This is a genomic window from Olsenella sp. oral taxon 807, assembly GCF_001189515.2.
Classification (GTDB): Bacteria; Actinomycetota; Coriobacteriia; order Coriobacteriales; family Atopobiaceae; genus Olsenella_F.
Genome location: NZ_CP012069.2, coordinates 634,387 through 692,057 on the forward strand (window position 1 = coordinate 634,387; position 57,671 = coordinate 692,057).

50 protein-coding genes (2 of these 50 only partly in view) are annotated in these 57,671 nt (G+C 60.2%); 38 read left to right on the forward strand and 12 right to left on the reverse strand.

Annotated features, from left to right (window positions below; all coding sequences use genetic code 11):
• Window positions 1-402 carry the start of a VWA-like domain-containing protein gene (locus tag ADJ70_RS02690; RefSeq protein ID WP_157051370.1) on the reverse strand. Its footprint begins 2,493 nt before the window's first position, so 402 of the gene's 2,895 nt are visible here — the first part of the coding sequence; the start codon lies at window positions 400-402; its stop codon lies off the left edge, out of view.
• Window positions 403-755: 353 nt separating this feature from the next.
• On the opposite strand from ADJ70_RS02690, the gene ADJ70_RS02695 reads away from it, so the two are divergent.
• The 7 genes from ADJ70_RS02695 (at window position 756) to ADJ70_RS02725 (ending at window position 7,646) form a co-directional block, all read left to right on the forward strand.
• Window positions 756-1,766, forward strand: coding sequence for a hypothetical protein (locus ADJ70_RS02695; protein ID WP_050343266.1), 1,011 nt, complete (start codon window positions 756-758; stop codon window positions 1,764-1,766).
• The gene (locus ADJ70_RS02700; RefSeq protein WP_050343268.1) at window positions 1,763-2,374 is read left to right on the forward strand and encodes a very short patch repair endonuclease; all 612 of its coding nucleotides are present in this window, start codon (window positions 1,763-1,765) and stop codon (window positions 2,372-2,374) included. The genes ADJ70_RS02695 and ADJ70_RS02700 overlap by 4 nt, the downstream gene beginning before the upstream one ends.
• A gap of 143 nt (window positions 2,375-2,517) precedes the next feature.
• The gene (locus tag ADJ70_RS02705) at window positions 2,518-3,318 is read left to right on the forward strand and encodes a metallophosphoesterase family protein (RefSeq protein ID WP_050343270.1); all 801 of its coding nucleotides are present in this window, start codon (window positions 2,518-2,520) and stop codon (window positions 3,316-3,318) included.
• Between the two features lies 1 nt (window position 3,319).
• A complete protein-coding gene (locus tag ADJ70_RS02710; RefSeq protein ID WP_050343272.1) occupies window positions 3,320-3,907 on the forward strand; it encodes a DNA-deoxyinosine glycosylase in 588 nt (195 codons plus the stop codon).
• Window positions 3,904-5,808: a GNAT family N-acetyltransferase gene (locus ADJ70_RS02715; RefSeq protein ID WP_050343274.1), complete on the forward strand. Its 1,905-nt coding sequence runs from the start codon at window positions 3,904-3,906 to the stop codon at window positions 5,806-5,808. Before ADJ70_RS02710 ends, ADJ70_RS02715 begins: the two co-directional genes overlap by 4 nt.
• Before the next feature lie 34 nt (window positions 5,809-5,842).
• Window positions 5,843-7,084: a deoxyguanosinetriphosphate triphosphohydrolase family protein gene (locus ADJ70_RS02720; protein WP_050343276.1), complete on the forward strand. Its 1,242-nt coding sequence runs from the start codon at window positions 5,843-5,845 to the stop codon at window positions 7,082-7,084.
• A 40-nt stretch (window positions 7,085-7,124) separates the two neighbouring features.
• Window positions 7,125-7,646 (forward strand): hypothetical protein, encoded by a 522-nt coding sequence (locus tag ADJ70_RS02725; RefSeq protein ID WP_050343277.1) that lies wholly within the window; start codon window positions 7,125-7,127, stop codon window positions 7,644-7,646.
• A gap of 721 nt (window positions 7,647-8,367) precedes the next feature.
• Here the strand turns inward: ADJ70_RS02725 and ADJ70_RS02730 are convergent.
• Window positions 8,368-9,069 carry a response regulator transcription factor gene (locus tag ADJ70_RS02730; RefSeq protein WP_050343279.1) on the reverse strand — a complete coding sequence of 234 codons (702 nt, stop codon included), beginning with the start codon at window positions 9,067-9,069 and terminating at the stop codon, window positions 8,368-8,370.
• The gene (locus ADJ70_RS02735) at window positions 9,066-10,169 is read right to left on the reverse strand and encodes a sensor histidine kinase (RefSeq protein ID WP_172674430.1); all 1,104 of its coding nucleotides are present in this window, start codon (window positions 10,167-10,169) and stop codon (window positions 9,066-9,068) included. Before ADJ70_RS02735 ends, ADJ70_RS02730 begins: the two co-directional genes overlap by 4 nt.
• A 167-nt stretch (window positions 10,170-10,336) precedes the next feature.
• Here ADJ70_RS02735 and ADJ70_RS02740 point away from each other — a divergent pair, with 167 nt between their 5' ends.
• The 3 genes from ADJ70_RS02740 to ADJ70_RS02750 are packed head-to-tail and all read left to right on the forward strand — an operon-like array spanning window position 10,337 to window position 13,631.
• On the forward strand, window positions 10,337-11,287 hold the full coding sequence (locus ADJ70_RS02740) for an ABC transporter ATP-binding protein (RefSeq protein WP_050343281.1): 951 nt from the start codon (window positions 10,337-10,339) through the stop codon (window positions 11,285-11,287).
• Between the two features lie 9 nt (window positions 11,288-11,296).
• Complete coding sequence (locus ADJ70_RS02745; RefSeq protein WP_050343283.1) at window positions 11,297-12,460, forward strand: ABC transporter permease; 1,164 nt, start codon at window positions 11,297-11,299, stop codon at window positions 12,458-12,460.
• Window positions 12,447-13,631: an ABC transporter permease gene (locus tag ADJ70_RS02750; protein ID WP_157051371.1), complete on the forward strand. Its 1,185-nt coding sequence runs from the start codon at window positions 12,447-12,449 to the stop codon at window positions 13,629-13,631. The genes ADJ70_RS02745 and ADJ70_RS02750 overlap by 14 nt, the downstream gene beginning before the upstream one ends.
• Window positions 13,632-13,687: 56 nt before the next feature.
• Here the strand turns inward: ADJ70_RS02750 and ADJ70_RS02755 are convergent, their stop codons facing one another.
• Together ADJ70_RS02755 and ADJ70_RS02760 are read right to left on the reverse strand one after the other, a co-directional pair.
• Window positions 13,688-14,119: a DUF3592 domain-containing protein gene (locus ADJ70_RS02755; RefSeq protein WP_050343288.1), complete on the reverse strand. Its 432-nt coding sequence runs from the start codon at window positions 14,117-14,119 to the stop codon at window positions 13,688-13,690.
• A gap of 128 nt (window positions 14,120-14,247) precedes the next feature.
• Complete coding sequence (locus tag ADJ70_RS02760) at window positions 14,248-14,691, reverse strand: DUF3592 domain-containing protein (protein ID WP_050343289.1); 444 nt, start codon at window positions 14,689-14,691, stop codon at window positions 14,248-14,250.
• A 203-nt stretch (window positions 14,692-14,894) separates the two neighbouring features.
• On the opposite strand from ADJ70_RS02760, the gene ADJ70_RS02765 reads away from it, so the two are divergent.
• The 14 genes from ADJ70_RS02765 to ADJ70_RS02830 all read left to right on the forward strand — a co-directional run bounded on the left by ADJ70_RS02765 (window position 14,895) and on the right by ADJ70_RS02830 (window position 29,360).
• The gene (locus ADJ70_RS02765; protein ID WP_050343291.1) at window positions 14,895-16,277 is read left to right on the forward strand and encodes a replication-associated recombination protein A; all 1,383 of its coding nucleotides are present in this window, start codon (window positions 14,895-14,897) and stop codon (window positions 16,275-16,277) included.
• A gap of 127 nt (window positions 16,278-16,404) precedes the next feature.
• Complete coding sequence (locus tag ADJ70_RS02770; RefSeq protein ID WP_050343294.1) at window positions 16,405-16,995, forward strand: DUF948 domain-containing protein; 591 nt, start codon at window positions 16,405-16,407, stop codon at window positions 16,993-16,995.
• Between the two features lie 11 nt (window positions 16,996-17,006).
• Window positions 17,007-17,393 (forward strand): hypothetical protein, encoded by a 387-nt coding sequence (locus ADJ70_RS02775; RefSeq protein ID WP_050343297.1) that lies wholly within the window; start codon window positions 17,007-17,009, stop codon window positions 17,391-17,393.
• A complete protein-coding gene (locus tag ADJ70_RS02780; protein ID WP_083443765.1) occupies window positions 17,386-18,219 on the forward strand; it encodes a SigB/SigF/SigG family RNA polymerase sigma factor in 834 nt (277 codons plus the stop codon). Before ADJ70_RS02775 ends, ADJ70_RS02780 begins: the two co-directional genes overlap by 8 nt.
• Before the next feature lie 200 nt (window positions 18,220-18,419).
• On the forward strand, window positions 18,420-21,074 hold the full coding sequence (alaS, locus tag ADJ70_RS02785) for an alanine--tRNA ligase (RefSeq protein ID WP_050343299.1): 2,655 nt from the start codon (window positions 18,420-18,422) through the stop codon (window positions 21,072-21,074).
• 23 nt (window positions 21,075-21,097) lie between these two features.
• Entirely contained in the window at window positions 21,098-21,529 is a 432-nt protein-coding gene (gene ruvX / locus ADJ70_RS02790) for a Holliday junction resolvase RuvX (RefSeq protein ID WP_050343301.1), read from the forward strand.
• 250 nt (window positions 21,530-21,779) lie between these two features.
• Window positions 21,780-22,910 (forward strand): endolytic transglycosylase MltG, encoded by a 1,131-nt coding sequence (gene mltG, locus ADJ70_RS02795; protein ID WP_253273216.1) that lies wholly within the window; start codon window positions 21,780-21,782, stop codon window positions 22,908-22,910.
• A gap of 11 nt (window positions 22,911-22,921) precedes the next feature.
• Window positions 22,922-23,422 carry a YqeG family HAD IIIA-type phosphatase gene (locus ADJ70_RS02800; RefSeq protein WP_050343306.1) on the forward strand — a complete coding sequence of 167 codons (501 nt, stop codon included), beginning with the start codon at window positions 22,922-22,924 and terminating at the stop codon, window positions 23,420-23,422.
• Window positions 23,423-23,504: 82 nt separating this feature from the next.
• Window positions 23,505-24,053: a shikimate kinase gene (locus ADJ70_RS02805; RefSeq protein ID WP_050343308.1), complete on the forward strand. Its 549-nt coding sequence runs from the start codon at window positions 23,505-23,507 to the stop codon at window positions 24,051-24,053.
• Window positions 24,050-25,153 (forward strand): hypothetical protein, encoded by a 1,104-nt coding sequence (locus ADJ70_RS02810; RefSeq protein ID WP_050343310.1) that lies wholly within the window; start codon window positions 24,050-24,052, stop codon window positions 25,151-25,153. The genes ADJ70_RS02805 and ADJ70_RS02810 overlap by 4 nt, the downstream gene beginning before the upstream one ends.
• A 93-nt stretch (window positions 25,154-25,246) precedes the next feature.
• The gene (locus ADJ70_RS02815; protein ID WP_050343312.1) at window positions 25,247-26,368 is read left to right on the forward strand and encodes a Xaa-Pro peptidase family protein; all 1,122 of its coding nucleotides are present in this window, start codon (window positions 25,247-25,249) and stop codon (window positions 26,366-26,368) included.
• Between the two features lie 210 nt (window positions 26,369-26,578).
• Complete coding sequence (locus ADJ70_RS02820) at window positions 26,579-27,580, forward strand: PTS sugar transporter subunit IIB (protein WP_050343314.1); 1,002 nt, start codon at window positions 26,579-26,581, stop codon at window positions 27,578-27,580.
• Between the two features lie 15 nt (window positions 27,581-27,595).
• Entirely contained in the window at window positions 27,596-28,420 is an 825-nt protein-coding gene (locus ADJ70_RS02825; protein ID WP_050343316.1) for a PTS mannose/fructose/sorbose transporter subunit IIC, read from the forward strand.
• A 22-nt stretch (window positions 28,421-28,442) separates the two neighbouring features.
• The gene (locus ADJ70_RS02830) at window positions 28,443-29,360 is read left to right on the forward strand and encodes a PTS system mannose/fructose/sorbose family transporter subunit IID (protein ID WP_050343317.1); all 918 of its coding nucleotides are present in this window, start codon (window positions 28,443-28,445) and stop codon (window positions 29,358-29,360) included.
• A gap of 161 nt (window positions 29,361-29,521) precedes the next feature.
• Here ADJ70_RS02830 and ADJ70_RS02835 read toward each other — a convergent pair whose 3' ends face one another.
• Window positions 29,522-30,517, reverse strand: coding sequence for a type I phosphomannose isomerase catalytic subunit (locus ADJ70_RS02835; protein ID WP_050343319.1), 996 nt, complete (start codon window positions 30,515-30,517; stop codon window positions 29,522-29,524).
• A gap of 1,622 nt (window positions 30,518-32,139) precedes the next feature.
• Between ADJ70_RS02835 and ADJ70_RS02840 the strand changes: the two genes are divergently transcribed.
• From ADJ70_RS02840 to ADJ70_RS02900, 13 genes are all read left to right on the forward strand, one after another.
• A complete protein-coding gene (locus tag ADJ70_RS02840; RefSeq protein WP_253273217.1) occupies window positions 32,140-32,595 on the forward strand; it encodes a DUF956 family protein in 456 nt (151 codons plus the stop codon).
• Between the two features lie 293 nt (window positions 32,596-32,888).
• Complete coding sequence (locus tag ADJ70_RS02845; RefSeq protein ID WP_050343321.1) at window positions 32,889-34,235, forward strand: butyryl-CoA:acetate CoA-transferase; 1,347 nt, start codon at window positions 32,889-32,891, stop codon at window positions 34,233-34,235.
• Window positions 34,236-34,306: 71 nt separating this feature from the next.
• The gene (locus tag ADJ70_RS02850) at window positions 34,307-35,497 is read left to right on the forward strand and encodes an acetyl-CoA C-acetyltransferase (protein WP_050344714.1); all 1,191 of its coding nucleotides are present in this window, start codon (window positions 34,307-34,309) and stop codon (window positions 35,495-35,497) included.
• 9 nt (window positions 35,498-35,506) lie between these two features.
• Window positions 35,507-36,292 (forward strand): enoyl-CoA hydratase-related protein, encoded by a 786-nt coding sequence (locus ADJ70_RS02855; RefSeq protein WP_050343323.1) that lies wholly within the window; start codon window positions 35,507-35,509, stop codon window positions 36,290-36,292.
• A 75-nt stretch (window positions 36,293-36,367) separates the two neighbouring features.
• Window positions 36,368-37,237 (forward strand): 3-hydroxyacyl-CoA dehydrogenase family protein, encoded by an 870-nt coding sequence (locus ADJ70_RS02860; RefSeq protein WP_050343325.1) that lies wholly within the window; start codon window positions 36,368-36,370, stop codon window positions 37,235-37,237.
• A 245-nt stretch (window positions 37,238-37,482) separates the two neighbouring features.
• The gene (locus ADJ70_RS02865) at window positions 37,483-38,283 is read left to right on the forward strand and encodes an electron transfer flavoprotein subunit beta/FixA family protein (protein WP_050343328.1); all 801 of its coding nucleotides are present in this window, start codon (window positions 37,483-37,485) and stop codon (window positions 38,281-38,283) included.
• Window positions 38,284-38,364: 81 nt separating this feature from the next.
• Window positions 38,365-39,372 (forward strand): electron transfer flavoprotein subunit alpha/FixB family protein, encoded by a 1,008-nt coding sequence (locus tag ADJ70_RS02870; RefSeq protein ID WP_050343329.1) that lies wholly within the window; start codon window positions 38,365-38,367, stop codon window positions 39,370-39,372.
• Window positions 39,373-39,680: 308 nt separating this feature from the next.
• Complete coding sequence (locus tag ADJ70_RS02875; RefSeq protein ID WP_050343330.1) at window positions 39,681-41,126, forward strand: FAD-binding oxidoreductase; 1,446 nt, start codon at window positions 39,681-39,683, stop codon at window positions 41,124-41,126.
• Window positions 41,127-41,207: 81 nt separating this feature from the next.
• Window positions 41,208-42,347, forward strand: coding sequence for an acyl-CoA dehydrogenase family protein (locus ADJ70_RS02880; protein ID WP_050343332.1), 1,140 nt, complete (start codon window positions 41,208-41,210; stop codon window positions 42,345-42,347).
• A 75-nt stretch (window positions 42,348-42,422) separates the two neighbouring features.
• Window positions 42,423-43,214 carry an electron transfer flavoprotein subunit beta/FixA family protein gene (locus ADJ70_RS02885; protein ID WP_050343334.1) on the forward strand — a complete coding sequence of 264 codons (792 nt, stop codon included), beginning with the start codon at window positions 42,423-42,425 and terminating at the stop codon, window positions 43,212-43,214.
• Window positions 43,215-43,224: 10 nt separating this feature from the next.
• On the forward strand, window positions 43,225-44,217 hold the full coding sequence (locus ADJ70_RS02890; RefSeq protein WP_050343335.1) for an electron transfer flavoprotein subunit alpha/FixB family protein: 993 nt from the start codon (window positions 43,225-43,227) through the stop codon (window positions 44,215-44,217).
• A gap of 288 nt (window positions 44,218-44,505) precedes the next feature.
• Window positions 44,506-46,077: an L-lactate permease gene (locus tag ADJ70_RS02895; RefSeq protein ID WP_216597304.1), complete on the forward strand. Its 1,572-nt coding sequence runs from the start codon at window positions 44,506-44,508 to the stop codon at window positions 46,075-46,077.
• 204 nt (window positions 46,078-46,281) lie between these two features.
• Entirely contained in the window at window positions 46,282-48,465 is a 2,184-nt protein-coding gene (locus ADJ70_RS02900; RefSeq protein WP_157051372.1) for a hypothetical protein, read from the forward strand.
• Window positions 48,466-48,539: 74 nt separating this feature from the next.
• On the opposite strand, the gene ADJ70_RS02905 is transcribed toward ADJ70_RS02900, so the two are convergent.
• A complete protein-coding gene (locus tag ADJ70_RS02905) occupies window positions 48,540-49,280 on the reverse strand; it encodes a prepilin peptidase (RefSeq protein WP_050343339.1) in 741 nt (246 codons plus the stop codon).
• 416 nt (window positions 49,281-49,696) lie between these two features.
• Here ADJ70_RS02905 and ADJ70_RS02910 point away from each other — a divergent pair, with 416 nt between their 5' ends.
• Window positions 49,697-50,875: an ATP-binding protein gene (locus tag ADJ70_RS02910; RefSeq protein ID WP_253273218.1), complete on the forward strand. Its 1,179-nt coding sequence runs from the start codon at window positions 49,697-49,699 to the stop codon at window positions 50,873-50,875.
• A 522-nt stretch (window positions 50,876-51,397) separates the two neighbouring features.
• On the opposite strand, the gene ADJ70_RS15055 is transcribed toward ADJ70_RS02910, so the two are convergent.
• The 5 genes from ADJ70_RS15055 to ADJ70_RS02930 all read right to left on the reverse strand — a co-directional run.
• Window positions 51,398-51,949: a hypothetical protein gene (locus ADJ70_RS15055; protein WP_216597305.1), complete on the reverse strand. Its 552-nt coding sequence runs from the start codon at window positions 51,947-51,949 to the stop codon at window positions 51,398-51,400.
• Between the two features lie 99 nt (window positions 51,950-52,048).
• A complete protein-coding gene (locus tag ADJ70_RS15060) occupies window positions 52,049-52,549 on the reverse strand; it encodes a hypothetical protein (protein ID WP_216597306.1) in 501 nt (166 codons plus the stop codon).
• Window positions 52,550-53,861: 1,312 nt separating this feature from the next.
• The gene (gene pflB, locus ADJ70_RS02920; protein WP_050343341.1) at window positions 53,862-56,126 is read right to left on the reverse strand and encodes a formate C-acetyltransferase; all 2,265 of its coding nucleotides are present in this window, start codon (window positions 56,124-56,126) and stop codon (window positions 53,862-53,864) included.
• Between the two features lie 24 nt (window positions 56,127-56,150).
• Window positions 56,151-56,894, reverse strand: coding sequence for a pyruvate formate-lyase-activating protein (gene pflA / locus ADJ70_RS02925; RefSeq protein WP_050343343.1), 744 nt, complete (start codon window positions 56,892-56,894; stop codon window positions 56,151-56,153).
• A gap of 154 nt (window positions 56,895-57,048) precedes the next feature.
• Window positions 57,049-57,671 carry the 3' portion of a Crp/Fnr family transcriptional regulator gene (locus ADJ70_RS02930; RefSeq protein ID WP_050343345.1) on the reverse strand. Its footprint extends 79 nt past the window's final position, so 623 of the gene's 702 nt are visible here — the last part of the coding sequence; its start codon lies beyond the right edge, outside the window — the gene reads right to left on this strand; its stop codon occupies window positions 57,049-57,051.

Sequence of the window (57,671 nt, forward strand, 5' to 3'; positions counted from 1 at the left end):
CTCGCGGACAAGATCGAAACGGGTGAAGCTGCCTTCGTGAGGAAGGAGCGCCCGGAGTGCCTTGGGTTGGCGCACGGCTCCCAGAAGGTCAACGCCCAAGCCAAGAAGCCAGCGAGCTACGTCCTCATTGGCACAACGTAGGGCCAGCGCGAGCGCCCAACCCGTGTAGACGAAGTCTCCCTGAAAGTACTCCCATACCGCCTGTGCGCTCGCGCGAGGACCGTACGTGCAGGCCCGCTCGAGGAGGTCCACGGCCTCAAGAGGCGTGACCTTACTTGTCGACCGCCCGTCGCCTGCCTTCGCGAGAACATCCAGACCATGCCTCACGAGACTGGGCTCACGCGTTGAGATAGCTTCGCGGAGGGCCGCAAGCGCTCGGTCTTTCTCGTCAGGCTCTCTCACATACAGCTCCTCATTCTTATCACGATGGCATGATGCGCCCGGTCACGCCGTGCCATCGTGAGTCTGTCTTGCTGGGTCCAGTCGGTCCTGCGAGTTGGCAAACGCACACCCGCGCCTGCCAACTGTACACCCACCTGTTCAAGTGTACCTTTCAGCTCTTGTACATGGGTTGGTCAAGTCGTATGCCAGTCAGTATCTGGCTGTAGGCGCAGGTTCTTCAAAGGCTTAGATGGATGATGAAAATATCTCTTGCATCGAGCGGCCGAAAACTCGACCATAGGAGTATGCGCGACCAGTAAGGTGCGCGCCCAACGAGGGCGTATGAAGTAGATACGCAAGGGAGGACGGTTCGTATGCCGGCGATTCTCACACATGAGTTCTTTGGCAGGGATACCTACGAGGGCGTCGCTGCCGATCTTGGATTTCTATCCTCGTCCGAGCGCGATGCCTTCTTCTTAGGTAACCAAGGGCCTGATCCATTATTTTACCTTGAGCTTGACCCACGCACCAAGGAGCAGGACGTTGTGGGACGCCTCATGCACCGTCAGCGCCCGGCTGCGCTCCTGGCGTCTTTACATGACGCGCTGAGTATGCTCCCGCAGGCGGAGAGGCCTGTTGCCAAGGCGTACGCGGCGGGATTCCTCTGCCACTACCTGCTCGATAGCGCGGTTCACCCGCTCGTCTTCTCTGAGCAGTACGGTATCTGCGACGCAGGCGTGGAGGGCCTTGACCGCACAGATGGGCGAGCGGTGCATGCGGAGATAGAGCGTGACCTCGACGAGATGGTGCTCTACGTCAAGAGCGGCACAACGATCGAGGACTTTCTTCCCTTCAGGGAGGTGCTCATCGCGAGCGACGAGACGCTCAAGGTGATCGATAAGCTCTTCTTCTACATGAACCTCTGGAGCTTTAGCCGCACCGTGACCCTAGACTGCTACACGCGTGCGGTCAAGTTCTTTCGGCTCGCGCAGCGTGCGCTCTACACGCCAGCTGGCATCAAGGGCAGGGTGATCGCGCCCATCGAGAGGTTGGTGGATCACGCTCGCTACTCGCAGTATCGTGCCATGGCGCACAGAGTGCGTCCTGAGGCTCGGTCTGACTTCGAGAACGCGGAGCACCTGCCATGGGTGAACCCCTTTACTGCCGCCGTGTCGCATGAGAGTTTCTGGGACCTCTATGAGCGTGCCCGTGCGAGCGTACCTACCGCAGTGGGTAGCTTTTTTGCGGAGGACTTCGACGAAGAGAGCGCACAAAGACTCACAGGAAACCTGAACTTCTCTGGCCAGCCAGTGGATCCCGAGGCGCTCGAGGACCCGCCCGTGCCAGCGATCGGCGTGACGCTCGGCGCTGACGCCGACGCATGAGCAAAAGGAACGTCGCAGCGCGCGGGGAGTCGCCTGCCGCAGGGGCAAGGGGAGCCACCGCGCGTGAGGTGAGCTTGGCCACGCACCATGTCATGCAGGCCAACAAGAGCAAGGACACCAGGCCCGAGCTTAAGGTGAGGGCAGCTCTGTGTGCGGCGGGTCTTCGGGGCTATCGCCTGCACTGGAAGAAGGCTCCGGGAAAGCCCGATATCTGCTACCCGGGACGCCGCACGGCGATCTTTGTGAATGGCTGCTTCTGGCATCACTGTCCCTACTGCGACCTCCCTCTTCCACGGTCAAATGCCGCGTTCTGGGAGGCCAAGTTCTCGCGTAACCGGATCCGGGATGAGCGCAGCTGCGCGCAGCTCCTCGCAAGCGGCTGGACCGTGGCTGTCGTCTGGGAGTGTCGGCTCAAAAAAGATCGCTTCGAGTCCACGATGAGCGAGCTGGTTGATGTGGTGCAAGGTGCTGGCCGAGACGGTCGTGCCGTAGGAGCTGGCGGTCGTCTCGTCGTGGTGGGGTCAATGGCTCCGTGGAAGCTCCGTGTGAGTCGCGAGTACCTCTCGGCTACGAGGGCGCGTATCCGCCATCGTTCCTCCATGCAGTGAGTCCCTCGTGTTGAGGTTGGCAAGAATGAATGGCGCGCGCGTGCAGTCGAGTCCAAAGCTTGCTATCCTTACGACATGATGATGGTACGCTAGCAGCTGGGCAGTACGTTCTTGGTTCGTACAGATATGAAGGAGATGCAATCATGGCAACATATGCGTTCTCGGACGTGCATGGCCATAGGGTCCCGCTTGAGAGGCTGCTCGAGCGTGTCTCTCCTGCAGACGAGGACACCCTCTTCATGCTCGGTGACATGGTGGACAGGGGCCCGGATCCGGTGGGCGTGCTGAGGATCTGCCATGACCTCAAGAATGTCCGTGTCATCATGGGCAACCATGAGGACCTTATGGTTGCGTACTTTCAGGCTACAGATGATCCCATGGTGAAGATGAACTGGGAGATCAACGGATCGTACACGACATTGAGCGGCCTTGAGGCCTTGGATGAGCAGACGAGGATCGAGCTGGTCGATTGGGTCATTAACCTGCCTTTTGGTGCGGTGACCAAGGTGAATGATCGCTTTTATATAATGGTGCATGCGGGCATTCGCCCCACAGGCTCCCTGCCCCAGGACCAGCTTACGTCCCAAGGCGTCAAGGACCTTCTCCTTAGCCAGGATCCCGAGGACCTGCTCTGGATCAGGGAGGAGTTCTGGAGCGTGCCGACGGGGCTCATTGACGAGAATGGCGTTGGTCCCATCGTGATCGCTGGGCATACGCCCACAGCCTATCTGGAGGGCATGGCAAACTACCTCGAGCGCTCGCCGCAGGGTGAGGACGGGCTCTGCCGTCAGGTTAAGGTTGGGGCCTGTGAGGCGACCGGTGGTGTTGCCGATCGCTGGGACATTGATTCGGGTGCTGCGGGCGGTGCCGGATTCGGGCAGGTTTCCATGGTGCGGCTCGATGATGGCGAGGAATTCTACGAGCCAATCGCCGAAGGGGAGTAGTGTGTCTGACCGGGCGAGCGCGGCTGTCAGGGTTGGTCAGGCACCGGAACTCGTGACATCGCCTCTGCCGGCCGTCTTTGACGGGCAGAGTCGCGTGCTCCTGCTCGGTACGCTGCCGAGTCCCGCGTCACGGGCGAGGGGCTTTCACTACGCAAACCCCCAGAATCGCTTCTGGCGGGTCATGGCTGCTCTGTGGGACGAGCCTGTGCCACAGGATAACGTCGCCCGGCGAAGCCTGCTGCACCGACATCGGCTGGCGCTGCACGACGTGCTGAGAAGCGCCGAGATTTGCGGCGCTTCGGATGCGTCGATCACACGGCCTGTCGCCAACGATCTCTCGGCCATACTTGAGGCCGCGCCCATCTGTCGTATCTTCTGCACGGGCACTACGGCAGCGCGTCTCTATCGCAGGCATATAGAGCCAACGCTCGGAATCGGCTGCGTGGTGTTGCCGTCGACGAGTCCCGCCAATGCGCGCTGGTCGCTCGATGACCTCGTCGAGGCATATGGGGTCGTTCGCGACGCCGTGGAAGTCGCAGTCGACGCAGTCGTACCCACGGAGACCGACGGGGTGGTGACGGCAGGATGAGCGTTGCCCCGCAACCGGGCGACCTCACGGCATCCGCGACGCTCGTTCGTCGGCCTGCCCAGGAGCTACTCCATGGCTGTGTGGCTATCCAAGAGAGTGGGGGCGGCTGGGTGAGGCCGCAGCGGTTCTCTGATGTGCAGATCAGGGCCTTGGGAAGCGTCAGTGCCTGGCACCCGGGGCTCTACAGGGCCATGGCCCGCGCGACGGCAGGCATCTCGCTCGAGCTCGAGACGGATTCCTCTGAACTGGCGCTCGAGCTGCAACTGGATCCGGAGCCTACAGGAACGCGAGCCGTGTTGGATCACGTGTCCAAACCAGTCACTGTCGGGGTGGGCGGGAAGATGAGCGTGGGCGACACGACGCCCTTGCCTCACGATGGCTTTGGCATTGAGGTTGACGGTCGTCTTCGGATGCCTGTCATGCCCCAGCTCGGAACGAGGACCCTCAGCCTGTGCGTGGACGACCCCGAGAAATCGCCAGCTGCTGGCGTGACGCAGCTACCAGGCTTGGGAGCTGCGCACCGCGTGCGTATCTGGCTTCCTTGTCTGCGTGGCTGTGCGCTGCGCTCCGTCGTGGGAAATGGTACGAAGATCGAGGCACTCCCCATGCGTCGGCAACTGCTTGTCCTCGGTGACTCCATAGCGCAGGGCTTTGTCTGTGGGGACCCGGGGCAGAGCTGGCCCGCACTCCTTGCACGGGACCTCGACCTTGATCTCGTGAACCAGGGGATCGGTGGACAGGTCTTCCAACCGGGGACGCTTGTGGGGTTGAGGCCAGAGGCCGACGTGGCCCTCATCGTGGTGGCCTTGGGGGCCAACTATCGCTATGAACCCTGTCAAGGACCCCTTATCGCACGTGATATCCGACTGTACCTGGACGAGCTCTCACGGCTGTGGCCCAAGGTCCCGACCTACGTCGCAGACCCGCTCTGGCACGACGAGGGGGCGTGGCCGTCTCACCCCAAGAGCTGCTGGAAGGGCGTCAAACGGCTCATCTCCCAGGAGGTGGCGCGCCACAAGCAGATGAGGCTCGTGAAGGGCTCATGGCTGCTCGACCACAAGCGCTCGCTTCTGGCCGACGGCTTCGAGCATCCGAACGCCGAGGGTATGCACCAGATTGCCGAGCGTCTCGGCGTGGTCATAGTCTCGTGCGAGACGAGTTCGGCTGAGCTGCGAGCGCGTGGTCTCGCGACGCTGCGCGACGCCCCCCGGCGTACCTTCCCGCTTACCGAGATGCTGCGGCGAGACATCGGCAAAGTCGAGTTCGCGAGGGAGGGCTGTGTGCTCGTGCGAACGCCTGACGGCATCCAGACGCTCTGGGCGGGTGACGCCACGCTTGGACGCTCTGTGATCAGGATGCTGGTCCACGCGTCCGTGGTGGTCGTCCTCGAGCCGGCGCTCGTGCGCGACGTCAAGCTGTGCTGCGGGCTCATGAGGGTTGATCCCTATCGCCTTGCGATCCTTACGGACAAAAGACTTCCCAAGACGGATGTCAAGCGCGAGGTGAGACAGCTTGACGAGAGTTACTTCGATACGATATGGGCATCCTATGGTCCTACAGGCTATGCGAGCGAACGAGAGCTGCACACGCTTCTACAGTCGGGTGGCATCCTCGGTGGTTTTAAGGGCGACGAGCTCGTGGGCTTTGTCGGTGAGCACCCCTGTGGTTCGATCGGCATGCTGACGGTGTTTGATGGGCACAGGCGCCATGGCTGGGCACAGGCGCTCCTCTTAGCCAAGATACGTGAGCACATGGACAGAGGATGGACACCGTGGGCAGAGGTCTATCCGGACAACAGGGCGTCGGTGTCGCTCATGCGACGAGTGGGCATGAGCATTACGTCGGCAAACGAGCAGTGCTACCTGAGCGCTGATGACGAGGGTGCCGATATGGATCTCTAGCTGTGAGTTCAGCTGCCTACATGGAGGAAACGCAATGACCACATTGACGAACAGGTTAGCGCCGGGGCTTTCTGGCGAACTCTCGCCCGCTGCGACACAACGCGTCGCAAAGATCCGCGCGGCGGGTGGCATCTCTCCCTTTGCCACGGCAGACTCGTCGGTCATACGACGAGATACCTCCCATGATCAGGCGTCGCTTCTGCGTCCTGCCTTTGTCCGCGACAGCGAGAAGGTCATTCATACGCCGGCGTACAATCGCCTGAACGGCAAGACGCAGGTCTTCTCCTTTGCGGCAAACGACGATATCACCCGACGCAACCTCCACGAGCAGCTCGTTGGCCGTGTGGCTCGCGATATCGGGCGTGCCCTCGGTCTTAACCTCGACCTCATCGAGGCCATAGCACTTGGTCACGACATCGGGCACACGCCCTTCGGACACGCGGGAGAGCGCTTTTTGAATGACGCCTATCACCGCCGCACAGGGCGCTGGTTCTTTCACAACGTCCAGAGCGTGCGTGTGCTGGACGTCCTCTATGGTCGCAACCTCTCCCTCCAGACGCTCGATGGTGTCATCTGCCACAACGGGGAGTTCGAACGGCAGGTCTTTGAGACGAGCGGCCTTTCGGACTTCGACAGCTTCGATCGCGTGGTCGAGTCTTGCTGGCAGGACGGTGAAAAGACCATCGACAAGCTGCGGCCCATGACGCTCGAGGGCTGTGTGGTGCGCATCTCTGACATCATTGCCTATGTGGGCAAGGATCGCCAGGATGCGATACGTGCCGGCCTCGTGGGTGAGGACAGCTTCGATGATGGGCTCGGCGGGGCCTACAACGCCTGGGCGCTCTTGGCGCTCTGTGCGGACGTGGTCGAGAACAGCGTGGGCAAGGACCGCATCGAGATGAGCGAGGCGGGTTTTGCAGAGCTCAGACGTGCCAAGCGCGAGAACTACGAGAAGATCTATGGCTCGGCCGAGGTGGATGGGGACCTGCCCCGCGCGGTGGGGGAGCTCTTCGACAAGCTCTTCGAGCACGAGCTTGAGGCGCTGCACAGAGGCGACGAGCGTGACGCCATCTTTGCCCACCACATCCTTCCGTTGGAGCGCCAGCTTGGCCACTATGGGAGGAGCTATGACTGGCAGGGTGACGTAGACCAGACTGTGTGCGACTTCATCAGTTCCATGACGGATGACTACTTTGTGGCTATCTGCGTGTGGCTCTTTGAGGAGGCGCGAGACCTCTTCCCTACGCGAGGCTACTTCGATGGGATGGGATCGTGAGCCGCAACGTACGTGCGGGGAGGAAAGGAATTGATGCACCATGAATGTGACGGCGTGGCTTTTCGCAGCTGCCCTCGCAGCCCGTTCCATGGATACGAAGACGTTTCTCATCGGGTTGGCCGTTATGAGCGTACTCATGTATGTGGCATATCGCTGGGACGAGAAACGGAAGAAGAAGCTGATCGGCGAGGGGAAGTTGATCGAGCGCGACAGTGGGTTCGAGGAAAACACTGAGGACTTCACCATCGCCTCCCAATGTGACCCCATGGTTGCGCCCGCCGTGCGCTCCATCTCCTTTGACTCATGCCGCGCGAAGCTCGTTGAGGATGATGGGGTGACCTTTGTCATCGCGAGGCCCAAGGACTGGAAGGCGGTGCTCACCCGAACCCTGCAAGACCACAGGACCTGTACCTACAACTTCAGGTTCATCCAATGGGAGGACAATGCGAACAGGCTCCACATGAACATGCTGCTCACGGCGGTTGAGAAGCTGTTCTTGTCACTCGACCCAAACGTCAAGGTGCACGTGCGTAAGATGAACGTCAAGACGACGTATCGCTGAGCCCGCCTTTCGCAAATCCGTGGCGCGTGGTGTCATTCATAAGGTTCTTCGGGGGTTCGTGTGGGTTGACGTCTTGGCGAAGATGCCAACCTAGCAACGGCGCCACTCGCTCAGAGCCTGGTTTTCCGACCAAGCGAGAGGGACCAGCGAGGAGGCGCCGCCGGCACGCCATGGTGGCTGGGGCGCTCGTGCCACCTGACGCAGCTCGCGTCGCGATTCGTATCGCGACTCGCGACTCAACAGTGTACACAAATGCCCCAAAACGACGCGGAGAGGCCATTTTGGCCGATCTGTGTACACTCCTGCGTCCCCACGGTTGTCCACAACAGCGCAACAGTGTACACAAATGCCTCAAAACGGCACTGATAGGCCATTTTCGGCGATTTGTGTACACTATTGCGTTCTCGCGTCTGTCCGCAACAGCGCAACAGCCCAACAGTGTACACAAACGCCCCAAAACGACGCTGAGAGGCCATTTTGGCCAATCTGTGTACACTCCTGCGTCCCCACGGTTGTCCGCAACAGCCCAACAGTGTACACAAATGCCCCAAAACGGCACCGAGAGGTCATTCTAGCCAATTTGTGTACACTCTTGCGTTGTCGCCCTGGCGGTGACGCAACCACCCACCCACACGAACTCACGAAGCTTCATTCATAAGGTCCATCGACGTTGGATGGCTGCGCGTCTGCCCTTGAGTGTCGGACGCTACGACTGTACCCCTCAGCAGCAGTTCCTATAGAAGAACACGGCGATCTGCGTGCGGTTTTTAAGGCCGAGCTTCGCGAGGATGGATGAGATGTGGTTGCGGACGGTGCCTGCGCTCAGACAGAGGGTGTCTGCGATCTCGCGATTGTCAAGACCATCTGCCACGGCGCGCACCACCTCCCGCTCGCGCTCTGTGAGGGGTGCGAGGGCGCCCTCGACCGACAGGGTCTCAGGCTGTGGCGCGCCACCATGTTTTGGTGCCCCAGCGTTATGCCTGGGTGCCTGAGTGTCACCTGTACCCGCTCGCCTCGCACCGAGCGTCGTCGCGCGCTCGAGCACCTCTCCCTCAAGCACGACCTGCCCCGCCATGACCGATCTGAGCGCGGGCGCTATGGTCGAGATGTCCTGCTTGATGAGGTAGCCACGGGTTCCCAGCCTGAGCGCCCGTACGATGTACTCGTCGTCCGAGAAGGTCGTGAGGAAGACGATGCGTGCGCCGGGGTGTCTGGACAGGATCTCTTCCGCTGCCGAGAGGCCGTCGCATCCCGGCATCTGGATGTCCATGAGCAGAACATCGGGCAGGCACTCCTCAAAGAGCGCGATGGCATCGTCCCCGCGCGTACCTGTGGCAATGGGCTCGATGTCGGCCTCTATCGAGAGTATCAGGCTCAGTGACTTTGCGACGATGGGATCGTCGTCCACGATTATGACTCTCATGCGGCCGACGCTCCTCTTGGAATGGAGGCAAAGATCCTGAACCGTCCCTTTCCTGAGCTCACACGCAGCGTTCCGTCCAGAGCTTTCACGCGCTCTTCCATCGAGCGAAGGCCCATACCCCTCTCGAAGAGCGCGGGGATGTCCCCTTGGATGTCTGTAGGAACCCCGTCATTTGTGATGACGAGCTGCCAGAGTGCGGGAAACTCGCTCACGCGCAGCAGTATCCATGTTGCCTGCGCATGGCGCTCTGCGTTCGTGACGGCCTCGCGCGCAACCGCCACGAGGCAGCGCGTCTCGGTGGGCGTGGGCTCATGGTCCAAGGCGCAGTCGACCTGGGTGTCTCTCACCGAGCTCGAGGCAACCAGCCCGTTGAGCTCGCAGGAGAGGTCCATGCCCGCATCCTCCAGGGCATGCACGCTCGCACGCAGGGTGTCGAGGGCGTCGTCGAGGCCTGCCTGTATCTCGGTGAGTTCCTGCAAGATGGCCTCGTCGTTGCCGTGCACCACCTTGTATGCCGCCACCTGGTAGATGAGGCGCGTGAGCTTGTGTCCCACACCGTCATGGACCTGGCGGGCCAGGCGGGTACGCTCCGCGAGCGTCGCCGCGTGCGCCTCGGCCTCGCGGGTATCTGCGAGAGCGTGGTTTCTCGTCTGCAGGTCGATGATCGTGTCGGAAAGCCTGTCCTCGACCTCATGAAGCTGTCCTGTGACGGTGTCCAGGCGTCGCTGCCTCTCTGCAAGCAGGAAGGCGAAAGACGCCGTCGCAAGCACGGCTGCCACGAGCGTCGGCGTGCCCGCTCGCCCCATGAGTGCCGCCGCGATAAGGGTGAGGGCCCACGGCAGCCGCATCGCACGACTACCGATGCGCGCGAGCTCGAAGACAAGCAGAGGCAGGCAGTACATCCCTCCCGGGACGAGGGCAAGTGTCACGCCAAGGACCACCAGCGCACGCTCCGTCGCGAGCCTGAGTCGCCGTTGCGTAAGATCGCAGGCAAAGGTCACCCCGACGCTCACGACGAGGCAGGCGACCGGTACCGTGCCTGTCGCCTTTCCCAGCATGCTCAGGCAGACGCACAGCGTGAGGATGCAGCTTCTGTCCATGGTCTTCTCCATGTCTACCATTGTAGGGGCAGTCCAGGGCTCGTGTCTCGGCAAGACGGGTGACATTTGTCATGGCTGTCGCCGGGCTGGTCGTGACGGTGCTCACTTCCTCATTCGTCGACCCTTTGCGAGAATGGACGCATAAGAACGAGACGAGGGGGATCTGTATGGCAGCCGAAGAGGTCGTGCGTGTCGACAAGCTCGTGAAGCGCTATGGGGAGCTGTGCGCCGTAGACCATCTGGATATGAGCGTCAGGCAAGGTGAGATCTTTGGCCTCCTTGGTCCCAATGGATCAGGCAAGACCACTGCCATCAACTGCATCCTACAGCTGCTTCGCTATGACCACGGCAGCATCTCCGTCTTCGGCCAGAGCATGACGCCGACGTCCTATGGGCTCAAGCGTCGCATCGGCGTGGTGCCTCAGGAGGTGGCCGTGTACAAGGAGCTCACGGTGCGTGAGAACATCGACAGCTTCTGTGCCCTGTACGTGCGCGATCGCGCTCGTCGTCGAACCTTGGTCGACGAGGCGATCGCGTTTGTCGGACTCGAGAGGTTCGAGAGGTTCAGGCCCAAGAAGCTTTCGGGAGGCCTCCTCCGCCGTCTGAACATCGCCTGCGGCATCGCTCATAGGCCCGAGCTCATCATCTTGGACGAGCCCACGGTCGCGGTGGACCCCCAGAGCAGGAATGCCATCTTGGAAGGCATCCGCAGGCTTAACGAGGCGGGCTCGACGGTCATCTACACCTCCCACTACATGGAGGAGATCGAGGAACTCTGCAGTCTCATCATGATCATGGACCACGGACGCAAGATCGCCTCTGGCACGGTTGAGGAGCTCAAGGCCTTGATAGGCACTGGTGAGAAGGTCGTGGTGGAGCTGGACGGGGCGCCGGGTGAGCTCGTGGAGCGCGTGCGCCGGCTCGATCACGTGCGTGCGGCTACCCTGGAGGACGGCGTGCTCCATGTGGAGTGCCTCGCCGGAAGGCACAACCTCGCGGACGTCCTTGCGACCATCACCGCAGCTGGAGCCTCCTATGGACGCGTGCTCTCTGAACCGCCGACGCTCAACGAGGTCTTCCTCGAGATCACCGGGCGCGAGCTTCGCGACGAGGCGTGAGGAGAGGCCATGCTGTCCAGTTGCAAGACCTGCATCATCTCGCTTGTGCGAGAGAGGGCGCTCCTGTGGGGGACCCTCCTGTTTCCGCTGGTGCTCTGCCTTCTCTTCATAGCGGTATTCTCGGGCCTGAACGGGGCCTATGCCGACGTCACCACACGCCTTGGCATCGTCGAGGATGACCACTACGCGGCTGCCCCCGGTCTTTCCAAGACCATGGACGCCATAAGCGAGGAGAACGCGGATCCCCGCATTGCCACGATCACGAGCTTTGAGGACGAGGACGCGGCAATCGAGGCGGCGAACTCGAATGCCATTGACGCCTACCTGCGTGTGGATGCAGACGGCACACCCGAGCTTTACGTGGCCTCCCGCATGAACGGTGAGCTGCAGCCGGCGGTGCTCGAGGCGGTGCTTGACAGCTACCTTCACGCGCGGGGTGTGCAGGCGCGCCTCGCCGCCAGAGAGTCTGAGGCGGCTGCGGAGGGGGGCGCTCGCGTTACCCTTCGCGCCGATGCCGTGAAAACGAGACAGCTCAAGGTGACGGAGAGCTCACCCGACCCGTCCGTGCGCTACTACTTTGCCCTTTTGGGTATGGCCGCAGGTATGGGCATGGTGTTTGCCTGCCATGCCGTCAAGAGCACGCAGGCGGGCTCGACGCCGGTGGGTGGGCGCGTCTCGCTTGCCGGCATCGCACGGTGGAAGGTCCTTTTGGGCGTGCTCGTGGGCGCGTGGGTCTGTGAGCTTGTGTCACTGCTTCTCTTGGCGGCATTTATGCGCTGGGTCTGTGGTGTGGACTTTGGTCCTCGCGGGCCCCTTGTCGTGGCTGCACTCGCTGTCTGTGCGCTTGCCGCCTGCGCCACAGGCTCGCTCTTCGGGACGCTCGGCCGCCTGGGCAGAGGTTCCCTCCTTTCGGCACTCGTGGCCCTGCTCTCGCTCTTCACGGGCCTGTACGGCACGGCAAGCCAGCGCCTTGCCGATACGATCGAGGCAAGACTTCCGCTCGCCTGCCACGTAAACCCCCTGTGGCAGATGACCCACGCCTTCTTCTCGCTTCTGTACTACGACGCGCTCGAGCCCTTTGCCATGAGCTGCCTTGCACTTCTGGGGACGTCCGTGGCCTTCTTTGTCCTTGCGCTGCTGCGAATGAGGAGGATTGCCCGTGTCAAGCTTTAAGACCTGCCTTATGATCGCGTGGAGGCACAGGGCAATGCTCTTCGCGTACGTAGTCATCTTTTCGGTGACGGGAGTCCTCATCGGCTTCGGGTCAGCTGAGAGCACTGTGGGTAGCTGGCATCACGAGAGGGCGCGCGTCGCAGTCATCGACCGTGACGCCTCACCCCTCTCGTCTGCCCTCAAGGAGCAGGTGCTCTCAGACAATGATGCGCAGGAGCTTGCGGATGACAGACGCGCGATTCAGGACGCAGTCGCAAAGGACAGCTGCTCGTACGTCCTCGTGATCCCCCAGGGGTGGGGAGGGGGCCTGATGTCTGCTGCCGCTCGTGGCGCAGATGCACCTGACCTCGAGACCTACGTCTCGTATCGCTCCGGTACGGGGTCGCTCGTCGACATCTCTGCGAAAGGCTACGCAAACGACCTCTATGGGCTGGCGGCCACGCTGGGCGAAAGCCAGGAGGATATCGTTGCCATGGCGCGGGAGGCGGCAAAGGACAACGTGCGCATGAGCATCGTGCGGCAGCAGGCGACGCCCCTGCCAGAGTCACTCTCCCTGTCCTGTGCCTTTGCGACCTATCCCATCTTCGAGGGTCCCGTCGCCTGCATCGCCATGCTCATGGCGAGCCTTAACGAGGATGGTGTCCGCGCGAGGCGGCTCGTCTCTGCCTTGAGCCCCCGGCGCATGAGCGTCGCCCTCCTCGCGCTGTGCCTGCTCGTCGGCCTTATCGCGTGGGCCTGGGTCTTCGGCCTCAACGTGCTGGCGTTTGCGAGCGGCGCGCTCGTGACGTCATCCGTCCAGCTCTCTATAGTCGCTGCGGCGCTCGGTGCCTATACCCTCTTCGCAGTGGCCGTCGGCTTTCTCTTGGGACAGCTGGAAATTCCCAAAAACGCCATCAATGGCCTGACGAACCTGCTAGGCATGACGCTGTCCTTCTTGGGTGGCGCGTGGGTTTCGATGAGCTACCTGCCTGACGAGCTTGTGGCCGTCGCGCACTTCACGCCGGCGTTCTGGGCAACCGAGGCCATCAGGGGCGCTGCCAGCATGGTGGACGTGACGCCTGAGCGCGTGCTGCCCCTCCTTGCCAATGTGGGCGTCGTGCTCCTGTTCGCGGCTGCCCTCCTTGTCGTGGCCCTTGCGGTGGGAAAGGACAGGGCCCGCACAAAGCTGTGAGGGCACGTGCCACGAGGCTGGCATGTCAGCGGCACGCCATGGACCATGAGCCCCCCTCATTTCCGTTGGGGCCTGGCATGTACAATGAAGAGGAGGCCACGCACGATAAAGAAGGAGCAAATGATCATGAAGAGGGCGAAGAGGAAGGGCATGCCCCAGGTCGTGTCGACCCTTCGTGGGTTAGCGGGATTTATCAGTAGCTCAATGGAATCTCCCTCCCGCATGGACGCGGAGTAGCTGTACAGGGGTATGTGGTCGTACGTCACGCCCTCGTAGGTGTAGCGCACGTAGACCACATGATGATCCTCGCCGTCGCCGGTCGTCTCTCTCCGTATCTGCTCAATCTCGGCTGTCACCGTGGCGCCTGAAGAGAATTCCACTGAACTCTGGATACATGCAAAAAGTGCGGCTATAAGAAGGATGGTCCCCGTGATGAGGAAGATGAGTCCCTCCTGAAGCGGGGTGAGTTGGATGGCTTCGACTCTCATGGGATACCTCCGTCGCATCTGATCGAATGGGTCACGTAGGCTGGTCGCGCCCGACGCTAACCAGCCTGCCCGCCGCGTTTCATGCACGCAATGGTACACCAGGACGTCCTGTGGCCATGTGAGCCCCCTCATTTCCGTTGGGGCCTGGCATGTACAATGAAGAGGAGGCCACGCACGATGGAGAAGGAGCACATGATTATGGCGAGGGCGAAGATGAAGGGCATGCCCCACCAGCTCGTGTCGACCCTTCGTGGGTTAGCGGGATTTATCAGCAGCTCGACGGAATCTCCCTCCCGCATGGACGAGGAGAAGTTGTACAGGGGTATGTGGTCGTACGTCACGCCCTCGTAGGTGTAGCGCACGTAGGCCACATAATGATACTCGTCGTCGATGGTCGCACTCCTCTCTCTCCGTATCTGCTCGATCTCGGCTGTCACCGTGGCGCCTGAAGAGAAGTTAGCTGACCACTGGACACATGCAAAAAGTGCGACTATAAGAAGGATGGTCCCCGTGATGAGGAAGATGAGCCCTCCCTCCTGAAGCGGGGTGAGTTGGATGGCTTTGATTCTCATGGGATACCCCCGTCGCATCTGATCGAATGGGTCACGTAGGCTGGTCGCGCCCGACGCTAACCAGCCTGCCCGCCGCGTTTCATGCACGCAATGGTACACCAGGACGTCCTGTGGCCATGCTGTCGCCGCAGCCGCAGCCGCAGCGCCCAAGGGGGCTCTCCCTGCTGACTCGCTCTGACTGCCCATGCTATAGAATGGCTGCCATGGACACGTTATTCTTGGACATCGAGCGAAGCAGACGCAAGGCGAACGCGCCTCTGGCCGCTCGCGTGAGGCCGCATACCCTGGATGGCTACGTGGGCCAGGCGCAGGCCGTGGGAGAGGGCTCGTGGCTGCGTCGCGCAATCGAGCACGATACGCTCTTTTCGCTGATCCTGTACGGTCCTGCCGGTACGGGCAAGACGACGCTTGCCCACATCATCGCCAACACGACCCACGCAACGTTCGTGGAGGTGTCAGCCATCACGGGTACGGTCAAGGACCTCCGCCGCGAGGTGGATGCGGCGAAGAGCCGTCTGCTCATGCAGGGTCGGCGTACCATCCTCTTCGTGGACGAGATCCATCGCTTCAACCGCTCCCAACAGGACGCGCTTCTGCATGCCGTCGAGGACCGCACCGTTATCCTTATCGGCGCCACGACCGAGAACCCCTATTTTGAGGTTAACTCCGCCCTCATCAGCCGCTCGCGCATCATCGAGCTTACGCCTCTGGACGACGTCTCCCTGCGTGAGCTCCTGTATCGTGCGCTCGCAGATGAGGATGGCCTGAAGGGTGCTTTCACGATCAAAGACGAGGCCTTGGACGAAATCATCACGCTCGCGGGCGGCGACGCCCGCGCTGCCCTCACCTCGCTCGAGCTGGCGAGCCAGATGGCTGCCCCAGAGGGTGACATGGACCTCGCCTCACCAGAGCATCCCGTCTCGATCGAACTCGATCATGTGCGCGAGGCAAACCCACGCCGCGGCCTTGCCTATGACAAGGCCGCAGACATGCACTACGATATCATCTCGGCGTTCATCAAGTCCATGCGGGGCAGCGATCCCGACGCGGCGCTCTACTGGCTCGCCCGCATGATCGATGCGGGTGAGGACCCCAAGTTCATCGCTAGGCGCATCCTCATCCTCGCCTCGGAGGACATCGGCAACGCCGACCCCCAGGCCCTGCTCATCGCGTCGGCAGCCTTTAGGGCGGCGGAGGTCATAGGTTACCCGGAGTGCCGCATCAACCTGGCGCAGGCCGCGATCTACATGGCGCTTGCGCCTAAGTCGAATGCCGCCGAGGCGGGCATCGATGCGGCCCTTTTGGAGGTGCGAGAGGGTCCTCGTCGGGAGGTGCCCAGCCACCTGCGCGATCGGCATCGCCCTGGCTCAGAGGCCTATGGCAGCTACCTCTATCCCCACGACTACCCTGCCGGATGGGTGGAGCAGCGCTATCTGCCCGAGGGGCTTGAGCGCGGCTCGCTCTATCATCCGGGTCCGCGTGGTTGGGAGGCATGGCGCATCGATGCGAGTGCTCGCGACCGTTCGGAGTCGCCCTCAGGTGAGCTCTCTGCCTCGCAGGATGACGATGGCATGCACAAGAGGTGAAGCAAAGATACTGGTGGCGCGGCTATGATGCGCCAACGGTCGGGGGACTCTGCTTCTGCTAAAATGAGTCGCAGCTGTGCCAAGGATTGCCCCGCGCAGACAGAGACGAGAAGAGAAAGGCGTGGCCATGCAAGTCGATCCTATGAGCATCCTGTTACTCGTTCTGATCGCTGCGGGAATCTGGGTGCTCGTTGAGCTCGCCCTCACTGCCCGCAGGACTCGCAGCTCTGTAATCCAACTTACGCGCTCTGCGAACGAGACGTTCGAGCAGACGCAACCCGTTATCTCTAAGCTTGACGGGGTGCTGGATGATCTGCAGCCCTCTGCCAAGCGTGTGGATCCCCTTCTCACGCGCGCCAATGTCCTGATGGATGAGGTGACGATTGGCCTCGACAAGGTAAATGACATACTGGGAGACGTCTCTGAGGTGTCGGGTACCGCCGCAGGCGTCAGTCTTGCCGTGGGGCACGTTGCCAACAACGCGGCCTCAAGCGTGAACGGGGTCATCGATCGCATTAAGAGCAAGGCTGCCCCCGAGGCGTCTCGCATAAGAGGGACAGCCGAGGGGGTTCCTGCGCTGGGCGAGGCGTCTGGTCAGGCAAAGTCGCAGGCGTCCAAGACAGCCAAGGACTCGGGCTACATCACCTATGGTGAGACTTCCGCAGGCGAAGGCACAGCTACCGCAAACCATGCTAGCGGCGAGGACACAGCAGAGTAAGGAGTACGTTCATGCAAGATTCGGTCGTTCGCCTCTGCGTCCCCGCTGAGGCACGCTACGCTAGGTCCGTCCGCATGATGGCCTCGAGCTTGGCCGTCGTCAGCGGCATGGGCATCGATGACGTCGAGGACGTACGCATGGTTGCCGAGGAGGGATTCGTCTACAGCTGTGCTACTAAGCCTGCTGCCTGTGACATGACATTCGCACTTGGTGACGGATCGGTATCCATAGACTTCTCGCTCGGTGATGTCCATGACGAGCAGATAGAGGCCGCAGGTGTTGACCTCAGTCTCGTCGAGCTGCTGCTCTCCGCCATCTGCGACGACTTTACCGTGACGGATGACAATACGCTTCATGTGGTCAAGCGAATGATGGAATCGGACGGTGTCAATGCCTAGGGTAGACGAGAGGACAGAGCCGATCCCGGCGTCGCGGCGTCGGCTCTCGCGACGGGTCCCCAAAGGCAAGCTCGCGTGGGATAAGGACAGGACCCGCGAACTCTTCCGTCGCTATAAGGAGGAGGGTGATGATGACGCGCGCGAGCAGCTCGTGATGAGCCACCTCAACCTCGTGCGCTTTCTCGCCTCCAAGTTCAAGAGCAGGGGAGAGCCCCTCGATGACCTCATCCAGGTGGGTACCATTGGGCTCATCAAGGCGGTGGATCGCTTCGACCCGACGCGTGGGCTTGAGTTTACGACCTTCGCGACGCCCACCATCCTCGGCGAGATACGTCGCCACTTTCGCGACAAGGGCTGGTCGGTTCGCGTCCCACGGCGCTTGCAGGAGCTTTCGAGTAAGGTTAACCAGACCAAGGAGGAACTCACAAAAGGGCTGCAGCGGGAACCCTCTGTCGAGGAGGTGGCGACTGCGCTCAACACCACGGTAGACGAGGTGCTCGAGGCCATGGAGTCGTCGAGTGCCTATAGCTCGGTGCCGCTTGAAGGCGGTCCGTCCGGTGAGGACGATGCGCCGTCGGTTATCGATCGCTACGTCTCGGAGGACGAAGAGCTGGCTCTGTCGGATGACCGCTTGGCTATAGAGGAGGCCATTCGCGACTTCTCCCCCCGCGAGCAGGAGATCATCTGCATGCGTTTTATCGAGGGGCTCACGCAGGTCGAGATCGCAAAGAAGCTTGGTATCTCGCAGGTGCAGGTTTCGCGGCTGCTGCGGAGGACCTTGAGGAAGCTCCAGGAGAAGATAGACCCGGAGGGAAGGGGCATGTAGCTCCGCGTGGGGCGGGTGCTCAGGGCCGTCTGCCAAGACGAACATTTCACGTTATACACATGCGGCTTCACGAAGCTAACGCATTGACAGGTCGTCTTGAGAAGAGGGGCACGTTTGCGCGTATCATTGTCGGCTGGACCTGAGCGCTTGGGCGGTGACTGTCATGTGACGGTCCTGCTGGGTATGACATGAGGAGCGATATGAGCGGTGACGACTACAAGACAATGACGACTGCGGATATCCGTGATGACTTCCTGAGATTCTTTGCGAACAAGGGTTGCGCGCTCTATCCTTCGTCTCCGTTGATCCCCGAGGATCCCTCACTGCTCTTGACGAATGCCGGAATGAACCAGTTCAAGGAGTACTACCAGGGTCTTAAGACCATGAGGGAGATCGGTGCCTGCTCCTGTCAGAAGTGCCTGCGTACCAACGACATCGAGAACATCGGTGACTCCAGTCACCTCTCCTTCTTTGAGATGCTCGGCAACTTCTCCTTCGGCGGCTACACCAAGGCCGATGCCATCGCTTGGGCCTTCGAGTTCATCACGGACGCCAGGCATCTGGGGCTTCCAAAGGATCGCCTCTACATGACGGTCTTCGAGGATGATGACGAGGCAGCCGAGCTCTGGGAGGCTCAGGGCGTGAGTCCCGATCATATCTCTCGCCTGGGCGTCGAGGACAACTTCTGGGCAGCGGGCCCCACGGGCCCCTGTGGCCCTTGCTCCGAGATTTACTTTGATCAGGGACCTGAGTTTGCGGGTGTGAAGCCGGGCGATGACGGCGATCGATACCTTGAGTTCTGGAACCTCGTTTTCACGCAGTATGACCGCCAGGAGGACGGTTCGATGCCGGAGCTGCCGCATCGCAACATCGACACGGGCATGGGCCTCGAGCGCATTGCCGCGATCATGCAGCACAAGGGATCGAACTACGATGGTGATGTGTTGCGGGACCTGATCGGCGTGGGGGAGGCCCTCGCCAAGCTGCGCTACCACCAGAACGTGGCCACCGATAGGAGCCTGCGCATCCTAGCTGATCACTCCCGTGCCGTGACCTTCATGATCGCTGACGGCATCCTACCCTCCAATGAGGGTCGTGGCTACGTCCTGCGCCGTCTGCTGCGTCGTGCGGTCTATCACGGCAGGCTCATGGGCATTCGAGGTAGCTTCCTTGCCCGCTACAGTCATGAGGTCATACGCCTCATGGCCGACGTCTATCCCGAGCTGACGGATAACCAACCCCTGATAGACGGCATCATCTTGGCCGAGGAGGAGCGCTTTGGCGCGACGCTCGACGCGGGCGAGGCAAGCCTGGGGTCTGAGCTCACGAGACTTGCTGCGGGTGCTGATCTGCCTGGCGAGCTTGCCTTCAAGCTACATGATACCTATGGCTTTCCGATCGACCTCACGCGCGAGATCTGCGAGGGCGCAGGACACGGTGTCGACATGGAGACCTTTGACCGCGAGATGGCGGCGCAGCGAGAGCGTGCTCGGGCGAGCGCGAACAGGGACGCGTGGGGTAAGGCTGCGAGCGTCTGGGTGGGCCTTTCGGACAAGCTTCCCGAGACGCTCTTCGAGGGCTACGACTCGGATATCTGCCGCAGCGCCAAGGTGCTCGCCATGGTGGATACGGACGGCAGAGAGATCACTCATGTGGCGGCGGGTGAGAGGGTTGAGGTCATCCTCGATAGGACGAGCTTCTATGGCGAGATGGGCGGTCAGGTAGGCGATACCGGCAAGCTCGTCGGCGAGGCTACGGAGCTTGTTGTGACCGATACGAAGCATCATGAGGGTGGGCTTGTGTCACACATAGCCAATGTGGTGTCAGGTGAGCTGGAAGCAGGCGATACGGTCGATACGGTCGTGGACCACGATCGGCGCGAGCTCATACGCAGGAACCATACGGCCACACACCTTTTGGACGCGGCGCTCAAGGAGGTTCTCGGCGATCATGTGAGCCAAGCTGGCTCGCTCGTGGCGCCAGATCGCCTGCGCTTCGACTTCACGCACTTCGAGGCCATGACCCCCGACGAGCTTGGACGTGTCGAGGATATGGTCAACGCAGAGATCTTTGCTGCCGAGCCCATGGTGACGCGGGTGATGGGCATAGAGGAGGCCAAGGCCTCTGGCGCGGTAGCGCTCTTTGGCGAAAAGTACGGAGATGTCGTGCGTGTCGTCTCTACCGGCAAGGGCGAGAAGCCCTTCTCCCGCGAGCTTTGCGGAGGCACGCACGCGAGAAACACCGCTGAGCTTGGTCTCTTCAAGATCGTCTCGGAAGGATCGGTCGGCTCGAACGCTCGTCGCCTTGAGGCTGTGACCTCCGTCGGCGCGATTGAGTACGTGGATGAGCGCTTGCAGCAGCTCGATCGGGTGGCAGCCGTGCTCAAGAGCCGTCCCATCGACGTCCTCGCGCGTGTCGAGTCCCTGGAGCGGGAGCTTCGCGACGCAAAGAGGCAGCTCTCTGAGGCCACTCTCGGTGCGTCGGCGGGCCAGCTCTCCTCGCTGGCAGAAGCTGCGGTCCAGCTTGAGGGCTACCGCTGTGTCTTTTTGAGGCTCGAGGGTCCCACGGGCAAGGAGCTCAGAGGCGTCTGGGACAGTATCCGCGACTCCATGGGAGGAGGTGCCGTCGCCTGCGTCGTGGCCTCGACGACACCCGATGGACGGGTTGCCCTTCTCGCTGCTGGAACCGCCGCAGCCGTCGATGCGGGCTTCCATGCCGGCAACATCATCAAAAAGCTGGCAGGTACGGTTGGGGGAAGAGGTGGCGGCAAGGCTGGGATGGCCCAGGCGGGCGGGTCTGATCCCACGGGCATAGACAGGGCACTTGCGCAGGCCAAGTCCCTGCTTGCCGCCTAAGCTGGCGTGCGCGTGCCCAGCGCATGAGGGTGCTTGCCCTAGACATCGGGGAGGTGCGTATCGGCATCGCCGCGACCGACGCGTCGGGTACCATCGCGTGCCCTGTGAGGGTCCTATCCGCGTCCGAGGTGCTCGGCCAGGCCAAAAGCTTCAGGCGCATTCTTGAGGACTACGAACCCGAGTTGCTCGTATGCGGCTGTCCTAAGACGCTCTCTGGGACGGACGGTCCCCAGTCAAGGAGAGTCATGGGGCAAGCTCGCACGATCGCTCAAGCTTGCGGCCTTCCTCTGGAATTTGTCGATGAGCGCCTGAGCTCTGCGGAGGCCAAGCGTATCCTAAGACAAGAAGGTTACAGCGAGAAGAGCATGCGTGGCAGGGTGGATATGGTTGCTGCCTCCCTGTTCTTGCAGACATGGCTTGATATGCATGATGGTAAAGGTGGCTCTGATGGCTGAAAAAAAGCGGCAGAAAAGTTCTGTTTCGTCACGATCCAACACAGGTGGTGTCTTGACCCAAGGCGGTACGAGCCGGGCTGTGCGGCCATCGAATCAAGGCGACTCACTGTGGGCGGTACGGCCCCGTCCGAGGGGAGGGAGCGGGCAGCCCTCGACAAGCGCCCGTGAGCCAAACAAGCCGAGGATTGCCGGGCTTACGCGAAGGATCGTGCACAGGGGTGAGGGCGGCTTTTGGGGTCCTCGAAGAAACGTGGACAGGCGCATCATTCTCATCGTCGCGGTTGTGGCCGTGGTGGTCATCGCCGGTGCCATCGCAGGTGTCTCTCGGCTGTTTGCGCATATGGATAGACCAACGACCGTCGCCAACCCCGGTGAGGTCGTTACGGTCACCATCCCCTCGGGTGCAGGCACCGCAGACATCGCCCAGATCCTCGTGGACGGTGGTGTCATCACCAGCACCGCTGACTTCAAGAAGGCGGTCAAGGACCAGAACGCGAGCACGAGCATGAAGAGTGGAAATTACGACTTCATTGCCGGCTCTGACATCAATGATATCGTGAGGCAGCTCGTAGCAGGTCCCAACTCCTCGTCCGAGAGGCTCACGATCGCCGAGGGGCTCACTGTCACGAGGGTGGCTGCTACCGCCCAAGACGCTCTGGGTATACCGAAGGATGACTTCCTTGCACAGGCAAAGGCGTCGAACTATGCGGGTGACTATCCGTTTCTCGCCGACGTCGCAGACGACTCGCTTGAGGGCTTCCTCTTTCCCAAGACCTATGACTTTGGGGGCAAGGAGGTCTCTGCGGATGGCGTGATCCGTGCGATGCTTGATCAGCATCAAGTCGAATTCAGGAAATTGGACATGGGATCAGCGGAGGCTTTCATACAGCAAAAATATAACGTCACGATGAGTGATTACGACATCCTCAAACTTGCCTCTATCATAGAGAAGGAGGCCTTAGACGACGATGATCGCTACAAGATCTCGTCGGTCATGTACAACCGTCTGAAGACGGGGATGGCATTGCAGAGCGACGCAACGATGGGTTACGTGACAGGCGGAGAGGTCACCGCTGCCGACCTCAAGGTGGACAGTCCCTACAACACCTATCTCCACATGGGGCTTCCGCCGACTCCCATCTGCACCCCCAGTATGGAGTCCATCAGGGCGGCCATGGACCCTGCGGACACGAACTACTACTTCTTCTGGATCACCGAGGACGAGCACGTGTTCTCCGAAACCTATGAGCAGCATGAGCAGGCCATCCAGAGCGCCCAAGGTAAGCACCAAAACGCGCAGGATCAAATCGGCCAAGACAAGGATGCGTCATCAGGTCCAGGTGACGCCCAGGGGGGCTCTGAGCGGTCTCAGGACGACTAGGACGCGATAAGATGGGCATCTTTACCGCTGGGCGCTACATTGCCTCCATCGATCTCGTGGATGTGGATGAGCTCAAGAGGGTGGGCATCCGTTGCGTTCTTTTTGACAGGGACAACACCTGCGTGCCGAGGAGCACAAAGCAGGCGCCGGGAGCGGTCCTCGAATGGTTCGATCGTGCCCATGCCGCAGGGCTCAGGACCTGTATGGTTTCGAACAACTTTCATTCAAGTGAGGTCATCAGGTCGGCTCGTGAGCTTAAGAGCGAGGTCATCCACCATGCGATGAAGCCCTTCCCATTTGCAGTGCGCTGCGCCTTGGACAAGATGGGCGTGGGACCAGAGGAAGCCGTCCTCATCGGTGACCAGCTCTACACCGACATCGCTGCCGGCAATCTTGCTGGCGTTCGCACCATCCTCGTGAGGCCGCAGTCGACGAGCGATCTGTGGTATACGCACATCCTGCGCATCTTCGAGTCGATGCTTCTGAGCGGCAAGATCTTTGAGGGCGAGTGACGAAGGCGAGATACTTCCCTTGCGCAGAAGCCCTGCGATGCTAGAATCGCTCTCGGGTAATGAGAGCGTTGGAGCATGATATATGAATGGGCAGGGACAAGGGTATGTGGTCCACGAGGGTTGCGACCACATCTTCTTTATCGGGTTTCTCGGAGCGGGCAAGTCTACCTTGGCCCGTAACCTCGGCGCGCTCTTCAGGCGCAGCTTCGTTGATACCGACCGTCTCGTGGAGAGGGCGCGTGGCAAGAGCGTCTGTGACATCTTCGCCGAGGATGGGCAGGACTGCTTTCGCAGGGACGAGGCGGCGGTGTTGCGGGGTCTTGCCGAGCGCAAGTCACTTCTGGTGAGCTGCGGAGGTGGTATCGTCGAGGGCAGGGAGTCCTGCAGGCTCATGCATCAGATGGGTACGATCGTTTTTCTCGACGGCGACCTCGAGGACTCGCTGAGGCAGATTCGCCATCCAGAGCTGCGACCCGACTTTCGCTGTGCGAAGGATGCGGGTGAGCTCTATCGATACCGCTACCCGCTCTATCAACGTGAGGCTGACCTCACCCTTGACATTAGGAACAAGACGTTCGACCAGGTCTGCTCGATGGCGGGTGCGCTCTTGTGGGAGGAGGGGCTGCTGTGAGCGAGGGACTCAAGGCAGTGAGGCAGTGGGTTTCGGCCTCGGGGGGAGCCTGCGATGCCCGCCTCGGCCATGGGGTCATCCTCGGTGAGGCGGGCTCCCTCTTCAGGGCCGCAGTCGGGAGACCCCGTCGTGCCGCCCTCGTGACAGCCACCACAGATGAGGAACTCGTCGAGCTGACGCGCAGGGAGCTCAGCTCGGAGGGCTTTGAGGTGGCCGGTATCACGCTGAGCGAAACGGGAGAGATGCGCTGCCTCAGTGAGGCCACGCAGCTTGTTGACTCCCTCGCTCAGGCGGGCATTACGGCCGATGATCTCGTGGTCGCGGTGGGCGATTGCGATTTGCTCTCGCTTCTGTCCGCTGTGTGTGGAAGCTGGTGCGCGGGCACACCGCTTGCGGGTGTGGCAACAGACCTTGTTTGCGCCATTGAGGCTGTGCCGACACCGAGGGGTCTTGATGCGGCCGGTCACGCACAGATGCTCGAGGTGAGGCCATGGTGTCACTACCTTTTGGTCGATTTTGATCACATAGAGCTTGCCCTTAGGGACGAGCGGGTAAGGGAGGCTCTCGCCCTCATGGTCGTAACCGCTATGGCGGACTCCGAGCAGAGCTTCTCGCGTCTTTGGGATCGGAGTCTCGACATTGTCGAAGGCGACGTCTTGGCGCTCGAGGAGCAGGTCGTCGATACGCTCAAGACGAGGGGACGCCTCGTCTCGTCTACCGCGCTTGCCGTGCGGCAGTCTCTGCACTATGCCAGCGAGCTGCCGCGCGCCATCTCGCAGCTCTTTGATGCTGCAGGCTCGACGCTGCTTGCTGAGGGTATGCGCTTCTCCGCGCGCATTGCGGCGGGAGAGGGAACGCTCCCCGTCGATGACGTCTTTACCCAAGACGAGTTGCTCGATCGCCTTGGCCTTGCTCAAGTGGAAGCTGACCTTGATGCGGACAGGCTACTCGCGGTCTTCAAGGAGGAGTGTTTCGTGCGCTCGAGGCGCCTACAGATGGCACTGCCACAGCGCTTGGGTTGCGTGCGCCTCTCCAACGTGACGGATACGCTGCTCGGCGAGCACCTCAAGGCGTTCTGCACGTCGAGGGCGATCGGCTAAGCCTCGCTGTGGATGAGCTGCGCTGGCGCAGGATTGTATTCTCAGTTCGTACGCATATACTTGGACATAGACATATGGCGAGAGGGGACGCTCATGAACGATCAGCAGGAACTTGCCAGGCGCGTGCAGCGCGTTCGCGACCTCATGACCGAGCGCGGCTATGACGCTATCATCCTGCGCAATAACCCTGACCTGCGTTGGCTGACCGGTGCTGTGCGCTGCTTTGACGACGAGCCGGCTCATGTTGCCTTCGTCACGCAGGACAGTCTTAGGCTGCATACGGATTCGCGCTATTACAACAGCTTCCTGGAGCGAATGGGAGAGGATTCTTCGTGGCTGATTGACATGCAGACCATAGCTGCCCCCGAGTGGGCAGCCGCCCGCATCGAGTCCGACCGTGCCCGCGTCGTCGCCATCGAGGACACGGCGAGCGTGTCTTTCCTCGACGACCTCAAGGTCGCCTGCTCGGCTCGCGGCATAGCCTGCCTCTTGCCGCGTCTGCACTCGGACATCGTGAGGCTGCGCATCGTCAAGAGCGAGAGCGAGATCGGGCTCATGAGGAGGGCACAGGCCATTACCGACCTCGCCTTCGAGCACATCTGTGGATTCATACGGGCGGGTCTCTCCGAGCAGCAGCTGAGGGCTGAGCTCGAGAGCTTCATGCTTGCAAACGGGGCTGACGCCCTCTCGTTCGAGACCATCGTCGCAGCGGGTCCTAACGGCGCCAACCCCCATGCCCGTCCCAGCGGCTACATCATCCAAGAGGGCGACATGGTCGTCATGGACTACGGGGCGGGTTACCTGGACTACCACTCCGATATGACGCGTACGGTCTGTGTGGGGGAGCCGGGCGAGGAACAGAGGCGGGTGTACGATGTCGTCCGGTTCGCGCACGAGACCTGTGCCGCCGCCTTGAAGCCCGACTGCAAGGGGAGAGATATCCATGAGCTTGCCGTCAAGGTCATCACGGACGCGGGCTATGGGGAGTACTTCAATCATGGCCTGGGTCATGGCGTGGGCCTCGAGATTCATGAGCAGCCAAGTCTTGGGCGTCTCTACGACAAGCCGGTACCGAAAGGTTCGGTCGTCACGATAGAGCCTGGCATCTACCTCCCGGGCAGGTTCGGCGTTCGCCTGGAGGACTTTGGCGTTGTCGGCGAGGATGGCTTCAAGCCCCTCACCCGCTCCTCCCATGAGCTGAGAATTGTGGGCTAGCATACTTGGGAGACCAATTTCTTTGTAACGTTTGAGCGGCATTGAACTCTCGGTGGATAGCACAACGGGGAAACGTCCTTCGAAAGTCTCCTTTATTGTCGTATACTTTTAGCCGTATGGTGTAACCGTGAAGATGCAGTGCGGGGACAGTGCGTCAAGACGGTCAATTGGTTCTGTCGGCAAGAGTTACACACGTTAGGAGGAGATTGGATGGTCGGAATTATCTTGGCAAGCCACGGTGCGTTCGCCGAAGGCATCAAAGAGTCTGGACAGATGATCTTTGGTGCGCAGGAAGACGTTGCCGCCGTCGTTCTGACGCCCGATATGGGCCCGGATGACATGCACAAGAAGCTGCTTGACGCCATCGGCTCGTTTGGTGACCAAGAGCATGTGCTCTTTTTGGTTGACCTTTGGGGAGGCACCCCATTCAACCAGGTCTCGCGCATCATCGATGAGGAGGGGCATGATGACTGGGTCGCCATCATGGGACTCAACCTGCCCATGCTCATTGCCGCCTACGGTGCCCGCATGGGCGCCGAGACGGCCGTCGATGTCGTCAATGAGGTCTACCCCGAGGCGCAGGGAGGCGTCAAGGTTAAACCCGAGAGCCTGCAACCTGCAGCTCCCGCAGCCGCCACAGCGGCGGCACCTGCTGCCGTCCCCACGGGCTCCATACCTGAGGGCACGGTCCTTGGGGACGGACACATCAAAGTCGTGCTCGCCCGCGTCGACACACGCCTGTTGCATGGTCAGGTGGCGACCACCTGGACCAAGATGACGGGACCCGATCGCATCATCGTATGCTCTGACGCCGTCTCCAAGGATGAGCTTCGTAAGTCGATGATCATCCAAGCGGCGCCTCCGGGAGTCAAGGTTCACGTCGTTCCCGTATCGAAGATCATAGAGGTCGCCCACGATCCCCGCTTTGGTGCGACGAAGGCGTTACTGCTCTTCGAGACCCCCCAGGACGCGCTTCGTGCGATCGAGGGTGGCGTGCCCATCAAGGAGCTCAACCTCGGATCCATGGCGCACTCCGTGGGTAAGGTCGTCGTTACCCAGGCCCTTGCCATGGACCAAAACGATCTCGATACGCTCGAGAAGATCAAGGACGCCAACGTCTCGTTTGACGTGCGCAAGGTTCCAGCTGATAAGGCCGAGAACTTCGATGCCCTGATCAAGAAGGCCAAGGAAGAACTGGCAGCTCAAAAGTAGAAGAAGGAGGGAACAATGTCGCCAGTCTCGATAGTACTTATCGTCATCGTCGCGTTTCTCGCAGGCATGGAAGGCATACTCGACGAATGGCAGTTTCACCAACCCCTGGTAGCGTGCACCCTTATCGGCATCGTCACAGGGCATCCCGTGGAGGGCATCACCCTCGGCGGCTCCCTGCAGATGATAGCCCTCGGCTGGGCAAACGTCGGCGCCGCCGTTGCCCCTGACGCTGCCCTCGCGTCGATAGCGTCCTCCATCCTGATGGTCCTCGCGCTCGGGAATGGTGGGGCGTCGTCCGAGGCCACCAAGAACGCCATCACCACTTCCATCGCCCTTGCCGTTCCACTGTCCGTTGCGGGTCTGTTCCTCACGATGATCTGCCGCACCATCGCCACGGGCATCGCCCATGCCATGGACGGTTGTGCAGAGCGAAACGACATGGGCGGCATCGAGCGTTGGCAGATCGCCGCGATCGGCTTGCAGGGTCTGCGCATCGCTATACCAGCTGCCGCTCTCTGCGTCATCCCGTCCGATGTCGTCAGCAGCACGCTCAGTAAGATGCCCGAGTGGCTCTCGGGCGGCATGGCGGTCGGCGGTGGCATGGTTGCCGCCGTAGGCTATGCCATGGTCATCAACATGATGGCGACAAAGGAAACCTGGCCGTTCTTTGCGCTCGGCTTCGTCTTCGCTGCCCTCAAGGAGCTCACGCTCATCGCCCTCGGCGTCATCGGCGTTTGCCTCGCCCTCATCTATCTTGGCCTCAAGGGGCTCGCTGCGAGTGGCAGTGGCTCCGGTGGTGGCTCTGGGGATCCGCTGGGCGACGTTTTGGACAGCTACTAGGCCGTAAGGGAGTGTGAATACCATGGCAGACAAGATCAAACTATCCAAGAAAGTTCGTAGGGCCGTTTGCAATCGCCACCAGTATCTGCAGGGCTCCTGGAACTACGAGCGCATGCAGAACGGTGGCTGGTGCTACTCGATGATTCCGGCCATCAAGGCGCTCTATAAGGATCCCGAGGACCAGAAGGCAGCCCTTAATCGTCACCTCGAGTTCTACAATACGCACCCCTACGTCTCTGCCCCCGTCATCGGCGTCACGCTGGCGATGGAGGAGGAGCGCGCGAACGGGGCATCGATCGACGATGTGGCCATCCAGGGCGTCAAGGTGGGCATGATGGGTCCTCTTGCCGGTGTCGGCGACCCCGTCTTCTGGTTCACCGTCCGCCCGATCCTCGGCGCACTTGGCGCGTCCCTCGCGCTTGGCGGCTCCATCATCGGCCCCATCCTGTTTTTCGTGCTCTGGAACATCATCCGCATTGCTTTCCTCTGGTATACACAGGAGTTTGGCTACAATGTCGGCACCTCGATCACCAAAGACCTCTCGGGTGGCCTGCTCGGCAAGATCACCGAGGGTGCCTCGATCTTGGGTATGTTCATCATTGGCGCCCTCGTTGAGCGCTGGGTCTCTATCTCCTTCACGCCTGTTGTCGCGCGGATCCCGCAGCAGGAAGGTGCCTATATCGACTGGGATAAGCTTCCCTCAGGCGCCGAGGGCATCAAGGAGGCCCTGACCCAATACTCGTCCCTTGGCGCCAACGGCTTGGGTGCCGAGAAGGTCACCACGCTCCAGCAGAACCTTGACCAGCTGATCCCCGGCATTGCCGCCGTAGGGCTGACACTGCTCTGCTGCTGGCTGCTCAAGAAGAAGGTCTCCCCGATAGCCATCATCCTCGCGCTCTTCGCGGTTGGTATCATCGGTCGCGTCCTGCAGTTCATGTAGGTGTAGGCAACTATCAGTGGGTGTCCGGCAGCTGCGGGTACCCACGTGAGGGTTGGTCCACAGCGTACGAAGAAGGCGGGCGCCTCGCAGTCGGCGAGGCACCCACCTGTGTCTTTCTCTGGGCGTTGTTAAACGCGCGCTTGTCGCCTGCGGCCGAGTCGCTATGCGGCTTGTTCGTTTGCAGGTACGGTCGAGACGATAAGCTGCATGTCGCCCTCCAAGCGAAGCGTCCCGTATCCTGCGGGCACGATGAAGTGGTCACCCTTCCTCAGCTCGTGATCAGATGCCCTGCCCGTACCCTCGATCACGCTTGCGCAGTAGAAGGTCTTGGGTGAGGAAAGCGTCGCTGTCCCGGTGGCGCGCACGTGCCATACCGTGTAGCGCGGGCAGCATACGAGCTGCGTGATACCGTTTGTGGTGGGGGCGCTGACCCTGCCGGACGTTATTGGCTTGGCCCCGAAGTCGATGACATCGAGGCTCTTCTGCAGGTGCAGCTCACGCTTGGTGCCGTCTGCCTGCACGCGGTCGTAGTCGTAGACGCGATAGGTGATATCAGAGGACTGTTGCGTCTCGAGGACCATCGTGCCGCCCTTGATGGCATGGACGGTGCCGGGAGCTATCTGAAAGAAGTCTCCCGCATGGACGGGAACCTCGTTCAAAAGCTCGCTCCACCTGCCTTCCTCCACGAGGCGGCCAAACTCCTCGGGTGACTTCGCACGCTGCCCGACCACAATCGTCGCGTTGGGATCCGCGTGCAGTACGTACCAGCACTCGCACTTGCCGAGGGAGCCCCCCTCATGCTCGGCGGCGTAGGCATCGTCTGGATGCACCTGGATGGAAAGGTCCTTTGCAGCGTCAAGGAACTTGATGAGCAGCGGGAATCGGTCTCCCTCCGCTGCGCCAAAGAGCTCGTGGTGCTCCGTCCACAGGCTAGAGAGAAGCATCCCCGCGTACGCGCCGTCCCTCACGTGGCAGTCTCCGGCAGGATGTGCAGATATGGCCCAGCACTCTCCGATGGGCCCGTCGGGTATGGTGTAGCCAAATTCCGTCTCGAGCTTGCGCCCTCCCCAGATCTTCTCGTGGAAGACGGGCTCGATACGTATGAGGTCCATTTCGGGACTCAGCGCGCCAGTTCTGCCAAGTGGATTGTCACCCATATCCAGTCCTTTCTTGTAGCCGTCGCATGTGTAGGGTGTTGCTACTCACTATCCTAGTTACAGGCCATCCGGATGAGAAGCACATCTAGCCAGGAGGTCCCTTTTCCCGGTCCGAGGTGTCCTGCTCTCACAAGGACTGATGCGCTAGAGACGCCTTGCGGTGCGCCTCACACTGCCACTTGGCAGTGAACGTGCAGAACGGGAACGTTCAGGGCCGAGTGGCAGTGCGACAGGAACGCTCGAGGTCGAGTGGCAGTGCAGCTTACACTGCCACTCGGTGGTGAACGTGCAGGACGGGAACGTTCAGGATCAAGTGGCAGTGTGGGCTGGGATGACCTGCTTTGTGCGTTTGAGAAGTCAACAGGCGCTGAGTGTGCCTCGGGTGGGTGTCTCCATTCCTCACGAAAAGGCGCACCCCATGTGATCGCACCTCGAGAGGGGTGTCGCAAAGTGCGCTTTTTGGTAACACCACGGTTGCAGAATGCGGTTTTCCGTGAGACGCAGGTTGCAGAATGCGCTTTTCCGTGAGGAGACGCCGCGTTTGCCCAGGTGAGGAAAAGCGCATTTTACGGAAAAGCGCATTCTGTGCATGGACCCTCACGGAAAAGCGCATTCTGCGGTCGCGTCGTGACGGAAAAGCGCATTCTGGAGCCCACCGGTTGGGCAGAGTGCGCCTTTCCGTGAGGCCAGACTCCGAACCGAGATCTGCGGGCCCCCGCGCAACCCGCCCCGCAGGCTGGCGGGGGGTTGCTCGAGCGCATCTGCCCAGTTGAGCCATTCTCCATAGTGCCCCGCAGCCTGGCGGGGGGTTGCCCCACACCTCCCGGGCACCGCGACGTCACGGAAAGGCGCAGTCTGCGCGATCTGGGGATCACAGAGTGCACTTTTCCGTGAGACGATCAGACCAGAGTGCGCCTTTTGGTGAGAAGCTTGGGCAGAATGCGCTTTTCCGTGAGGACGACACCCCCGGAATGCGCTTTTCCGTGAGGGTGACACTCCCAGACTGCGGTTTTCCGTGAGCTATCGGCCCAGAGTGCGCTTTTCCGTGAGGTGGAGGTAACAGAGTGCGCTTTTCCGTGAGGGGACGCCACGTTTGCGCAGGTGAGGAAAAGCGCACTCTACGGAAAGACGCATTCTGCGTACGGACCCTCACGGAAAACCGCATTCTGTGCCGGCGAATGCTCTCTCCGCCGGCCGAGCCATGTGGCCGCTCGCGAGACGCTCGCAGCTTGGCATCCATCTCTGTGGGACGATGGAAATATCGGGAGGGTAGCTGTGAAAGGGATCCCCATGGCAGCGGGCAGGTAGGGTAGTTCCTGGGGATGTTGTCTAGCGGGACGGGTGGTCTTGGGGGGCCAGAGCATAGCCAAGGTCTCCCAAACGGTCAAGACGGGAGTTTTCAGTCGAGTTTTCAGTTCTCCCGCAACGATCGACAAGAGGAGTCCGGACAGGCTGTTGGCCTGTGTCTTTGTTTTGCGTGTTCCTAAGCTAGCCTGGGTGCTGTCCTCTTCCCATAGCGCGACTCCCGTGGTTTTGGCGGTAGCCGCGCACGCGTGGACTGGTGGCTTATGTTGTGCTGAGGGTTACATGCTTGTGTCCATCTGAGGAGGAGTGCTAAGGCTATGGCCCTGTTTCACATCGGGTCCGACAAGCGTCAGGGCATGCACAGCAGGCGCAAGGATGTGCAACCTCTCAACGCATCTGTCGACCTCCAGATTAAATCGACCTCGTTTCTTGGGATTGCCTCATACGGCGTCCTTACGATCGGAAATGCAGGTATTGAGTATCGAAATGATACCAACAAGAGTGATTTTATACAGATTCCCTGGGGTGAGGTGGATCACGTCTCTGCGCCCGTTATGTTTGGGGGACGCTATCTGCCGCGCTTCACGGTCACGACGAGGCACGATGGTGAATTCTCCTTCTCGACGCGCGATAACAAGAGGACACTGAGGGCGATGAGGCCCTACGTTGGAGAGGACTCCCTCGTACGGGCTCACAGCCTGACTGCATCCATAGCAAAATACCTAAAAGGACTGCTGGGCAATCGGTTTGGGTCCTCAAGTCGTGGATCGTGAGGCGGTTGGGCGATAGCTGTGGCATAGGCTTGGGAGATGGGGAGAGGCGCAAAGCTTCCTTACGAACGTGGCCGTCCATCCACCCTTCAAGGGACTGGCCAAGGGGAGGTGCCCACGCGCCTCTCGGCATTGGTCCACCCACTCTTTAGGGGGCTGGCGCTACCGTTCGAATTCAACAAATACACAGGTAAAGATGCAATTTATAGAAATGCTTCTCTCGCGACAAATTGCCATGACCCATGGCATCTTTTGATATACTTTTATTACAATACGAGAGGGGAGCGTGGTTTCAGGTGGACTTTAGCGAGATCTATCAATCTAAACTCACTACAGCTGAAAAGGCTGCCGAGGTCGTGAAGAGTGGCGATTGGGTTGACTGTGGTTGGAGTCCGCTCACGCCCGTGGAGTTTGACGCGGCCCTTGCGAAGCGTCTTGTGGACCTGCATGACGTCAACTTTAGGGGTGGCATACTCCTTCGTGAGCCCGAGCTGTTCAAGATCGAGCATCCCGAGGAGCACATGAGCTGGAACAGCTGGCACATGGGCGGCATCGAGCGGCGAGCCTGTCAGCAGGGGTTTGGTTTCTATTCTCCCATCCGTTACTCGGAACTCCCGCGCTATTACCGCGACGGCACGGCGAAGGTCAATGTGGCGTGTATGCAGGTGTCCCCGATGGACGAGGCAGGCAATTTTGGCTTTGGCCTGTGCTCGAGCCACCTCATGGCCGCGTGTGACGTGGCGGATGTCATCATCGTTGAGGTCAACGAGCGCGTTCCCCGCTGCTTTGGGGGTCCTGAGTCACACATCAGCGTTACCCGTGTAGACATGATCATCGAGGGCAAGAACCCACCGATGAGCACCCTTGGTAGCGGGGGTGCGCCCACCGAGGTCGACGAGGCTGTCACCAAGCTTGTCGTTCCGATGATCCCGGATGGCGCGTGCCTGCAGCTTGGTATTGGCTCCATGCCCACCACCATCGGTACGGGCATCGCCCAGAGCGATCTCACCAACCTTGGCGTGCATACCGAGATGTACGTCGACTCCTTTGTTGACCTCGCCATGGCGGGCAAGATCACGGGGAACCGCAAGGCCATTGACCGTGGCAAGCAGGTCTACTCCTTTGCCGTGGGCAGCAAAAAGCTCTATGACTACTTGGACAATAACCCCGAGTGTGTGTCGGCTCCGGTCAATTACGTCAACGACGCACACACGATCTCGCAGCTGGACAACTTCATCTCCATCAACAACGCGGTCGACATCGATCTCTTTGGCCAGGTAAACGCCGAGAGTGCGGGGACGAAGGCAATCAGCGGTGCTGGTGGCCAGCTCGACTTCGTCCTTGGGGCCTACCTCTCCCATGGAGGGAAGAGCTTCATCTGCATGAGTTCTACCTTCACGAATCGTAAGACCGGCGAGGTGTTAAGCCGCATCCGCCCAACGCTCGCAAACGGCTCTATCGTTACCGACACGCGTTCCAATACGATGTACGTGGTCACGGAGTATGGCGTGATCAACCTCAAGGGCCTCGCCGCGTGGCAGCGCGCGGAGGCGCTTATTGGCATCGCACACCCTGACTTCAGGGATGACCTCATCAAGGAGGCCCAAAAGATGCACATCTGGCGCAGGTCAAACAGGATCTGAGCTGATGGTTAGGCAAGGCAGCACGTTAGGTACAGGCAAGGTAGTGGATGACTATCAAGGAGGTTGGCTACATGAGTGAGAGAGTCGTTATCGCAAGCGCATGTCGTACCGCCATCGGAAAGTTTGGCGGTTCTCTGTCCACAGTCTCTGCGCGTACGCTCGGCGCGACGGTCATCAAGGAGGCCTTGAACCGTGCGAAGGTCAAGCCCGAGGACGTCGATCACGTCTACCTGGGCTGTGTCCTTCAGGCGGGGCAGGGCCAGAACGTCGCCCGCCAGGCATCGCTCGACGCGGGCCTTCCAATCGAGTGCCCTGCCGTCACGATCAACGTCGTCTGCGGCTCCGGTCTCTATTCGGTTAACGCCGCCGCACAGATGATCAAGGCCGGCGATGCCGACATCGTCGTTGCAGGCGGTACCGAGAACATGGACATGGCGCCCTTTGCCCTGCAGAAGGGTCGCTACGGCTATCGCATGGGTTACCCAATGGGCAAGTCCGAGCTCGTAGACACCATGGTGAACGATGGCCTTTGGGACGCCTTCAACAACTACCACATGGGCATTACGGCAGAGAACGTCGCCGCGCAGTGGGGTCTTAGCCGCGAGCAGCTCGACGAGTTTGCCGCCACATCTCAGAACCGCGCCTGCAAGGCCATAGCCGACGGTGCCTTCAAGGACGAGATCGTTCCTGTCACCGTCAAGCAGCGCAAGAAGGAGATCGTCTTTGACACGGATGAGGGTCCGCGTGAGGGATCGACGGTTGAGACGCTCGCGAAGCTTCGTCCCGCCTTCAAGCCCGACGGCATCGTGACCGCCGGTAACTCCTCCGCCATCAACGACGGAGCTGCCGCCCTCGTCGTCATGAGCGAGAAGAAGGCCCAGGAGCTTGGCATCACGCCGTTGGCGACCATCGTCTCCGGTGAGCTCGCGGGCGTTGACCCCTCGATCATGGGCACCGGTCCTGTCCCCTCGAGCAAGAAGGCACTTGCCAAGGCAGGCCTCTCCATCAATGACATCGATCTTGTCGAGGCCAACGAGGCCTTTGCTGCCCAGTCGCTCGCCGTTGTCCGTGACCTTGGTCTCGATCTTGCAAAGACCAATGTCAACGGTGGCGCGATCGCGCTCGGGCATCCCGTGGGTGCCTCGGGTGCCCGCATCCTCACGACCCTGCTCTATGCGATGAAGCATCGTGGCGCCCACAAGGGCCTCGCCACGCTCTGCATCGGTGGCGGCATGGGTTGTGCCACCGTCGTCGAGATGTAGGGAGGGACCGTGAGCTTCGTTAGCTGTGAGGTACAAGACAGGGTGGCGGTTCTGACCATAGACCGTCCCAAGGCCCTGAACGCCCTCAACCCCGAGGTCCTCAACGATCTGAGGCTTGCCTTCGAGGGTATCGACCAAGACGTCGTGCGTTGTGTCATCCTGACGGGGGCCGGTGACAAGAGCTTCGTGGCTGGCGCCGACATCGCCTCGATGTCCACGATGACCAAGGCGGAGGGCGAGGCCTTCGGGAGGCTGGGCAATGACGTCTTTTTGATGGTCGAGAACTTTCCGCTGCCGGTGATAGCCGCTGTGAACGGATTTGCGCTCGGTGGCGGCAACGAGTTGGCCATGAGCTGCGATATACGCCTTGCCTCCGAGAACGCTCTCTTCGGCCAGCCTGAGGTTGGTCTTGGCATTACTCCGGGCTTCGGCGGTACGCAGCGGCTCGCCCGTGTGGTGGGCGTCGGGATGGCCAAGCAGCTCGTCTACTCCGCCACGAACATCAAGGCAAGCGAGGCGCTGCGCATTGGCCTCGTGAATGCCGTCTATGCCCCTGACCAGCTCATGGATGCGGCACGCAAGCTCGCAGGCAAGATAGCCTCGAATGCGCCCATTGCTGTTCGCAACTGCAAGCGGGCCATCAACGAGGGCATAGAGCTTCCCATCGCGGAGGCGGTCCAGGTGGAGGAGAGGCTCTTTGGCGCCTGCTTCGAGACCCACGATCAGGTGGAGGGGATGTCCTGCTTCCTGAGTCGTGAGAAACCAAAGCCCAAGGCGGTGTTTACGAACAACTAGCTACTCTACGCCAAGAGACATGACCCGACCGACAGGTGTTGTCGGCCGGGCCATATGAAAAGAAGGAGGTTTGACATGAAGGTGGGAGTCATTGGCGCGGGCACGATGGGTCAAGGCATCGCCAAGGCATTCGCTCAGTCAGGCTGGGAGGTCGCGCTCTGCGACATCAAGCAGGAGTGGGCCGATGGTGGCAAGGCAAAGATTGCAAAGGGCTATGAGCGCCTCGTGAGCAAGGGCAAGCTCGATCAAGCTGAGGTCGACAAGCGCTTGGCCGCCATCACCACAGGCTTGAAGGAGGCACTCGCCTCAAGTTGTGACCTCATTGTCGAGGCAGCCTTCGAGGACATGAAGGTCAAGAAGGAGACCTTTGCGGAGCTCGATAAGATCTGCAAGGAGAGTTGCATCTTTGCGTCCAATACCTCGAGCCTCTCTATCACAGAGATCGGAGCAGGCCTCTCTCGTCCGCTCGTGGGTATGCACTTTTTCAATCCGGCAGATCGCATGAAGCTCATCGAGGTTATCGCTGGTGTCAATACGCCTGTCGAGACCACCGAGAAGATCGTCTCCATCGCCAAGGAGATCGGCAAGACGCCGGTGCAGGTCAACGAGGCTGCGGGCTTTGTCGTGAACCGCATTCTCATCCCCATGATCAACGAGGCCGCCTTCATTAAGATGGAGGGCGTCTCAGACATCGCAGGCATTGACACCGCCATGAAGCTCGGTGCCAATCATCCTATGGGTCCGCTCGAGCTCGGCGATTTCATCGGGTTGGACATCTGCCTTGCCATCATGGACGTTCTCTACACGGAGACCTGCGACTCTAAGTATCGTGCCTGCCCGCTCATCCGTAAGATGGTTCGCGGCGGCAACCTTGGCGCCAAGAGCGGTCGTGGCTTCTACGTCTACAACACCGATCGCACGAAGACTCCGGTCGACCAGCTCTAGCATGAGGGGTAACCCCACAGGGTATGCATGCAGTGCCTCGAGATGCTTCACGTAGCTCAAACCATAGACATTCGTAGCTCATTATGCGGGAGTCGTGTTTGCCATGCGGCTCCCGCATGCTCTTCCGAATAGGAGGCCACCGATGTGCTTAGATCGCGCGGTTGTCTGGGCGACGAGCGGGGTGGGTCTGTGGCGTGGAGCGTCTCCTAACTACTCAACTCAAACTTAGGAGTCTGTGAATTATTATGAAGCTACTTGTCTGTGTGAAACAGGTTCCAGACACGACAGAGATTCGAATTGACCCAGAGACGAATCGACTGATTCGCGATGGTGTCCCCAGCATCGTTAACCCCTTTGACGGGTACGCGCTGGAGATGGCCGCCCGCATCAAGGACCAGAGGGATGACGTTCAGATTATCGTCATGTCCATGGGACCGATGCAGGCCAAGGAGGCTCTCAAGAGCTGCCTGGCCGTTGGCGGTGACAAGGCCTATTTGATCTCGGGACGCAGGTTTGGAGGGTCGGATACGCTGGCGACCAGCTATATCCTCTTCTGTGCGATCAAGAAGCTCGAGGAGATCGAAGGCAAGTTTGACGTGATCTTCTGTGGTAAGCAGGCCATCGACGGCGATACCGCCCAGGTCGGACCGGAGCTTGCGGAATACCTGGGGGTGCCGCAGGTCACCTATGGCCTGACCGCCGAGATTGTCGACAACGAGATTCAGGTGACGCGTGAGACCGAGGATGGTCAGGAGATCCTTGGTGTATCGTTCCCCTGCCTCGTCACCGCTACCAAGCCCAGCTTCGATCCCCGCCTTCCGACGATCAAGCAAAAGCTCGCTGCCAGGAAGAAGGAGATTACCGTTTTCTCAGAGAACGACTTTGATGTCGATCTCTCGCGCTGCGGCCTTAACGGCTCGCCGACCAAGGTCAAGAAGACCTTTGTTCCCCCCGTTAAGCAAGGTGGCATACGGATTCAGGCTGAGACTGCTGGCGAGGCGGCCCAGAAGCTCGCTGAGCATCTTGACGCGGATAACGTTCTCTAGGAGCTGAGGCGCGCACAGCGTGTCCTCGCACTCTCGTTGTCATAGGCAAGTGGCTGCTTATATACATGAGGAGAATATAACATGGAACCTAAGTCAAAAGATCTATGGGTGTTCATCGAGACCTTCGCCGATGGCTCTGCCCAGAACGTGGGCCTTGAGCTGCTGAATCCCGGCCGCGACCTTGTCAACAAGCAGGGTGGCAAGCTTGTGGCGCTGGTCATCGGACACAATACCGACGCAGCGGTCGTCTCTGCCCAGGAGCATGGTGCCGACCAGGTCATCGTTGTTGACGGCCCGGAATACGAGCACTACACCACCGATGCGTACGTCAACGCGCTTGCGGCCATGCTTACCAAGTATGCGCCGACCACGATGCTCATCGGTGCCACCAACAATGGTCGCGATGTCGGGCCACGTCTGTCCTCTCGCCTGCAGACGGGTCTGACCGCCGACTGCACGCAGCTCGCGATCGACGAGGAATCCGGCAACGTGGCATGGACGCGTCCGGCCTTTGGCGGCAACCTTATGGCGAGGATCCTCTGCCCGAACCATCGTCCCCAGCTCGGTACCGTGCGTCCCGGCGTTTTCAAGGCACTGCCGCCGGAGGCGGGGCGTAGCTGCGAGGTCGTCCGTGAGGACTTTCACGTTGCCCCAGAGGACATTCACGTCCGGCTCATCAAGGAGATCCAGGAGGGCGCCTCGGAGCTCGTTGACCTCATCGGTGCCGAAATCATCGTCTCAGGTGGTCGTGGCGTTGGCGGGGCAGAAGGCTTCGAGCCGCTGAAGGGACTGGCGGACGCATTGGGTGCGACGGTGGGTTGCTCGCGAGCCGCCGTCGATGCGGGGTGGATCTCGCATTCCCACCAGGTTGGCCAGACCGGCAAGACTGTCGGTCCAAAGCTCTACATTGCTTGCGGCATCTCTGGTGCCATCCAGCATGTGGCTGGCATGAGCAGCTCTGATGTTATTGTTGCCATCAATAAGGATCCCGAGGCACCGATCTTTGACATTGCAGACTATGGCATAGTCGGTGACCTCTTTGAGGTGGTGCCCGCCCTGACGGAGGCAATCAAGAAGGTCAAGGGCTAAATCCTGTGTACCAAAGGGTCGTTGGGCCTTGTGTCCAGCGGCCCCGTACGCGAGGGTCGGAACCTTGCTAGAGTACGTCGGAGCGCGGGGTCTAGCCTAAAGTAGCGGGATTTCGTCAGGGCGTGGAATGGCGTGGCGCTTAGGCGGATGTGGCTCCATCGCCATTTAGCTGCCCATAGATACCGTCTGTGGAGTCGAACGCCGCCTAAGGTAGCCATCTGGTAAACTTTATGTGGAAATGTCGAGACGGTAGAGCAGCTGTCGTGACGTGTCTTGGTATTGCTTGCATCGAATCGAAGGGAGTTGGAATGGCTACGTACACGTATAACAAGGTAACACCGGAGGTCCTTGAGCAAATCAAGGCAGCCGCCAACGGGCATGTGCTCGTCGGCGACCAGATCAACGAGGACTTTAGTCATGATGAGATGCGCATCTACGGCGAGGCTATGCCGGAGGTGCTCGTCGAGCCCACGACGACCGAGGAGGTCGCCGCGGTTATGAAGGTCTGCAACGAAAACAAGATAGCGGTGACGCCGTCCGGCGCTCGCACCGCACTGACGGGCGGTCCCGTGGCCCAGTACGGTGGAGTCATGATCTCCACCACAAAGATGAACAAGATCCTCGGTTATGACGAGGAGAACCTGGTCGTCACGATCCAGCCGGGCGTCCTCCTTAAGGACTTGGCCGATGACGCCCTTAAGCGTGGACTCATGTATCCGCCCGATCCAGGTGAGAAGCTCGCGACCGTGGGTGGCAACGTCTCCACCAACGCGGGTGGCATGCGCGCCGTCAAGTATGGTACGACGAGGGACTACGTGAAGGAGATAACGGTCGTCCTTCCGACCGGAGAGGTCGTGAAGGAGGGTGCGACGGTCTCGAAGACGAGCTCGGGGTACAGCCTTTTGCACCTGCTCATAGGGTCGGAGGGTACGCTGGGCATCATCACGGAGATGACCCTGAAGATCATCGTCGCGCCCAAGATGACGATGTCCATCATCGTCCCGTACGAGACGCTCGAAGGCGCCATCGCCACGGTTCCCAAGCTGTTTGCGGCTAACCTCGACCCACAGGCGCTCGAGTTCATGGAGAAGGACGTCGTTATCGACACGGAGCAGCTGCTCTCCAAGGAGGTGTACCCCAAGCAGCTCAATGGCGTCGACATCAACGCATACGTCCTGGCCACCTTCGACGGCAGTGACGAGGACCAGCTGATGAACACCATCGAGGAGGCGTCCAACATAGCCCTGGAGGCAGGCGCGGTTGACGTGCTGGTTGCCGATACGCCGCAGCAGCTCAGGGACGCGTGGGCCATCAGGAGCTCCCTCTTGGAGTCCATCGAGGGGAATACCAAGCTCTTGGACGAGTGCGACGTCGTTGTTCCCGTGACGAAGATCCCCGAGTTCCTCACCTACGCTAAGTCGCTGGGAGAGGGTCACTCCTACACGGTCAAGGACTTTGGCCATGCTGGTGACGGCAACCTGCACATCTACCTGTGCAGCAACGACGATGATGCCGAGGCCTTCATGAAGGAGTCCGACGAGTTCATGAAGAAGGCCTACGCGAAGGCGGTCGAGCTCGGTGGCCTCATCTCGGGCGAGCACGGCATCGGATCCGGCAAGATATCCTATCTGAAGGACTTCGTCGGTCCGGTCAACATGAGGCTGATGCGTGGTATCAAGAAGGTCTTTGACCCCAACATGATCCTGAATCCTGGTAAGGTCTGCTTCATCCCCGAGGAGGACGAGGACGAGTAAGGCAGCCCCCGAAGACAGAGAGCGGTCCAGTTGCACGGCACAGGAGTCGTGTGAAGACCGTACGACAAGCAAGGAGAGAGCATGGCATATTTCATTTCTGACGAGGCAAAGGACCTGTTGGGCGACCTCAAGAAGTTCTGTGATGCCGAGGTCGTGGAGCAGGCTAAGGAATACGACAAGTCGGGCGAGTGGCCAAAGGACATTTACGACAAGGCTATTGAGCAGGGCTACACTACGCTTGAGGTTCCCGAGGAGTTTGGTGGCCCCGGCCTGAGTCGTGTTGACGTGGCTGCGCTGATCGAGCAGATGGCATGGGCAGACTCTGGCTTTGCCACGACCATATCTGCCAGCGGGCTTGGTACCAAGCCTGTCTTGATCGCGGGCAACGAGGCGCAGAAGAAGCACGTCTGTGACCTCCTGCTCGAGGGCGGCTTTGGTGCGTTCTGCCTGACCGAGCCGGGCGCGGGGTCTGACCCTGGTGCCGGCACGACCACGGCCGTCAAGGATGGGGATGGCTATGTCTTGAACGGCAGGAAGTGCTTCATCACCAACGGCGCCGTCGCCAGCTTCTACTGTGTCACCGCCCTCACTGACAAGGAAAAGGGTGCCAAGGGAATGTCCATCTTCTTGGTTGACAGGGACACCCCCGGTCTCTCTGTCGGTCATGAGGAGGACAAGATGGGCATTCGCCTGTCCAACACGACTGACGTCGTTCTTGAGGACGTCCATGTGCCGGCCGAGAACCTCCTTGGTGGCGAGGGACAGGGCTTCAAGATCTCGATGCAGACGCTCGATCAGGCGCGTGCATGGATGGGCGTCGTCTCGACGGGCCTTGCGCAGCGCGCCATGGACGAGGCCATCGCCTACACCAAGGAGCGCAAGCAGTTCGGTCGTCCCGTCCTGAAGTTCCAGGCCATGCAGTTCAAGATTGCCGACATGGCCATGAAGATCGAGGCTGGCCGTCAGCTCTGCGCCTATGCGCTGAACCTCATGGACCAGGGCAAGGCTCACAGTCGTGAGGCCGCTATGGCGAAGTGCTTCGCATCCGACGCGGCCATGTGGTGCACGACCGAGGCCGTCCAGATGCTCGGTGGCTATGGCTACAGCCGCGAGTATCCGGTCGAGAAGCTGATGCGTGACGCAAAGATCTTCCAGATTTTCGAGGGTACCAACGAGGTACAGAGGATTGTAACTGCCAACAACACCATCGGCAGGTTCTAATTCAAACCGCAGGGCGTAGCCGCCGGCAGCCAGAAGAAGGGTTCTGGCTGCCGGTTTTCTAACGGGAGGTTGAGTTTGAACATTTTAGTATGCATCAAGCAGGTTCCAGATGATTCCGTTGAGGTGGGCTTTGGGAAGGATGGCAAGCCTGCGATCGAGGGAATCACACCGGTCGTCAACGCCTTCGACACCTATGCATTGGAGATGGCCACCCGTCTCAAAGAGTCTCTGGGTGACGGATCGGAGATCACTGTCCTTTGCGTTGGACCTGACTCGGCAAAGAACTCTCTGAAGAACTGCCTGGCTGTTGGTGGAGACTATGCCTATCTCGTGAGCGAGGAGGGCGTGAGCGACACCGACAACCTTGGCATTGCGGAACTGATTCGGGGTGCCATCGAGAAGCTGCGCGGCGAGAGGGGCGACTTCGACCTCGTGTTTGCGGGTAAGGAGGCGACCGATGTCGCCCAGGGTCAGACGGGGATATACCTAGCGGCGAAGCTGAACGTGGCCGTGGCGACGGACGCCATCGACATCACGCGGGAGGGTGACACCGTCCAGGTGAAGCATGAGACCGACGAGGGCTACCGTCTTGTGGAGCTACCTCTCCCAGCGCTCGTCACAGTGAGCAAACCGAGCTATGACCCTCGCTATCCGACGATCCGCAACAAGATGGCCGCCCGCAAGAAGCCCATCGGCGAGCTGAGCGGTGCGGAACTCGCACAGGGAGCCGACATCGCGGCGCGACTCTCGACTGTGAGGGAGTATGAGCCGCCAAAGCGTGCCGCTGGCGTGAAGATCCAAGAAGAGACCGTCGAGGAATCCACGGCGAAGGCCATTCAGATGATGGTCGACGCTCGGGTGCTGTAGGGGGTATGCCATGAAGAGGGAAGACACGAAAGACGTGCTTGTGTACATCGAGGTTGCAGACGGCAGCCCCGTGAAGGCGAGCCTCGAGTCTCTGACGCCGGCCCGCAGCATCGCAGACGCGAGGGGCGAGGGCGTCGTCGCCGTCGTCTTGGGAAGTGGCAGGGAGGCTGCGGCCAATGAGGTCGCCATGGCTGGTGCCGATAGGGTCATCTATGTTGACTCGAGCGAGCTGCAGGACTTTAACTTGGATGCCTATGCTGATGTACTCGGGCAGATAGTGGAGGCAGAGAGGCCCGCCGTCGTCTTGATCGGTGGGACGACCGACGGCAAGGACCTGGCCCCCATGCTTGCCGCTAGGTTCCAGTCAGCCTCCGCATCTGACGTGATCGCTGTCGCGGCAGAGGGCAAGGATGTTACTTACACCATGACCGAGTACAGCGGTACGGTCTTGAGTGACGTGAAGATAGACGCTGCTCCCGAGATAGCGACGATTCGCTCTGGTGCCTTTAAGAAACTGGATGAGCCTGCGCAGGGCAAGGTCGTGAGCGGTAGCTACGCCGTCTCGGATGGCGCCGTGCGCGCGAAGGTCATCGACACGGTACAGGAGATCACCGAATCCGTGAACCTCGAGGACGCCGAGGTCATCGTCTCGGGTGGCCGCGGGCTGGGGAGCAAGGAGGGCTTTGCCCTGGTCGAGGAACTCGCAGGGGTGCTTGGTGGCGAGGTGGGTGCCACCAGGCCCGCCATCGAGGATGGTTGGATCGCAAAGAACCATCAGGTCGGGCAGTCTGGGAAGTGCGTCGCGCCCAAGCTGTACATCGCAGCAGGTGTCTCCGGTGCCACCCAGCACCTCTCTGGCATTACGGGAGCAGACTACATCGTCGCGATCAACAGGGACGAGGACGCGCCCATCTTTTCCGTCGCCAATGTCGGCATCATCGGGGATGCTCTGAAGGTGCTCCCACTTATGATCGAGGAAGTAAAGAAAATCAAGGAAAGCTAGTCACCGGACGTATGGGAGTCTGACGACTACGGGGTGATCGGCTATGGCTTCTCGGAAACTTGCGGGAAGCCATAGCCTCAGGATGGGCCGCGAGAGGATGCTGTGCCCTCATGGGATCTATGTTTATGGGTATGGGCGTATGGGGATCGCCTGTGCCTTTCCATTATCTTGCGGGTCAGAAAAACTATGGGAGCATGGCGATGACGGGGAGGGCATGGACGTCTCGTTGGCCTGTGTACCTGACGTAGTCTCAGTCCAATACATGACCAAGACTAAGGAGGGATACACGTGGATACAACTATGTTAGTTAATCTCTTGCTCGGCCTGGTCCCGATCATCTGGTTGGTGATTGCGCTCACAGGTCTGAAGATGCCGGGATATAAGGCGTGCGGCATTGCAATAGCCTTTGCCGCCGTCGTTGCAATTCCCTACAAGGGTATGGCTCCCTTCAACTGTGGCACGGCGATACTCGAGGGGGTGCTGAGCGCACTGTGGCCCATCATCCTCGTTATCATTGCTGCACTCTTTACCTACAACCTGGTTCTCGAGACAGGTGCAATGGACCGGATCAAGGCGATGTTGTCCAGCATCTCCAGTGACAAGCGCATCCTGGCTATCATCATCGGGTGGAGCTTTGGGTGCTTCATGGAGGGCATGGCCGGTTTCGGTACAGCAGTGGCCATTCCCGCGAGCATTCTCATCGCTCTTGGCTTCGAGCCACTCCCGACCCTCGTGGGACTGCTGATCGTGAACTCGACGCCGACAGCCTTCGGTTCTGTCGGCGTGCCGACCACGACATTGGCTCCATTAATAGGCGTGGATTCAGTACTGCTCTCGGCCAATACGGCGTTGATTGAGGCCCTGCTCATGTTTCTCTCGCCCTTCTTCATGGTCTTCGTGATAGGCAAGGGCTTCAAGGCCTTCAAGGGCGTCCTTCCCATCGCGCTCGTCTCGTCTTTGGCCTTCACGGTACCGAACTTTCTGGTCGCGACCTTTATCGGTCCGGAGCTTCCAGACATCATCGGCTCGGGCTGCTCTATGGCCATAACCATCCCCCTTGCCATCGCGATGAGGAACAAGCCAGTGCCAGATGAGTACCGCATCGCAGCGGATAAGCAGCAAAAGCTCAGCATCAGCGTTGCCGAGGGCGTCAAGGCCTGGAGTCCCTTCATTTTGATCTTCATCCTGCTGCTTGGCACCTCCAAGCTGGTCCCGCCCGTTAACGCGCCACTTTCTGCCATCAAGTCCTCGGTTCTCATCTATACAGGGCCAACGGGAAAGCCGACTAACTTCTCTTGGATAAACACCCCAGGCGTGTGGATCATCATCGCGGCTATCATCGGCGGACTTATCCAGGGGGCAAGGCCCCAGAAGATCGCGTCGGTGTTTGGGCATACGGTGGCCTCGAACGTCAAGACGATCGTCACCATCTGCTCCGTGCTGGCAACGGCAAAGATCATGGTGCACAGCGGTATGACAAAAGATGTTGCTGAAGCGTTGGTTGCTATCACGGGAGGGATTTTCCCCCTGTTCTCGCCGCTCGTTGGTGTCCTTGGTGCCTTCGTTACGGGGTCCGGAACGAACACGGGTGTTCTGTTTGGTCCGTTGCAGCAGGAGACGGCGAGTCGAATCGGAGTTGTCCCGCAATGGTTGTGCGCCGCTAACGCGATGGGTGCTGGCATCGGCAAGATGGTTGCTCCCTCCAATGTCGCGCTTGCCTGTGCGGCTGCGGGGATAGCGGGTCAGGAGAGCAAGGTCATTCGCGCTGTCTTCAAGTACACCTTGATCTACACGGTCATCGGAGGCATCATCTGCTTTGCCTTGGCGCATGCAGTGACGTTGGCGTCTGTCGTGCCGTAAGGAACACGGGTCCATCAGGCCTTTGCGTCTGACGGACGTTCTTTGAGCGGATCGTAGGTGATAGCCGCGCTGCTGCGGAAGCAGCAGGTAGCTAGTATATAGATACCTTGCCAATCATTGTACGTATGCTATCATCTTTCTTCGTTGAGTCCTGTTGCATCTAAGACATGCGGCAGGACCTCGTTTCGTTGAAGGGATGACGCTATGTCGCGACAAGCGCAGGTATCGAGGATGTTGCAGGAGGCGGTGGGGAAGAGGCTCGCTTCTGCCCCAGGTGAGGGGGTCTGGCGTACATCGTGTTGGGTGATTCCCAAACTGTCCGTTGGGCTGGTATCCGCGGCACTCGGGTTCACGCTCGTGTTTGGTGGTGCTGGCGCTCGGTCCGCACTCGCACAGGAGGCAACGCCAGGGTCCGGCGCGACGGCGGAGGCTGTGGCGAGCGGACCCGAAGAGTCGTCGAGCATTGAAGATACAGGTGTTCCCACAGCACCGAGCAACAAGACCGAAAAGACTGAGAAGTCTGAGTTTGGCTCACCCCGTGCGAAAGGGCAGCAGGCGTCCGCCAAGCCGGTCTCTGAGGCGACGAATTCCTCGAAAGGTTCCGACGTCGAGTCTATAGGCAGCACGACAGCTGTCCAAGATACTACCTCATCCGATCAGTCTGGCCCCGCGCCGTCAACGTCTGATATTCCCGTCAGCTCGAGCTCAGCGGCTGCTGGATCGTCGCATGTCGCAGCCGCGCCTGCGGCAGATACGTTGTCAGCCGATGTGTCGACAACCAATGTGCCTGCGACAGATACCCCGACCGTAGATAACACCAGCGTTGCGGATGTGTCGTCAAAGAAGGATGTCACGTCAGTTGCAAGAGACTCTGGGTCTACCACGCAGGCATCCCATTCCAATGTATACCGTATGTACAACGCCTGGACTGGAGAGCACCTCTACACGGGAAGCCTGAGTGAGGCAAAATCCGCGCTCTCTGAGGGGTGGCGTTGGGAGGGTGTCGCTTGGGTCGCCCCCTCTGCGGGCGTTCCGGTCTATAGACTCTATAACGCTTGGTCAGGCGATCATCTCTATACCACCAGCAAGGCCGAATACAGCAGGCTGGCGAGGGTCGGCTGGAAGGGCGAGGGCGTGCAGCTCTACGGTGCGCCCGCTGGCTCCGGCGCCGCCATATCACGTCTCTACAACCGATACGTCCAGACGGGTTCTCACCTGCTCACGGCCGATGCGAACGAGAAGCGCTCGTGCATCCGCGCTGGTTGGTCTGACGACGGTAACTCTTGGTACGCCTCAAAGCTCTCCAAGCTTCCCATCGCGGGCTTTTGGACCGTGACGCAGGCGTGGACGCCCGGGCAGCTTCAGCGCTATTGGATAGGCTCGGATGCTGTCGTGGCGGCCTCGCGTCTCATAGACCCCAGCTCTTCCCCTGTTGACCGAGGTGCGGGCTATCGTGCGTGGGCCACTGCCTCAGGCGCGGTGATTCGGGGTGCCCGTGAGCAGGGTGGTGTCATCTACCTCGCCGACAACGACGGAAGGCTCGCCACCGGCTCTGGCTGGCTGATCACGGACCGCTTTGGCCAGGGGATGCAGCGCTACTACCTCTACTCGAGAGGTGCCTACTCGGTCGCAAAGCCAGGCGTCTCTCGCGACGGCGCAACTGGCCGGGGCGGCATTGGTGCGTACCACTTCACAACCGGCGCGGGGCATGTTCTGCGTGGGTCATTGAGAAGTGGCTCTATTATCTACCTCGCCGACAACGATGGGAGGCTCGCCACCGGCTCTGGCTGGCTGGTCACGGACCGCTTTTGCCAGGGGCTGCAGCGCTACTACCTCTACTCGAGGGGTGCCTACTCGGTCGCGCAGCTCGGACGTTCGTCCGATGGCGAATCGGATATCGGTGGCGCCCATTACACGACGACGGCGGGCTATGTCCTAAGAAACATGGACTTTGATGATGGCATGAGCTGGTTCTGGGCCAATAATGACGGGAGGATGTCTGACGTTACCGACGCACAGCGAGATCTCGTGAGCGTGGCGTACTCCACCCCATCACCTGGTGCCGGGCTCTGTGCCATGTGGGTAAGCCAGGTCTTCTCCCGTGCGGGCTATCGTTATGCCGGGGGCAATGCCGATGACATGTACTGGCGCTGGTGTCACAGTTCAGATAGGGCGCAGCTCAGGGTTGGTATGGTCATTGCCGTTCCGTCACACTCGCACTCGCGCATGGGCAGTATCTACGGACACATTGGCATCTATGTAGGTCGCGGACAGGTCAGGGATAACGTTGGTGCCGTTCGAGACTCTCCCCTCGACGAGTGGATTCGCTACTACAGTACGACGGAGGTGGTTCGCTGGGGCTACCTCTTGGGTATCGCGCTTGCCTGAGGCTCGCATGATATGTTCATGGCGGCGTCCAGCATCTGTGTGCTGGGCGTCGCCGTTCTTTCTCGGAGGGATTTCTACGGCCAGATGGCTGGCAGCAGGTAGGGGCAAGCGAGGCCACAGAGGAGGCCAAGGAACAGAAAGGGAGACAGGGGAAACTCTGTGAGGAACGAGTATGAGCCGGTGAGCAGCTTGAAGAGGAAGTAGACAGCTACAGTGGCAAAAAGCCCTAGGTAGAAGAACACGACTCCGGGAAAGCCAACCGCCACCGAAAGCGCAAGGGCCATCTTGAAAGCACCAGCTCCTACCCCGTGAGAGATTCCGTTGGACGCCTTTAGTGCGGAAGCTATGCTGCATACGAAGAGGACAAGGGTGATCATGAATGCGCCGAGAGATCCGAGCAGGGAGGAGAGGACGTCTCCTCTTAGCCAGCCGCTCAGCACCCGATACGCGAGGCCGAGCAGGAGGGTCAGTATGACAAGCTCGTTGGGTATGATGTTTATAGTCAACTCTATCCACACGGCAACGATCACTGTGGTGAGGAGCATACAGCCGATCAAAGACTGTGCCATGGGCATGGACGCCAAGGGCGTGGAGGCGGGTAGCGAGCGGCTCGCGAGAAGCCCCATGGCGGCGCAGGCTGCGATGTGAGTGAGCGGGAGCGCGAGACGGAGGGCGTCCCTTCGGGACGGGTCGATGTCAGGTCCAGCGAGTCCCTTCCTGTGACAAACGTGCTCGGTGGCGCGCTGTGAAATTCCCTCTGCGCACAGTCCGATAACGATCCCATAAAGGGCTGTGGTGATTAGTATGGCCGTCATGTTCAATTCTCCAATCATAGCCGCTGGGACAGGCAGTCTGAATTTCTCGCTGACTGACCGTAGGTCCCTGCCGTCGGGCAGCAGATACCGGATACGGTCGCGCTCGCATGTACCTCTCCCTCACCTTTGTCGTTTTTGGGCCGTGAGAGCGTCGCACAGGACAGCGGCACTTGGTCCATTCTTATCATAGGGGTCCGTGGGTGCAGACGACGTTTATGCGAACGGGGGAGAGTGCATCGACGGACGGCTCGCAAGGCTCAGTTACAGCTGCGGTGTGGCTTCTGAAAAACAAGGAGTCGCTGGTCTCCTCTCGTTCCTTCGCAGCCTGCGCCAAAGGCACTTCATGACTTGCGAACAACCAACTTCCCTTCTATCTTGAACGGTAGTGTTCGGTGTGCACAGAAGGAGGCTGGAGCTTGATTGCCAGAAGCATGGAAGAGATAGCCCTCAAGATGGCCGGGTGGTTTCCCGTTGTGTCCGTCACGGGACCGCGCCAAAGCGGTAAGTCAACGCTCGTGAGGAAGGTCTTTTCTGAGTATGACTATGTCAACCTCGAGAACATTGACACGCGAGAAGCGGCACTCGCTGACCCCGTGGGTTTCATACGCGATCGTCCGCAGCGTCTGGTCATCGATGAGGCGCAGCTGGCGCCCGAGCTCTTCAATATGATTCAAGTCGTATCGGACGAGACGGGCGAGCCGGGGCAATACATTCTGTCGGGCTCTCAAAACTTCCTTTTGCTCAGGAGTATCACGCAGTCGCTGGCTGGGCGTGTGGGTCTGCTTCGGCTTATGCCGTTGTCTTTTGCTGAGGCTCGAGCTGAGCAGGGCGACTTAGGCCTCGATGACTTCATGCGAAAGGGCGGATACCCGCGACTATACGATAGGAAGATTCCAGCACGTGTGTACTACGACGGGTATGTCTCGACCTATCTGGAGCGTGACGTCGCGGGTTATCTGGATGTCAGGAACATTCGCCAGTTCGAGACGATGCTGCGGCTCGTCGCCCAGACGGCCGGTGGACTCCTTAACATCACGCGCCTTGCGCAGGATGCGAGTGTGTCAAGCAAGACGGCACGGGAATGGTTGTCGATACTCGAGTCGAGCTACATCATCTTCCTGCTGCCACCATACTTCGCCAACATTCGCAAGAGGCTTGTCAAGACTCCAAAGCTATATCTCAACGATACCGGTCTGCTCTGCCATCTCTTGGGTATACGCTCTTTCGAGCAGCTGCGTGATAGTCCCATGAGAGGTGCCGTATTCGAAAACCTTATTATCGCCGAGTCGATGAAGCAATATCTTAATGCGGGTGTCGTGCCCGAGATGTACTTCTATAGAGATTCCCGGGGTAAGGAAGTCGACCTCGTCGATCTTACGAATGCACCCAAGCTTGTGGAGATCAAGTCCTCGAGGACGTTCAGAGGTACATTCAGTGCCACGGTCAACGAGCTTGCCTCACTTGTGCCGGGTGGCGTCCCCAAGGAGTGCCGCTACGTGGTTATGCGGCGTGACGATGATATTGTGGTCGGAGATGTTCAGGTAGTCTCCGCCGAAAGCTGGCTCTTGAGGTGTCCCGACGTCTCGTATCGCTAGACTGATGAACCTGCCCAGATTCCCTAGATGAGGTGATGCCAGGTTCGTGAGTTCGTGTGGGTGGTTGCGTCACCTCCCTGGTGGCGTGGGCCTCAGGTCTGAGCCCCATGGCATTACGGGGACCATGGGGCCGTCGATGTCGTGGGGCCCGTGGCCCCGCCCGGTCGCGCGAGCGGGCGGGGCCACGGGAGTGTACACAGATCGGTGGAAATGGCCCCTCGGCGCCGTTTTGGGGCATTCGTGTACACTGTTGCGTCGCGAGCTGCGTCGGGTGGCGCGAGCGGCTCAACCACCATGGTGTGCCGGTGCCCCCTCGGTGGTCGCCTCTTCCCTGGTCGGAAACAGGCTCTGCGCGACAGGCTCTGCGCGAGTGGTGCTGCCTGCCGCTAGGTTGGCGTTTTCACTGAGACGTCAACCCACACAAGCCTCCGAAAAGCCTTCTTAAGGACCTCTAGTGTGACCTAAGGCCAAGGTGAGCCATTGCCTTACGGATCGTGTCAATGCTTACCGGATTCCAATGCTCTACCAGACCCTCACGAGTTTGGCATCGTAGAGCCACGGTCCATACGACATGAGCTTGCCAGATCTACGCCAGACAACTCTTCCCGTCACCGTTACCGTTTTACCGACATGGCTCGCAAACCACTTCTGTGGCTCATTCCACCATGTATTGTAGCCACGTCCAAGCCACTTGACCAAATCGAGACTGTTCGTCGTTTCCGTGGGAGTTGTGTCTACCGTGCTCGGTGGGATATTACGAATGGTCAACGGCCTCTGGAGCTGCACGCTGTAGGCAGTGCCATCAAAGTCTTGCAGGGACTCTGCAACCGCTTTCCCCGTGACGGTTATGGTGTCACCGTCGTTCACGCTCGTCGGGTTCCTATCAATGGCGGCCCTAACCTCGGCCTCCCTGCGCTGGGAATCGGTCTGCCCGCTGCGAGCGCTCACGGCGTAGAACGCGACACCCTCGCCGGACCAACCGTCCCTGATCAGATTGTCGTATTCTGTCTTGTCCGTTGTGAGGAGGTGGGTTCCCGCCTTGAGCCACCTGTTGTAGAGCCTCCACACCGACACACCGCCACCACTATAGAACGCGACGCCCTCACGGTTCCAGCCGGCCCTACCGAGCGCATCGTACTCTTTGCGGTCGCTCGTGAGCAGGTGATCACCGCTCTACCTGTTGTAGAGGCGCCAGACCGGGTTCGAGCCCGAGCTTGGTGCTGCCCATGCGGTGCCCTCGCCCGACCAGCCCACCTTGCCGAGGCTGTTGTACTCGGTCCTGCTCGTGGTATAGAGGTGCTCTCCCGACCATCTGTTATAGAGGCGTAAGACGTCCTGGGTGGCAGCAGCGAGGGTAGCCGCGTCCGACTCCATGCTGTTTTGAGACGCGGTGTCCTCGCCGGTCTCCTCGGGCTTTTCGCTGGGGGGCGTGATGGCTTCTTCAGCCGATCCGGCCACGTCCACCCCTGGCGCGCCCTCTGGTCCCAGGTCTGTCATCGTTTCGGCTCCCTGCTCACCGATGGTCGCTTCCACCTGGCCCATGTCTGTATCAGCCCACGCCAGCTGCGGGAGCAGAGTAGCAAGGCCGATCACGCACACGCATGCCATGGCACGAACCCATGTTACCTTGCAGGTCGTGCCTCCGACCCGTCCCGGCTGACCCATAGCGCTCATGTTATCTCCTATCGCTTGCGTTGTACGGATGCTGAAAGGATAACCTTTTGTGCGTGTCTGGGATGACCTGTGGGGGCGAGCGCACCAATGAGTCGGATGAGCGGCATGTCTATCTCCAACAGATCTGTGGTGCCTGTATCTCACGCAAGCTAATGACTTGCATACAAAGTGCGCCTTTCCGTCACGTTGTCGCCCGGAGGGGGCGCAAGGCAACCGCCCGCCAGGATGCGGGGCACTATGGAAAATGGCCCAACTGGGCAAACGCGCCCGGGCAACCGCCCGCCAGGCTGCGGGGCGGGTTGCGCCGGGGCCCCGAACTTCGGCTTGGGGTCTGGCCTCACGGAAAGGCGCACTCTGCGCGACCGCTCGCGTACAGACTGCGCCTTTCCGTGAGGTGCTGGGTGCAGACTGCGCTTTTCCGTGAGGCCCAACATGCAGAATGCGCTTTTGCGTGAGGCCCAACGTACAGAATGCGCTTTTGCGTGAGGCCCAACGTACAGACTGCGCTTTTGCGTGAGGCGGCTCGACGTTTGCCCAGGTGAGGAAAAGCGCACTCTACGGAAAAGCGCATTCTGCAACCCGTGCCGTACGGAAAAGCGCATTCTGGCGGCACGATCTCACGGAAAGACGCACTCTGCGGGAGTAGCGGGGACAGAGTGCGCCTTTCCGTGAGGCCCAACATGCAGACTGCGCTTTTGCGTGAGGCGGTGAGCACAGAATGCGCTTTTCCGTGAGGCAGCGGACACAGAATGCGCTTTTGCGTGAGGCGGCTCGACGTTTGCCCAGGTGAGAAAAGGCGCACTCTACGGAAAAGCGCATTCTGCAACCCGTGCCGTACGGAAAAGCGCATTCTGGTGGCACGATCTCACGGAAAGACGCATTCTGCGGGAGTGGCGGGGACAGACTGCGCCTTTCCGTGAGGCCCAACATGCAGAGCGCACTTTTCCGTGAGGCCCAACTTACAGAATGCACTTTTCCGTGAGGCCCAACATACAGAATGCGCCTTTCCGTGAGGCGGTGAGTACAGACTGCACTTTTCCGTGAGGCCCAACGTGCAGGCTGCGCCTTTCCGTTACGTCGTTGCTCAGAGAAGGTGTGGGACAACCGCCCGCCAGACTGCGGGGGGGTTGCGCCAAGTGACCTCGAGTCCCGCGAGGTGCGCACTACCACTGCGCACTACCGCTTCGCACGATCGTGATCGCCTCGAAGCATCCAAAAAGGGCACCCGCCTTGTTACTGCGGGTGCCCCAAAGGTCACATGTCAGCTAGCCCTTACAACGGCGCTGCGCCAGCCCTTCTGCCAGAACTATCCTTACATATGGTCGTGGCAGGTGCGCGCGATGACGTCGAGCTGCTGCTCGCGGGTGAGGTCGATGAACTTCACCGCATAGCCGGAGACTCGAATCGTGAAGTTGGCGTACTCGGGCTTCTCGGGATGCTCCATGGCGTCCTTGAGCTTGTCCACACCGAAGACGTTCACGTTCAGGTGATGTGCGCCGGCGGTAAAGTAGCCATCCATGACGTGCACGAGGTTGACCTTGCGCTGCGTGTCATCGGTACCCAGTGCGCTCGGGTTGATGGTCTGGGTGTTGGAGATACCATCAAGCGCGTACTCGTAGGGGAGCTTTGCCACGGAATTCAGCGAGGCCAGAAGCCCGTTCTGCTCTGCGCCATAGGAGGGGTTCGCACCCGGTGCGAAGGGCGTGTAGGCCTTGCGACCGTCGGGAAGGGCACCTGTCGCCCTGCCGTACACCACGTTCGAGGTGATGGTGAGGATCGAGGTCGTGGCCTCGGAGTTGCGGTAGGTGTGGTATTTCCTAAGCTTGGTCATGAAGGTCTTGAGCAGCCACACGGCGAGGTCATCGGCGCGTGCGTCGTCGTTGCCGTAGCGGGGGAAGTCGCCCTCGACCTCGAAGCCCGTGGCAACGCCGCTCTCGTCGCGCACTGCTTTGACCTTGGCATACTTGATGGCGCAGAGCGAATCGACCACGTGCGAGAATCCCGCGATACCCGTCGCGAAGGTACGCCTTACGTCGGTGTCGATGAGGGCCATCAGAGCCGACTCGTAGTAGTACTTGTCATGCATGTACTGGATGAGGTCCAGGATGTTGACGTAGAGCCCGGCCAGCCAGTCCATCATCAGGTCGTACTTGTGCATGACCTCATCGTAGTCGAGGTACTCGGAAGTGATGGGGGCGTACTCGGGACCCACCTGCATGTGCTTGCCCTGCTTGTCCAGGAACTTCTCGTCCTTACCGCCATTGATGGCATAGAGCAGGCACTTGGCGAGGTTGGCGCGAGCGCCGAAGAACTGCATCTCCTTGCCGGTCTCTGTGGCCGAGACGCAGCAGCAGATGCTGTAGTCGTCACCCCAGATGGGACGCATGACATCGTCGTTCTCGTACTGGATCGAGGACGTCTCGATGGAGATCTTGGCCGCGTACTGGCGGAAGTTCTCGGGGAGCATCTCGGAGTAGAGCACTGTGAGGTTGGGCTCGGGCGCGGGACCCATGTTCTCGAGCGTGTGCAGGAAGCGATAGTCGCTCTTGGTCACCATGTGACGCCCGTCCATGCCCAGGCCCGCCATCTCGAGGGTCGCCCATACGGGGTCGCCGGAGAAGAGCTGGTTGTAGGAGGGGATGCGGGCGAACTTGACCATGCGGAACTTCAGGACCATGTGGTCGATGAGCTCCTGGGCCTCGGTCTCGGTGAGCTTGCCGGCCTTGAGGTCGCGCTCGATGTAGATGTCCAGGAAGGTCGAGATGCGGCCCACGGACATGGCGGCGCCGTTCTGGGTCTTGATGGCAGCAAGGTAGCCAAAGTAGAGCCACTGCACGGCCTCGTGAGCATCCTTGGCAGGCGCGGAGATGTCATAGCCGTAGATCTTGGCCATCTCCTTCATGCCCTTCAGGGCGCGAATCTGATCGGCGATCTCCTCCCTCAGACGGATAATGTCATCGGTCATGGTGCCGTTGCCGCAGTTGAGAAGATCCTCCTGCTTCTTGGCGATGAGGAAGTCGATGCCGTAGAGGGCCACCCTGCGGTAGTCGCCCACGATGCGGCCACGCCCGTAGGTGTCGGGAAGCCCCGTTACGATGTGAGAGTGGCGGGCGGCGCGCATCTCGGGGGTATATGCATCGAAGACGGCCTGGTTGTGCGTCTTATGGTACTCGTTGAAGATCTTGTTGTACTTGTCGTTGATGTGGTAGCCGTAGTTCTCGGCTGCCTCCTGCGCCATCTTGATGCCGCCATAGGGCATGAAGGCGCGCTTCAGGGGCTTGTCGGTCTGCAGGCCGACTACCTTCTCGAGCTCCTTCATCGACTCGTCGATGTACCCAGGGCCGTAGGCCGTGAGACTCGACACGACCTCGGTCTCGCAGTCGAGAACACCGTCATGCTTGCGCTCCTCGGCCTGGAGTTCCTGCAGGCGACCCCAGAGCTTGTCAGTCGCCTCGGTGGGGCCGGCGAGGAAGCTCTCGTCGCCCTCGTACTGGGTGTAGTTGCGCTGGATGAAGTCGCGCACGTTGACATCATCCACCCAGTGGCCGCCGGTAAAGCCGTTCCATGCCTCTTGCATCTCATACCTCCTTGGTATAAGGTCCTAACGCGTCGCGTCTCCTGCGCCCTGCAGGATCCGCTCCGCATTTCTCACACGCTCGACCGCTGGGGGCTTGGTGTCCCTCAGGGTGTAAGGGATTCCTAACTCATCCCATTTATATATACCCAGACTGTGGTAGGGAAGAACGTCTATACGTTTGACATTTGAGAGTCCCTTGATGAACTCCCTCGTGAGACGCAGGTAGTCATCATTGTCGGTGATGCCGGGCACCAGTACGTGCCGTATCCAGATGGGCTTGCCGATCTGCGAGAGGTAACTAAGCCCATCGAGGATGTTGCGGTTGTCGCAGCCCGTGAGCTTCTTGTGCTCAATGGGATCGATGTGTTTGATATCGACGAGCAGAAGATCTGTGTCGCGCATCAGCGCCTCGAAGGTACCAAAGAAGGGCTGCTCTCTGGTAAAGGGCTGTAGGGCTGTGTCGATGCAGGTGTTGATGTTGCGCTGCTTTGCCTTGTGGAGAAGCTCGCGCACGAAGTCGATCTGCAACAAGGGCTCACCGCCACTCACGGTGATGCCGCCCTCCTTACCCCAGTAGCCCCGATAGCGCTCCGCCTGGTCCAGGAGTTCGTCCGCACTCATGAGCGAGCCCTTGGTCTTGCCCCAGGTGTCAGGGTTATGACAGTAGCGACAGCGCATCTCACAGCCCTGTAGGAATATGAGGTAGCGCACGCCGGGACCATCGGCCGACCCAAACGACTCGCATGAGTGAACCCTACCCTGCAACATCTAAGCACCCCATACATGAAAAAGTAAAGGACCATCTGATGTGTGCGACTATAGCCTGGTCACCATATCTGGGTCTATGATTACAATCAAGTTACAGGATTTATTTTTGGTCGGGGACGTGGGAGCTCCTGCTGCGGACGCTGTTGCTGCGAGGCTACTCAATAGAGGCGGACACGTCCCTGAGGCCCTGATGGTTGACTATCTGTATTCGGCCCCTGCCGAGGCGCGCAACGAGGCCCTTTCGTTCGAAGGTCGTGAAGGTGCGCGAGACCGTCTCGGGCCTGAGGCTGATGGAGCGCGCGATGTCATCGAGTCTGAGGTCTATCTCTTCGCCTAGGCAGCGGGCGTCGCGGTGCAGGAGATACTCGGCGAGCCTGCGTTTGGGGTCGCGGATACTCAGCATCATGAGCTTCTCCTCTGCTCCGTCGAGCTCGGTGCTGAGGATGTGGATGAGATCCATGGCAACGTCAGGGTGTAGCGTAAGTATCTGCTCGAAGGCCGCTCGACGGATGGTGCACAGCGAAAGCTCTGTCAGGCAGGCCACCGAGTAGTGGTAGCTGCGATCATCGAGGAATATGCCGTGCCAAATCGCCTGCCCGTCATGCAGCACGTCCAAGACGTACTCCTCGCCGTCGGCATCGATGCGAAAGATCTTTATCTTGCCCCTCTGCACGATCAGCACCGAGTCGATGGGGTCACCCTCGTGTACGAGTATGGTGCCCTTGGGGTGGGAGGATTGTACGGCGCATAGGAGCAGTTCCTGTTGGGTTGCCTCAG

Excerpts from the sequence above, each read along its gene's own strand:
- ADJ70_RS02875 (WP_050343330.1), top strand. The coding sequence starts at position 39,681 with ATGGCTACGTACACGTATAACAAGGTAACACCGGAGGTCCTTGAGCAA.
- ADJ70_RS02735 (WP_172674430.1), bottom strand. The coding sequence starts at position 10,169 with ATGGACAGAAGCTGCATCCTCACGCTGTGCGTCTGCCTGAGCATGCTG.
- ADJ70_RS02870 (WP_050343329.1), top strand. The coding sequence starts at position 38,365 with ATGGAACCTAAGTCAAAAGATCTATGGGTGTTCATCGAGACCTTCGCC.
- ruvX (WP_050343301.1), top strand. The coding sequence starts at position 21,098 with ATGAGGGTGCTTGCCCTAGACATCGGGGAGGTGCGTATCGGCATCGCC.
- ADJ70_RS02865 (WP_050343328.1), top strand. The coding sequence starts at position 37,483 with ATGAAGCTACTTGTCTGTGTGAAACAGGTTCCAGACACGACAGAGATT.
- ADJ70_RS02840 (WP_253273217.1), top strand. The coding sequence starts at position 32,140 with ATGGCCCTGTTTCACATCGGGTCCGACAAGCGTCAGGGCATGCACAGC.
- ADJ70_RS02905 (WP_050343339.1), bottom strand. The coding sequence starts at position 49,280 with ATGACGGCCATACTAATCACCACAGCCCTTTATGGGATCGTTATCGGA.
- ADJ70_RS02800 (WP_050343306.1), top strand. The coding sequence starts at position 22,922 with ATGGGCATCTTTACCGCTGGGCGCTACATTGCCTCCATCGATCTCGTG.
- ADJ70_RS15060 (WP_216597306.1), bottom strand. The coding sequence starts at position 52,549 with ATGAGCGCTATGGGTCAGCCGGGACGGGTCGGAGGCACGACCTGCAAG.
- ADJ70_RS02835 (WP_050343319.1), bottom strand. The coding sequence starts at position 30,517 with ATGGGTGACAATCCACTTGGCAGAACTGGCGCGCTGAGTCCCGAAATG.
- ADJ70_RS02775 (WP_050343297.1), top strand. The coding sequence starts at position 17,007 with ATGCAAGATTCGGTCGTTCGCCTCTGCGTCCCCGCTGAGGCACGCTAC.
- ADJ70_RS02820 (WP_050343314.1), top strand. The coding sequence starts at position 26,579 with ATGGTCGGAATTATCTTGGCAAGCCACGGTGCGTTCGCCGAAGGCATC.
- pflA (WP_050343343.1), bottom strand. The coding sequence starts at position 56,894 with ATGTTGCAGGGTAGGGTTCACTCATGCGAGTCGTTTGGGTCGGCCGAT.
- ADJ70_RS02805 (WP_050343308.1), top strand. The coding sequence starts at position 23,505 with ATGAATGGGCAGGGACAAGGGTATGTGGTCCACGAGGGTTGCGACCAC.
- ADJ70_RS02860 (WP_050343325.1), top strand. The coding sequence starts at position 36,368 with ATGAAGGTGGGAGTCATTGGCGCGGGCACGATGGGTCAAGGCATCGCC.
- ADJ70_RS02755 (WP_050343288.1), bottom strand. The coding sequence starts at position 14,119 with ATGAGAGTCGAAGCCATCCAACTCACCCCGCTTCAGGAGGGACTCATC.
- ADJ70_RS02830 (WP_050343317.1), top strand. The coding sequence starts at position 28,443 with ATGGCAGACAAGATCAAACTATCCAAGAAAGTTCGTAGGGCCGTTTGC.
- ADJ70_RS02700 (WP_050343268.1), top strand. The coding sequence starts at position 1,763 with ATGAGCAAAAGGAACGTCGCAGCGCGCGGGGAGTCGCCTGCCGCAGGG.
- ADJ70_RS02715 (WP_050343274.1), top strand. The coding sequence starts at position 3,904 with ATGAGCGTTGCCCCGCAACCGGGCGACCTCACGGCATCCGCGACGCTC.
- ADJ70_RS02730 (WP_050343279.1), bottom strand. The coding sequence starts at position 9,069 with ATGAGAGTCATAATCGTGGACGACGATCCCATCGTCGCAAAGTCACTG.
- pflB (WP_050343341.1), bottom strand. The coding sequence starts at position 56,126 with ATGCAAGAGGCATGGAACGGCTTTACCGGCGGCCACTGGGTGGATGAT.
- ADJ70_RS02900 (WP_157051372.1), top strand. The coding sequence starts at position 46,282 with ATGTCGCGACAAGCGCAGGTATCGAGGATGTTGCAGGAGGCGGTGGGG.
- ADJ70_RS02815 (WP_050343312.1), top strand. The coding sequence starts at position 25,247 with ATGAACGATCAGCAGGAACTTGCCAGGCGCGTGCAGCGCGTTCGCGAC.
- ADJ70_RS02770 (WP_050343294.1), top strand. The coding sequence starts at position 16,405 with ATGCAAGTCGATCCTATGAGCATCCTGTTACTCGTTCTGATCGCTGCG.
- alaS (WP_050343299.1), top strand. The coding sequence starts at position 18,420 with ATGAGCGGTGACGACTACAAGACAATGACGACTGCGGATATCCGTGAT.
- ADJ70_RS02695 (WP_050343266.1), top strand. The coding sequence starts at position 756 with ATGCCGGCGATTCTCACACATGAGTTCTTTGGCAGGGATACCTACGAG.
- ADJ70_RS02760 (WP_050343289.1), bottom strand. The coding sequence starts at position 14,691 with ATGAGAATCAAAGCCATCCAACTCACCCCGCTTCAGGAGGGAGGGCTC.
- ADJ70_RS02740 (WP_050343281.1), top strand. The coding sequence starts at position 10,337 with ATGGCAGCCGAAGAGGTCGTGCGTGTCGACAAGCTCGTGAAGCGCTAT.
- ADJ70_RS02825 (WP_050343316.1), top strand. The coding sequence starts at position 27,596 with ATGTCGCCAGTCTCGATAGTACTTATCGTCATCGTCGCGTTTCTCGCA.
- ADJ70_RS02880 (WP_050343332.1), top strand. The coding sequence starts at position 41,208 with ATGGCATATTTCATTTCTGACGAGGCAAAGGACCTGTTGGGCGACCTC.
- ADJ70_RS02720 (WP_050343276.1), top strand. The coding sequence starts at position 5,843 with ATGACCACATTGACGAACAGGTTAGCGCCGGGGCTTTCTGGCGAACTC.
- ADJ70_RS02765 (WP_050343291.1), top strand. The coding sequence starts at position 14,895 with ATGGACACGTTATTCTTGGACATCGAGCGAAGCAGACGCAAGGCGAAC.
- ADJ70_RS02890 (WP_050343335.1), top strand. The coding sequence starts at position 43,225 with ATGAAGAGGGAAGACACGAAAGACGTGCTTGTGTACATCGAGGTTGCA.
- ADJ70_RS02780 (WP_083443765.1), top strand. The coding sequence starts at position 17,386 with ATGCCTAGGGTAGACGAGAGGACAGAGCCGATCCCGGCGTCGCGGCGT.
- ADJ70_RS02745 (WP_050343283.1), top strand. The coding sequence starts at position 11,297 with ATGCTGTCCAGTTGCAAGACCTGCATCATCTCGCTTGTGCGAGAGAGG.
- ADJ70_RS02850 (WP_050344714.1), top strand. The coding sequence starts at position 34,307 with ATGAGTGAGAGAGTCGTTATCGCAAGCGCATGTCGTACCGCCATCGGA.
- ADJ70_RS02725 (WP_050343277.1), top strand. The coding sequence starts at position 7,125 with ATGAATGTGACGGCGTGGCTTTTCGCAGCTGCCCTCGCAGCCCGTTCC.
- ADJ70_RS02705 (WP_050343270.1), top strand. The coding sequence starts at position 2,518 with ATGGCAACATATGCGTTCTCGGACGTGCATGGCCATAGGGTCCCGCTT.